Annotated in this window: 48 protein-coding genes and 3 pseudogenes (2 of these 51 running past the window's edge); 17 read left to right on the plus strand and 34 right to left on the minus strand. The window is 59.5% G+C overall.

Annotation, left to right across the window (positions count from 1 at the left end; translation table 11 throughout):
- Window positions 1–47: the 3' portion of an RNase adapter RapZ gene (rapZ, locus tag CTT34_RS11590; RefSeq protein WP_159342575.1), read on the plus strand. The gene continues 874 nt to the left of window position 1, outside the view; the window shows 47 of its 921 coding nt (coding positions 875–921); the start codon falls outside the window, past its left edge; it ends in the stop codon at window positions 45–47.
- A gap of 41 nt (window positions 48–88) precedes the next feature.
- Window positions 89–358, plus strand: a complete 270-nt coding sequence (locus CTT34_RS11595) for an HPr family phosphocarrier protein (RefSeq protein WP_159342576.1) — start codon at window positions 89–91, stop codon at window positions 356–358.
- Between the two features lie 18 nt (window positions 359–376).
- On the opposite strand, the gene pmbA is transcribed toward CTT34_RS11595, so the two are convergent.
- Window positions 377–1,717, minus strand: a complete 1,341-nt coding sequence (pmbA, locus tag CTT34_RS11600; protein WP_159342577.1) for a metalloprotease PmbA — start codon at window positions 1,715–1,717, stop codon at window positions 377–379.
- 95 nt (window positions 1,718–1,812) lie between these two features.
- Between pmbA and yjgA the strand changes: the two genes are divergently transcribed.
- Window positions 1,813–2,334: a ribosome biogenesis factor YjgA gene (gene yjgA / locus CTT34_RS11605; protein WP_159342578.1), complete on the plus strand. Its 522-nt coding sequence runs from the start codon at window positions 1,813–1,815 to the stop codon at window positions 2,332–2,334.
- An 8-nt stretch (window positions 2,335–2,342) separates the two neighbouring features.
- On the opposite strand, the gene tldD is transcribed toward yjgA, so the two are convergent.
- The 7 genes from tldD to CTT34_RS11640 are packed head-to-tail and all read right to left on the minus strand — an operon-like array spanning window position 2,343 to window position 12,250.
- The gene (tldD, locus tag CTT34_RS11610; protein ID WP_159342579.1) at window positions 2,343–3,797 is read right to left on the minus strand and encodes a metalloprotease TldD; all 1,455 of its coding nucleotides are present in this window, start codon (window positions 3,795–3,797) and stop codon (window positions 2,343–2,345) included.
- On the minus strand, window positions 3,794–7,642 hold the full coding sequence (locus CTT34_RS11615) for a YhdP family phospholipid transporter (RefSeq protein WP_368026775.1): 3,849 nt from the start codon (window positions 7,640–7,642) through the stop codon (window positions 3,794–3,796). Before CTT34_RS11615 ends, tldD begins: the two co-directional genes overlap by 4 nt.
- Window positions 7,642–9,105, minus strand: coding sequence for a ribonuclease G (gene rng, locus CTT34_RS11620; RefSeq protein WP_159342580.1), 1,464 nt, complete (start codon window positions 9,103–9,105; stop codon window positions 7,642–7,644). Before rng ends, CTT34_RS11615 begins: the two co-directional genes overlap by 1 nt.
- Window positions 9,106–9,164: 59 nt before the next feature.
- Window positions 9,165–9,767 (minus strand): Maf family protein, encoded by a 603-nt coding sequence (locus tag CTT34_RS11625; RefSeq protein ID WP_159342581.1) that lies wholly within the window; start codon window positions 9,765–9,767, stop codon window positions 9,165–9,167.
- Window positions 9,760–10,248, minus strand: coding sequence for a rod shape-determining protein MreD (mreD, locus tag CTT34_RS11630; protein ID WP_159342582.1), 489 nt, complete (start codon window positions 10,246–10,248; stop codon window positions 9,760–9,762). The genes CTT34_RS11625 and mreD overlap by 8 nt, the downstream gene beginning before the upstream one ends.
- Window positions 10,248–11,189, minus strand: coding sequence for a rod shape-determining protein MreC (mreC, locus tag CTT34_RS11635; RefSeq protein WP_159342583.1), 942 nt, complete (start codon window positions 11,187–11,189; stop codon window positions 10,248–10,250). Before mreC ends, mreD begins: the two co-directional genes overlap by 1 nt.
- A 23-nt stretch (window positions 11,190–11,212) precedes the next feature.
- Window positions 11,213–12,250: a rod shape-determining protein gene (locus CTT34_RS11640; RefSeq protein WP_018915723.1), complete on the minus strand. Its 1,038-nt coding sequence runs from the start codon at window positions 12,248–12,250 to the stop codon at window positions 11,213–11,215.
- A 229-nt stretch (window positions 12,251–12,479) separates the two neighbouring features.
- On the opposite strand from CTT34_RS11640, the gene gatC reads away from it, so the two are divergent.
- The 3 genes from gatC to gatB are packed head-to-tail and all read left to right on the plus strand — an operon-like array spanning window position 12,480 to window position 15,741.
- Window positions 12,480–12,767, plus strand: a complete 288-nt coding sequence (gatC, locus tag CTT34_RS11645; RefSeq protein WP_054641298.1) for an Asp-tRNA(Asn)/Glu-tRNA(Gln) amidotransferase subunit GatC — start codon at window positions 12,480–12,482, stop codon at window positions 12,765–12,767.
- A gap of 59 nt (window positions 12,768–12,826) precedes the next feature.
- A complete protein-coding gene (gatA, locus tag CTT34_RS11650; RefSeq protein WP_159342584.1) occupies window positions 12,827–14,287 on the plus strand; it encodes an Asp-tRNA(Asn)/Glu-tRNA(Gln) amidotransferase subunit GatA in 1,461 nt (486 codons plus the stop codon).
- Window positions 14,287–15,741, plus strand: a complete 1,455-nt coding sequence (gatB, locus tag CTT34_RS11655) for an Asp-tRNA(Asn)/Glu-tRNA(Gln) amidotransferase subunit GatB (protein WP_159342585.1) — start codon at window positions 14,287–14,289, stop codon at window positions 15,739–15,741. The genes gatA and gatB overlap by 1 nt, the downstream gene beginning before the upstream one ends.
- A 58-nt stretch (window positions 15,742–15,799) precedes the next feature.
- Here the strand turns inward: gatB and sixA are convergent, their stop codons facing one another.
- From sixA to CTT34_RS11675, 4 genes are all read right to left on the minus strand, one after another.
- Window positions 15,800–16,306 carry a phosphohistidine phosphatase SixA gene (gene sixA, locus CTT34_RS11660; protein ID WP_254436371.1) on the minus strand — a complete coding sequence of 169 codons (507 nt, stop codon included), beginning with the start codon at window positions 16,304–16,306 and terminating at the stop codon, window positions 15,800–15,802.
- Window positions 16,299–17,390, minus strand: coding sequence for an NAD(P)H-dependent glycerol-3-phosphate dehydrogenase (locus CTT34_RS11665; protein WP_159342586.1), 1,092 nt, complete (start codon window positions 17,388–17,390; stop codon window positions 16,299–16,301). The genes sixA and CTT34_RS11665 overlap by 8 nt, the downstream gene beginning before the upstream one ends.
- Window positions 17,391–17,518: 128 nt before the next feature.
- Complete coding sequence (htpG, locus tag CTT34_RS11670; RefSeq protein WP_159342587.1) at window positions 17,519–19,423, minus strand: molecular chaperone HtpG; 1,905 nt, start codon at window positions 19,421–19,423, stop codon at window positions 17,519–17,521.
- 98 nt (window positions 19,424–19,521) lie between these two features.
- Window positions 19,522–19,869 carry a YkvA family protein gene (locus tag CTT34_RS11675; protein ID WP_159342588.1) on the minus strand — a complete coding sequence of 116 codons (348 nt, stop codon included), beginning with the start codon at window positions 19,867–19,869 and terminating at the stop codon, window positions 19,522–19,524.
- A 116-nt stretch (window positions 19,870–19,985) separates the two neighbouring features.
- Between CTT34_RS11675 and CTT34_RS11680 the strand changes: the two genes are divergently transcribed.
- The gene (locus tag CTT34_RS11680) at window positions 19,986–21,935 is read left to right on the plus strand and encodes a transglycosylase SLT domain-containing protein (RefSeq protein ID WP_159342589.1); all 1,950 of its coding nucleotides are present in this window, start codon (window positions 19,986–19,988) and stop codon (window positions 21,933–21,935) included.
- 41 nt (window positions 21,936–21,976) lie between these two features.
- On the opposite strand, the gene CTT34_RS11685 is transcribed toward CTT34_RS11680, so the two are convergent.
- On the minus strand, window positions 21,977–22,633 hold the full coding sequence (locus CTT34_RS11685; protein WP_159342590.1) for a LysE family translocator: 657 nt from the start codon (window positions 22,631–22,633) through the stop codon (window positions 21,977–21,979).
- A gap of 133 nt (window positions 22,634–22,766) precedes the next feature.
- Between CTT34_RS11685 and CTT34_RS11690 the strand changes: the two genes are divergently transcribed.
- On the plus strand, window positions 22,767–22,970 hold the full coding sequence (locus tag CTT34_RS11690; RefSeq protein ID WP_044630763.1) for a cold-shock protein: 204 nt from the start codon (window positions 22,767–22,769) through the stop codon (window positions 22,968–22,970).
- A 62-nt stretch (window positions 22,971–23,032) separates the two neighbouring features.
- Here the strand turns inward: CTT34_RS11690 and CTT34_RS11695 are convergent, their stop codons facing one another.
- The 4 genes and pseudogenes from CTT34_RS11695 to CTT34_RS11710 form a co-directional block, all read right to left on the minus strand.
- Entirely contained in the window at window positions 23,033–23,839 is an 807-nt protein-coding gene (locus CTT34_RS11695) for a prolipoprotein diacylglyceryl transferase (protein ID WP_174788527.1), read from the minus strand.
- 30 nt (window positions 23,840–23,869) lie between these two features.
- Window positions 23,870–24,827 (minus strand): annotated as a pseudogene (gene yegS, locus CTT34_RS11700) (lipid kinase YegS).
- Between the two features lie 40 nt (window positions 24,828–24,867).
- Window positions 24,868–27,497, minus strand: a pseudogene (gene pepN, locus CTT34_RS11705) (aminopeptidase N).
- Window positions 27,498–27,575: 78 nt separating this feature from the next.
- A complete protein-coding gene (locus tag CTT34_RS11710; RefSeq protein ID WP_159342591.1) occupies window positions 27,576–28,061 on the minus strand; it encodes a YajQ family cyclic di-GMP-binding protein in 486 nt (161 codons plus the stop codon).
- Between the two features lie 210 nt (window positions 28,062–28,271).
- Here CTT34_RS11710 and cobO point away from each other — a divergent pair, with 210 nt between their 5' ends.
- Window positions 28,272–28,871, plus strand: a complete 600-nt coding sequence (gene cobO / locus CTT34_RS11715) for a cob(I)yrinic acid a,c-diamide adenosyltransferase (RefSeq protein WP_159342592.1) — start codon at window positions 28,272–28,274, stop codon at window positions 28,869–28,871.
- A gap of 52 nt (window positions 28,872–28,923) precedes the next feature.
- On the opposite strand, the gene CTT34_RS11720 is transcribed toward cobO, so the two are convergent.
- From CTT34_RS11720 to CTT34_RS11770, 11 genes and pseudogenes are all read right to left on the minus strand, one after another.
- The gene (locus CTT34_RS11720) at window positions 28,924–30,219 is read right to left on the minus strand and encodes an adenylosuccinate synthase (RefSeq protein WP_159342593.1); all 1,296 of its coding nucleotides are present in this window, start codon (window positions 30,217–30,219) and stop codon (window positions 28,924–28,926) included.
- A complete protein-coding gene (locus tag CTT34_RS11725; RefSeq protein ID WP_159342594.1) occupies window positions 30,219–31,412 on the minus strand; it encodes an ATP phosphoribosyltransferase regulatory subunit in 1,194 nt (397 codons plus the stop codon). The genes CTT34_RS11720 and CTT34_RS11725 overlap by 1 nt, the downstream gene beginning before the upstream one ends.
- Window positions 31,413–31,599: 187 nt before the next feature.
- Complete coding sequence (hflC, locus tag CTT34_RS11730; RefSeq protein WP_159342595.1) at window positions 31,600–32,484, minus strand: protease modulator HflC; 885 nt, start codon at window positions 32,482–32,484, stop codon at window positions 31,600–31,602.
- Complete coding sequence (hflK, locus tag CTT34_RS11735) at window positions 32,485–33,759, minus strand: FtsH protease activity modulator HflK (RefSeq protein WP_159342596.1); 1,275 nt, start codon at window positions 33,757–33,759, stop codon at window positions 32,485–32,487.
- A gap of 136 nt (window positions 33,760–33,895) precedes the next feature.
- Window positions 33,896–35,206 (minus strand): ribosome rescue GTPase HflX, encoded by a 1,311-nt coding sequence (hflX, locus tag CTT34_RS11740; protein ID WP_159342597.1) that lies wholly within the window; start codon window positions 35,204–35,206, stop codon window positions 33,896–33,898.
- A gap of 36 nt (window positions 35,207–35,242) precedes the next feature.
- Window positions 35,243–35,491, minus strand: a complete 249-nt coding sequence (hfq, locus tag CTT34_RS11745) for an RNA chaperone Hfq (RefSeq protein ID WP_159342598.1) — start codon at window positions 35,489–35,491, stop codon at window positions 35,243–35,245.
- 151 nt (window positions 35,492–35,642) lie between these two features.
- The gene (gene miaA, locus CTT34_RS11750) at window positions 35,643–36,581 is read right to left on the minus strand and encodes a tRNA (adenosine(37)-N6)-dimethylallyltransferase MiaA (RefSeq protein ID WP_159342599.1); all 939 of its coding nucleotides are present in this window, start codon (window positions 36,579–36,581) and stop codon (window positions 35,643–35,645) included.
- 33 nt (window positions 36,582–36,614) lie between these two features.
- Window positions 36,615–38,530, minus strand: a pseudogene (gene mutL / locus CTT34_RS11755) (DNA mismatch repair endonuclease MutL).
- Window positions 38,531–38,586: 56 nt separating this feature from the next.
- Window positions 38,587–40,008, minus strand: a complete 1,422-nt coding sequence (locus CTT34_RS11760) for an N-acetylmuramoyl-L-alanine amidase (RefSeq protein WP_254436492.1) — start codon at window positions 40,006–40,008, stop codon at window positions 38,587–38,589.
- 47 nt (window positions 40,009–40,055) lie between these two features.
- Window positions 40,056–40,553, minus strand: a complete 498-nt coding sequence (gene tsaE / locus CTT34_RS11765) for a tRNA (adenosine(37)-N6)-threonylcarbamoyltransferase complex ATPase subunit type 1 TsaE (protein ID WP_159342600.1) — start codon at window positions 40,551–40,553, stop codon at window positions 40,056–40,058.
- Window positions 40,554–40,564: 11 nt separating this feature from the next.
- The gene (locus tag CTT34_RS11770) at window positions 40,565–42,058 is read right to left on the minus strand and encodes an NAD(P)H-hydrate dehydratase (RefSeq protein ID WP_159342601.1); all 1,494 of its coding nucleotides are present in this window, start codon (window positions 42,056–42,058) and stop codon (window positions 40,565–40,567) included.
- 129 nt (window positions 42,059–42,187) lie between these two features.
- On the opposite strand from CTT34_RS11770, the gene queG reads away from it, so the two are divergent.
- Entirely contained in the window at window positions 42,188–43,312 is a 1,125-nt protein-coding gene (gene queG / locus CTT34_RS11775; RefSeq protein WP_159342602.1) for a tRNA epoxyqueuosine(34) reductase QueG, read from the plus strand.
- A gap of 3 nt (window positions 43,313–43,315) precedes the next feature.
- On the opposite strand, the gene orn is transcribed toward queG, so the two are convergent.
- Window positions 43,316–43,900, minus strand: a complete 585-nt coding sequence (gene orn, locus CTT34_RS11780) for an oligoribonuclease (RefSeq protein WP_159342603.1) — start codon at window positions 43,898–43,900, stop codon at window positions 43,316–43,318.
- 146 nt (window positions 43,901–44,046) lie between these two features.
- On the opposite strand from orn, the gene rsgA reads away from it, so the two are divergent.
- The 3 genes from rsgA to asd all read left to right on the plus strand — a co-directional run bounded on the left by rsgA (window position 44,047) and on the right by asd (window position 46,841).
- On the plus strand, window positions 44,047–45,069 hold the full coding sequence (gene rsgA / locus CTT34_RS11785) for a small ribosomal subunit biogenesis GTPase RsgA (RefSeq protein WP_159342604.1): 1,023 nt from the start codon (window positions 44,047–44,049) through the stop codon (window positions 45,067–45,069).
- Between the two features lie 76 nt (window positions 45,070–45,145).
- A complete protein-coding gene (locus tag CTT34_RS11790; RefSeq protein WP_159342605.1) occupies window positions 45,146–45,988 on the plus strand; it encodes a sulfurtransferase in 843 nt (280 codons plus the stop codon).
- Window positions 45,989–45,998: 10 nt separating this feature from the next.
- Window positions 45,999–46,841, plus strand: coding sequence for an archaetidylserine decarboxylase (asd, locus tag CTT34_RS11795; protein WP_159342606.1), 843 nt, complete (start codon window positions 45,999–46,001; stop codon window positions 46,839–46,841).
- Window positions 46,842–46,860: 19 nt separating this feature from the next.
- Here the strand turns inward: asd and epmA are convergent, their stop codons facing one another.
- Together epmA and efp are read right to left on the minus strand one after the other, a co-directional pair.
- Window positions 46,861–47,841, minus strand: coding sequence for an EF-P lysine aminoacylase EpmA (gene epmA, locus CTT34_RS11800; protein ID WP_159342607.1), 981 nt, complete (start codon window positions 47,839–47,841; stop codon window positions 46,861–46,863).
- A gap of 99 nt (window positions 47,842–47,940) precedes the next feature.
- A complete protein-coding gene (gene efp / locus CTT34_RS11805; RefSeq protein ID WP_139527117.1) occupies window positions 47,941–48,507 on the minus strand; it encodes an elongation factor P in 567 nt (188 codons plus the stop codon).
- Between the two features lie 128 nt (window positions 48,508–48,635).
- Between efp and epmB the strand changes: the two genes are divergently transcribed.
- Window positions 48,636–49,658 carry an EF-P beta-lysylation protein EpmB gene (gene epmB, locus CTT34_RS11810; protein ID WP_159342608.1) on the plus strand — a complete coding sequence of 341 codons (1,023 nt, stop codon included), beginning with the start codon at window positions 48,636–48,638 and terminating at the stop codon, window positions 49,656–49,658.
- Between the two features lie 108 nt (window positions 49,659–49,766).
- Here epmB and CTT34_RS11815 read toward each other — a convergent pair whose 3' ends face one another.
- The 3 genes from CTT34_RS11815 to CTT34_RS11825 are packed head-to-tail and all read right to left on the minus strand — an operon-like array spanning window position 49,767 to window position 53,484.
- The gene (locus CTT34_RS11815) at window positions 49,767–50,888 is read right to left on the minus strand and encodes a hypothetical protein (RefSeq protein ID WP_159342609.1); all 1,122 of its coding nucleotides are present in this window, start codon (window positions 50,886–50,888) and stop codon (window positions 49,767–49,769) included.
- On the minus strand, window positions 50,889–52,595 hold the full coding sequence (gene leuA, locus CTT34_RS11820) for a 2-isopropylmalate synthase (RefSeq protein WP_159342610.1): 1,707 nt from the start codon (window positions 52,593–52,595) through the stop codon (window positions 50,889–50,891). It lies immediately after the preceding gene.
- A 16-nt stretch (window positions 52,596–52,611) separates the two neighbouring features.
- Window positions 52,612–53,484 carry an ion transporter gene (locus CTT34_RS11825; protein WP_159342611.1) on the minus strand — a complete coding sequence of 291 codons (873 nt, stop codon included), beginning with the start codon at window positions 53,482–53,484 and terminating at the stop codon, window positions 52,612–52,614.
- A gap of 160 nt (window positions 53,485–53,644) precedes the next feature.
- Here CTT34_RS11825 and CTT34_RS11830 point away from each other — a divergent pair, with 160 nt between their 5' ends.
- The 3 genes in view from CTT34_RS11830 to CTT34_RS11840 are tightly spaced (each overlapping or abutting the next) and all read left to right on the plus strand, a layout consistent with a single transcriptional unit that may run on beyond the window.
- A complete protein-coding gene (locus tag CTT34_RS11830) occupies window positions 53,645–56,476 on the plus strand; it encodes a monovalent cation/H+ antiporter subunit A (RefSeq protein ID WP_159342612.1) in 2,832 nt (943 codons plus the stop codon).
- A complete protein-coding gene (locus CTT34_RS11835; protein WP_044629077.1) occupies window positions 56,476–56,808 on the plus strand; it encodes a Na+/H+ antiporter subunit C in 333 nt (110 codons plus the stop codon). The genes CTT34_RS11830 and CTT34_RS11835 overlap by 1 nt, the downstream gene beginning before the upstream one ends.
- Window positions 56,805–57,671, plus strand: partial view of a monovalent cation/H+ antiporter subunit D gene (locus CTT34_RS11840; RefSeq protein ID WP_159342613.1) — the 5' portion only. 645 nt of this gene lie beyond the right edge of the window; the window shows 867 of its 1,512 coding nt (coding positions 1–867); the start codon lies at window positions 56,805–56,807; its stop codon lies beyond the right edge, outside the window. The genes CTT34_RS11835 and CTT34_RS11840 overlap by 4 nt, the downstream gene beginning before the upstream one ends.

The following is a 57,671-nucleotide window of genomic DNA, read 5'->3' on the forward strand; positions in this document are numbered from 1 at the left end:
AGCCCGTGGCGCCAAGCCCCACCACCGCGACCACCCGTACGCCCTAAGCCTTTTTATTCAAAGACCCACTCGGCAAAAAGGAACCAGAGTGCCCGAAAGAACGTTAACCCTTACCAACCAGCGCGGCCTCCATGCCCGCGCGGCCACCAAATTGGTTCAGTGTGGCCAGCAGTTTTCTGCCAGCATCCACGTATACAAGCAGCAGCAAAAAGCCGATGCCGCTAATATCATGTCGCTGCTGATGCTCGCGGCGCCCTGCGGCACCGAGCTCACTGTAGCTGCGGAAGGGGAAGACGCCGAACAAGCGCTCGATGCCATCGAAGCGCTGTTCGACGCGCGGTTTGACGAAGACCAGTAACCGACTCCGCGTCAACGATTAGCTGCCAGCGACGGTCATCGCATCCACAAGCCAACTGCCCGTGTGAATGCTGCCACGGGTATCCGTGTCATCGCCCACAGCGCTTAGTCCTGCAAACATCTTGTTCAGGTTACCGGCGATCGTGAACTCCTCGATTGGGTACTGAACCTCACCGTTTTCGATCCAAAAACCCGCCGCGCCTCGCGAGTAATCACCGGTCACCCCATTCACCCCCTGGCCCATGAGTTCGGTGACCCAGATACCGCGCCCCATCTGTTTCAAGAGCTCGGCACGCGGTGTCAAAGGAGCCAGCAAGCGTAGGTTACGTGCGCCGCCTGCATTGCCTGTCGAGTGCATGCCTAAACGCCGTGCGCTGTAGGCAGAGAGCATGTAGCTGGCGACCTGCCCCTGATCGATGAAACGATTATTGCGGGTTTGCACCCCCTCGGCATCGAATGGCGAACTCGCCGTCGCCCCCACTTCCATGGGTCGCTCTTCCAATCCAAACCACTCGGGAAAAAGCGGTGTCCCCAGGCGGTCGCATAGAAAGGAGGCTTCGCGGTAAAGCGCTCCGCCTGCCAAAGCACCCATAAGATGACCGATCAGGCCGCTGGCCAGCGTCGGGTCGAACAGCACCGGAAAGGTACCGGTCGGCGGTCGACGCGCGCCCAGTCGCCGTAGCGTACGCGCTGCGGCCTCTTGCCCCACGTCTTCGGGCTGGCGTAAATGGAGCGGATTCCGTGCCGCCGTATAGTCATAATCACGCTGCATGCCTTGGTCATCCTGAGCGATCAGCATGCAGGAGAGCGAGTGATTGCTGCCTTTCTGAGTCCCCAGAAAGCCGTGGCTATTGGCATAAACGCGCACGCCCTCGCCACTTGAAAGCGATGCCCCTTCCGACTGATGGATCCCCTCGACGCGGCGACCTGCCTGCTCACAGCGCAGCGCCAAATCGATGGCCTCCTCCGTCGAGAGCGCCCAAGGGTGATGCACTTTTAGATCGGGGAGATCGGTGGCCATTAACGCTGCCTCTGCCAGACCGGCGGCGGGGTCTTCGCCCGTATAGCGGGCAATCGCCAGCGCCTTTTCTACCGTGGCACGAATCGAGGCGCTGCTGGCATCGGTAGAAGACGCACTTCCCTTCCGTTTGCCCACGTAAAGCGTCACCGCAATGCCTTGATCCCGAGATAGTTCAACGGTTTCCACCTCGCCCAAACGAACGCTGACACCCATGCCCTGGTCAACGCTGGCGCCCACTTCAGCGGCATCTGCTCCTAGCTGCTTTGCGAGGGCAAGCGCTTCCTCAGCGCGCTGTGTCAGCAGTGCCTGCTGCGCCGATGCATCAAATGCCTGTGCCATTTGGCCTCCTTTTCGCCTGAATCGCGTTGGCGAATCAATGTTGTGGTCGCAGCCTGATATAATGCTGCAAACGAATCTAATCAGTGAGTTCTTATATGCCCAAGCAACGCCCCGAGCCAATCGACATCGACGAACAGGAAGAGCGTCCCAGTAAATCGCAGCTAAAGCGTGAGATGCATGCTTTGCAGGCGCTAGGCGAAACGCTGATTGCCATGAACCCTGCCGAACGCGCCCGCTTCCCCCTGTCGGACGACATGCTGCGTGCCATCGATGAAACCGCCCGCATCCGCTCGCATGAGGGCCGCCGCCGTCATATGCAGTACGTTGGCAAGCTCATCCGCAAAGAGGATCTAACGGCCATCCAGGGCGTGTTCGATGCCATCGAGCAGGAAAAAGAGCAGCGCGACCATGCGTTTCATCGCCTCGAGAAGTGGCGGGATCGAATGGTCGACGAGGGCGATGACGCCGTCGATCTGTTCATGGCCGATTACCCCAATGCGGACCGACAAGCGCTGCGCCAACTCGTGCGCAACGCCCGCAAAGAGCGCGAGCAGGGCAAGCCACCCACCAGCTCGCGCAAGCTGTTCAAGCACCTGCGCGAGACACTAGCGCTTTAACAGGCCGCTCAAGAAGACTGCGTGCCGCCGACAGTCAGTTCATCCAGTTTCAGGGTGGGCTGACCCACACCGACCGGCACGCCCTGCCCCTCTTTACCGCACACGCCAATCCCGGTGTCCATCGCCATGTCATGGCCGATCATCGACACCCGCCCCATGGCCTCAGGCCCGTTGCCGATCAGCGTCGCGCCCTTCACCGGTGCGGTGATCTTGCCATCTTCGATCATGTAAGCTTCGCTGGCCGAAAAGACGAACTTGCCCGACGTGATATCCACCTGGCCGCCACCGAAGCTCACCGCGTAGATGCCCCGCTTGACGCTTTTGATGATATCGGCGGGGTCATCCTGTCCGGCCAGCATCACCGTGTTGGTCATACGCGGCATCGGCAGGTGTGCAAACGACTCGCGACGAGCGTTGCCGGTCGGCGCCATCTTCATCAGGCGTGCGTTCAGCTTATCCTGCATGTAACCCGTCAAAATACCGTCTTCGATCAACGGCGTGTACTGACCGGGCGTGCCCTCGTCGTCCACACTGAGCGCACCTCGGCTATCCGGTACCGTCGCATCGTCGACCACCGTGACGCCCTTGGCGGCGACCTGTTGCCCCATCCGGCCAGCAAAGGCCGAGCTGCCTTTGCGGTTGAAATCGCCTTCCAAGCCATGGCCAACGGCTTCGTGTAGCAGAATGCCCGGCCAGCCTGCGCCTAATACGACCGGCATCTGCCCGGCCGGTGCATCGATGGCTTCGAGGTTGACCAGCGCTTGACGCACGGCCTCTTTGGCGTAGCGCTCGGCCACGCCTTCGTCGCGCAGGCGCGCCATGGAGTAGCGACCACCGCCCCCCGCGCCACCGCGCTCGCGGCGGCCGTTCTTGGCCGCGATCACACTGACGTTAAAGCGCACCAGGGGACGAATGTCCGCGGCGAGAGTGCCGTCGCTGGCACGCACCAGCACGACTTCGTAAGTCCCCGACAGGGATGCGCTCACCTGACTGATACTCGGGTCGGCGGCTCGGGCTACTCGGTCGGCCTCTTTCAACATCGCGACCTTCTCTTCGGCCGACAGCCCGGCAAGTGGGTCGATGCCCGCATAGCGCGCGGCGGCACTGACCGGCGTTACTTTCTGGCCGGGCAACTGCTTACCACTGCGAACGATGCCCGCCGCCGTGCGTCCGGTATCCATCAATGCATCGGCAGTGATTTGGTTGGAGTAGGCAAACCCCGTTTTTTCGCCCGCCAGTGAACGTACGCCCACACCGCCGTCGATGTTATAGCTGGCCTCTTTGACTTCACCATCTTCCAGAACCCAACCCTCTTGCCAGGTTCGCTGAAAATAGAGATCGGCATAATCGATACCTGCTCCCATGGCATAGCCCAGGCCCGTATCCAGAGCGTTCAGATCGAGGCCACCTGGGGTAAGCAAAATGGAAACAGCAGACTCTATATCGCTTTTGTGTGCGGTCATTGGGGGCCTTCTAAAGTCACTTGCGGCGAGGTCCAGGGACCTTGCACGCGGTAATAGATAGTGGTTGCTTGATCCAGCGCATCACCGAACAGCTGATCGGCAATAAAGAGCGCGCCGCCGACGATGGGCGCACCGACCGCAATGGCGGCAATGGGTAAACTTTGGCTGACGGGCAGTGTGACGCCGAGACGCTGGTCAAGTTCACGCTGTAAGAGGTTAACACTTCCCGTCAGTGACAGCGTGGTGGCGGGTGCATCAATTTGTAGGGGGCCACGCAACAGTAACTGCCCTTGGGCAACGTCGGCGGTGCCGTGAACACGATCAAAGGCCGTGCCTTGGCCGGTCAAATCAGAGAAGTCGAACCGCAGGCGGCGCAAAATATTATCAAAATTGAGCAGGCCCACTAAGCGCGCTGGCGTCGATTCGAGCGTCACGAAGCGGCCGTCGCGAATATCTGCGCTCATCTCGCCACCAGCGCGGCTCAAATCTACTTGCCAGGGTGCACCGGGCCAAGTGAGGTTGGCAGACAAATCCGTCGTTCGGCTGCGCATAGCCACCGGCTGTTCCAGGCGCTCCAGCGCCGTGCCCACGTCCCCGCCTTGAATAGAGATATCGGCGCGTGTTCGGCTATTCACCGCATTGCCTTCCCATACCAACTCCCCCCGGGCAGAGAGCTGCCCAAGGGTCACCCCCACCGGCGATAGCGAAAAACGGCGATCATCGGTTTGCCAGAAGGCCGTGAGCGGCCCAAAGCGACGATTGCCCACGCTGAGCTCCGCTAGCCGCAACCTGCCGTTGGGTAGGTCCGCCAGCCCGTCGGGAATGGCCACCGGATCGACGTGCTGGGTGTCGACCGCCTCGACCCAAGAGTCAGGCGCGGCTGCACTGGCATCGTGCGGCTTGGAGGGTAACTCGAAAAGCGGATCCAGCACTAGGGAGGAAATGGCGATATCCAGCGGGCGCGCACTGGCTGGCTGATAATCAATTCGGCCTGTCAACATATCACCGCTGATCGTCAGCGCCGTTCGCTCTGCACTGAGCGTGCCGGAGGCATCGATCGTACCCAGGCAGGTGTCTCGAAACATCAGACAGTCGGTGTGCAACCGCACGTCGAACGGTAAGTGATCGCCCTGGGCGGATGCGCTGTCGGCCGACATCAGCGGTGCAAGTGCCGCCTGCCATGCCATGGGATCCAGCACGTCAAAACCCGCATCAAAACGCCAGCCGGGGTCTTGGGGCCAGCCGGGGCGCTGAACCGCGCTACCCAGGGTCACATCAGCCGCCAGCTCTCCACTTGCCAGTGTTTGCGCCCTGACCGCGGCCTTATCAGCTAGCTGCATGGCGACTTGCCCAGACGCCAGCTCCGCGCGCAGTCGCAGCGGCCAAGGCTCCTCACTGCGTTTGGCAAAAGGCGCCGGCAGCGCGCTGGTCATACCGATCAAACGGCTCTGCAACGTCACTACGGGGCTGGGCGACAGCGCAATCTCTGCTTGCCACTGGGCGCTACCATCGACGACTTGACGAGCCTGTTCGGCGGGCACCCCGGCCAGCGCCCACAGCGCCGAGGAAGCCACGCGCCCGTCTAGCGTTACACGCTCATCGGCCGTGAACGTCGCTTGCAGATCCCCCCCCTGCCACCGACTGCTCAGCGCGCCGGTCAACGCGTGCTCGGGCCCCACTTGCTGCCAGTGAAGCTCACCATCGATATCCCGCAGTGTGATGGGTAGGGAGACGACATCTATCACCGCGAGTGCCGGCCGCACATTGAGCTCTAACTGAAGTGTCTCAGGAGCTTCTAGTGGAAGTACCAGCGCGATGTCGCCATCGAGCTGCCCCTCTGCCACCAAATCGCCCAGCGGTAGCGGGCCCGTATCGGGCATGGCTTGGAGGAATCTCAACAAGGCATCGCCGTCACTGTTCAGATCTGCCGACAGCGCAAGCGGCTGCTTCTCTTCCATACGTACCAAGCCGTTCGTGACGTCGACTCCCTGACTCTGGGCACGCGCCACGTCAGCTTGTAGCACCCCGCCTTGCCAGAGCAGGCGCCCTTCGATCTCTTCTAGCGCGGGCCAACCGGGGGCCATTGGCAAACGCCCCTGTTCGACCGCTAGCGCCAGCGTCGCCGAAAGCTGCTCGGATGACGCATTGGGCCCCAGAGGCTGGCTCAGCTTCAGCGAGCCTTGCGGCACGCGACCACCGATATCGTTTGCTAACCAATCACGCAGGGCAGGGTCGAACGCTTTCATCGGCAGCCATTGCGAGAGCGGACGAGTGCGCGCATCCACGTCGGCAAAGGCGATATCGAGGCCAAACTGACCGTTCTGCTGCCCGGTAATCAGGCCAAATCCACCGCTGACCTTGGCACCATCCCAGTCAACGTTCAGGTCACGGCCGCTGATCATGGTATTAGGACCGTCGTACACCCACTCGACGATGCCCTCCGCATGGCGAAGCTGCATCGGCACGTCAAACAGTTTGGGGAAGTAGAGCGTACTGTCGCCTGCGCTGTTGAATGTCACGCGACCACGAAGGTCGCGGGCTTGCACCCAGGCATCCAACGGCCCTCCGCCCGGCGCCTGTTGCCAGGGCAGCACGGCAACGTTGGTGAGCGCCGCATCGACGCCCCAGCGCCCGTCTCGCTGTCCCAGACGCAACCCCTGCACCTGCCCCCGGGGTGAGAGCGTTTGCAGCACCCGCGTCAGGGATTCTGGCAGCAGTGCATACTCACGCCACGCCGCCAGAGAGGAGAGTTCGAACGCACTGGTTCGCAACTCCCACTGCCCTGGCTGGTGGGATACATACCAGTGGCGCGGCAGCGCTGGGCCATCGCTGATGCCCTCGGGTTGTGCCCACTCGACGGTCTCGGCATTGCCGCTAAGCCATGCCTCGCCACCGTCACCATCCCGCAGCCACTGCCCCGTCGCCTGGATGTTACGCAGCACGGCGTATTCGACGTCTTTGCGCAACGTCAGCTCGGGAATATCCAGCGCCAGCCGCGCATCCGCCAGCGAGCCTTCTTGCCAGTGCCCCCACAGCTGCACTTGGCCGCCTACCTGTTCGAGAAAAGGCATGCGATCTGGTCGGAACAGCGCCGCTAGCACCACCAGATGGTCGAGCTGCATATCGAGCTGCAGCGTCGCCGAAAAATCACGCAACCCCCGCTGCCCCGGCTGCATCTCTGCGCGCATGGTCATGGCCGGAAGTTCGGCGTCCCTGGCATCGGGGGCATCGACGATCGTCAGCGCCCCTTCTAGCCGAGTGCGGTGTCGGTCGCCGTTGAGCAAAAGCGAAGGGGCGTGAAGCATCACGGTCTGCTCCTGACCGTGCAGAGTGACGCGACTATTGTCGACCCAAACGCGTTGCCGTAAAAGAAGCTCCGCCCAGGCATCCAAGGAGGCAAGATCGACGTCGGGCTCGGGGGTAACGCCGAGAGGCAACTTGGCTGGGGAGGGCCAGCTCCACTCACGATCCGGCTGCTGGTAAAGATGAAAGCCAAGCCCAAACATACGCGCATCGCTGAAAATGGGCGCGAACCGACGCAGACTTTCCCACACATCAAGGCGCAGCGAGAGGCGGTCAACTTCCACCAAGGCTTCGTCTGCGGGCGTTTGCGACCGAAGCCCCTCGAGTTCTACATGCAGGTCGTTGCGCTCTAACGAGAGCGCAAGCCGATCGATATGCACCGGCACCCCAATACGCGCTTCGAGCAGGGCTTCGAGGCGTGGGGTCAAGGCATCCGCCTGGCTAGCCAAAATACGCAGCGCCAGCAGCAGTACGGCCAGCGTCGCCAATACAGCCGCAACGCTGACCAGACCGACGCGAACGAGCGAGCGAGATGACATCATTACATCAGTACGATGTCGTACTGCTCTTGAGAGTAGTGCTGCTCTACCTGGAAGCGAATCGTTTTATTGATGAAGGTCTCCAGGTCCGCAACGGCCGCAGACTCTTCATCCAGCAGACGATCCACCACCGGCTGAGACGCCAGCACCATATAGGTCTCTGCGCTGTAAGCTCGCTCCTCGCGAAGAATCTCCCGAAAGATTTCATAACAGATGGTTTCTGGGGTTTTGAGCGTACCGCGACCGCTACAGGTAGGACACGCTTCGCAGAGCGTCTGCTCTAGACTTTCCCGGGTACGCTTGCGCGTCAACTGCACCAAGCCAAGCTCGGTGACGCCGGTACATTTGGTCTTCGCATGATCACGCTCCAGCGCCTTTTCCAATACCCGCAGCACCTGGCGCTGGTGCTCTACGTCCACCATATCGATGAAGTCGATAATGATGATACCGCCCAAATTACGCAGCCGAAGCTGGCGCGCAATGGCAGTGGCCGCTTCCAAATTCGTCTTGAAGATGGTCTCTTCGAGGTTGCGATGCCCCACATAGCCACCGGTGTTCACATCGATGGTGGTCATGGCCTCGGTGGGGTCGATGACCAAGTACCCTCCCGATTTCAGCTGCACCTTGCGACCTAGCGCTTTCTGGATCTCGTCTTCGACACTATACAGATCGAAAATCGGCCGCTCGCCCGGGTAATACTCGATACGATCCACCGCATCGGGCATGAACTCTTCGGCAAACTCGACCAGCTTGACGAAGTTTTCCCGGGAGTCGATGCGGACTTTCTCAATGTCATCGCGCATCACGTCTCGCAGGGTGCGCATGAACAGCGGCAAGTCATCGTAGATGACACTGGGCGGCGCGGCGGTGATCTTGCGCTCGCTGACCTTGCGCCAGATGCGCAGCAAGAAGTACATGTCGCTGGCCAACTCTTCATCGCCCACGCCCTCTGCGGCCGTGCGCACGATGAAACCGCCCGTCACCTCGAGGGTTTGTTCGTCGATGCTCTTATCCAACAGCGTCTTTAAACGCTCGCGCTCGCGTTCATCCTCGATGCGCTGCGACACCCCGTGATGAGGCGAGTCGGGCATGTAGACGAGGTAGCGTGAAGGGATCGATAGGTGCGTGGTCAACCGCGCCCCTTTGGTGCCGATGGGGTCTTTGGTGACCTGTACGACCAGCGCCTGGCCTTCATGGAGCAGTTGCCCGATGGTTTGCTGTTCGTCGTTGGGCGTGCCCGGCGGCATGACCTCGTGGGCATGGATAAAGGCTGCGCGCTCCAAGCCAATATCAACAAAGGCAGCCTGCATGCCAGGCAGTACGCGCACCACTTTGCCTTTGTAGATATTGCCTACGATACCGCGCCTGCGAGAGCGCTCGATCAGCGCCTCTTGCAATACGCCGTTTTCTACCAGCGCAACGCGGGTCTCCATGGGCGTTAAATTGATGAGGACTTCACCGCTCATGCAAAATTCCTTATTGGATGTCCTATTCCTTGCCAGCGCAGCGGGCGATGAGTCGGTGGTTACGAGGGATAACGGCCCGCCCAAACAGGAACCCCTTGCTGGCGAAGCAAGCGCGTGGTTTCAAAGAGTGGCAGCCCCACGACGGCGGAATGACTGCCCTGTATGCGTTCGATAAAGATAGCCGCCAGCCCCTGAATGGCATACCCGCCGGCTTTGTCGGCCGGCTCCCCGGTCTGCCAGTAGCACGCGATCTCCTCTGCCGTTAACGCGCGCATGGTGACCTCGGTGGTCACATAGCAGGAGAGTATACCCCGAGGCCCGCTGACCGCTACTGCCGTCAGCACGTGATGGGTGCGACCTGACAGTTGGGACAGCATGTTGGCTGCGTGCTGCTGATCGACCGGCTTGCCTAAAATTGCCCCGTCGACGACGACGGCTGTATCCGACCCTAGCACGGGTAGTGTGGTTTTCCCCATTGCAGACTGGGCTTTGGCCACCGCCAACCGCTCTACGTAAGCTGCCGGCGTCTCCCCTTCCCAGGGCGTTTCGTCGATATTACTGGGCATGACGCTGACAGATACGCCAATCGATGCCAACAGCGATTGGCGCCGCGGAGAGGCAGAGGCCAAACAGAGGACGGGAGGCGAGGCTACGTCACGCATTGGCGATTCGCCGTTCGATGGCTTTGAACATCGTAGAGAGCCACGGCCAGAGCAGCGCACTCACCAATGACGGGATCAAGAACGAGAGATGAATCGAAAAGTCGCCGGTCAATGTACGCAGCCACTGCTCGATGAGCTGCACCAACCCTAACAGCACCAGCACCAACACCGACTGCTGAACGAGCGAGTACGCACGAAATCGGGGATAGACCAGTGCTGCCAAAAAGGCCAGCAACGACAAAATGAGCGCGTGTTGGCCAAGCGCGGTGCCTTCGATGAGATCCATCAACAGCCCCAACACGAAGCCATGAAAGACCCCGACTCTATCCGGGGCACGCATGCACCAGTAGATGAGCATCAGCCCAATCCACTCGGGACGGAACACCTGCCATCCATCGGCTAGCGGCATGACCTGCAAACACAAGGCCAACACCAAACTCATCCATACCACCACCAGCGGTACTATCGGCGCACGCGCCATCAGCGCTCCTCCTCTACCAGTAGGGTCGCTGGCTGGCCAAGTCGCTGAGCGGCATGGAGGGCGTCGGCTGAAATATCCATGGACTCATTCCAAATAGACGCATCCAGTTCTTCACGGGGGGGCGGAAAAAGCAGCAAAAAGTGGCGTGACCGCTGGAGCTGGGCCGAAGGTTCGGCCACCACGCGGGCAAACGGCTGACCGGGGTCGTGGTACACCTCGGTCACACGCGCCACCGGATAGCCCGGCGGAAAACGCCCCGCCAGGCCAGATGTCGTCAGCAGGTCGCCGACGCGGATATCGGCCGTATCCGGCACGTGAAGGACGTTCACACTGCCGTAGCGCCCGGTCCCTTGTACGATGAAACGCAGCCCATTGCGATTGACCTGAACCGGTAAGGCATGGCTGGCATCGGCAAGCAGCAGGATACGGCTGGAGTATGCCGACACGGCCGTCACTTGCCCCACGAGGCCCGACGCATCGATCACGGGCTGCCCCACATAGACACCGTTGCGGTGTCCACGATCGACCACCATTTGGTGGCTAAAGGGATCATTGTCCAGCGACAAGAGCTCCGCCGTGATATAGGGGATGTCGCGACGCTCGGCAGCGCCAAGTAACTGGCGCAGCTCCGTATTTTCGGCGGTCAAGTTCGCCAAGCGCTGACCACGATGAGAGAGCGTCAATAGTTGCTCGCGCAAGCGACGGTTTTCATCCACCAGCGCCTGCTGATCAGAGAGGGCTAGCGCCCCCCAGTTCAGCAGGTCGCTGGGCACGCTAACCACCCACTGAATGGGCGCAACGATCGTGGTCATTTGGGCGCGCACATCTTCCATACGTGTAAAGCGGTGGTCGACAAACATCAACGCGCTTGCCGCCAGCACACAGAAGAATAGCCGGTAACCGGGTAGCGGCCCGTGTGAAAACAGCGGTTTAATAGGCAATCCCCCGCGATAAACCGCTGCGATCAGTCGCTCGACAGCAACTCAAAGGTGTGCTGATCGATCATTTCCAGCGCCTTACCGCCCCCACGCGCAACACAGGTCAGCGGATCTTCTGCCACGATCACAGGCAGGCCGGTCTCTTCAGCGATCAGCTTGTCCAGGTCACGCAGCAGCGCGCCGCCGCCGGTCAGTACCAAGCCACGCTCGGCGATATCCGATGCCAATTCAGGCGGTGACTGTTCGAGAGCACTCTTCACGGCGGCCACGATGGAGCCAAGCGTCTCTTGCAGTGCTTCGAGAATTTCATGGGAGTTCAGCGTGAAGCTGCGCGGAATGCCTTCGGCGAGGTTACGGCCACGCACGTCAATCTCGCGCAGCTCGCCACCTGGGTAGGCGCAGCCAATCTCTTCTTTGATACGCTCGGCGGTGGCTTCACCAATCAGGCTGCCGTAGTGACGGCGCACGTACGCGGTGATCGCCTCATCAAAACGGTCACCGCCTACGCGGATCGATTCTGAGTACACGACGCCATTGAGCGAAATGATCGCGATTTCCGTGGTACCACCACCGATGTCTACGACCATCGAGCCCTGTGCCTCTTCCACCGGCAGCCCGGCACCGATCGCGGCCGCCATCGGCTCCTCGATCAGGAAGACTTCGCGGGCACCTGCCCCCTCTGCCGATTCACGGATAGCACGACGCTCGACCTGGGTCGACATGCACGGCACACACACCAAAACGCGAGGGCTGGGCGTGAGGAACGTGCTCTGGTGCACCTTACGGATGAAGTGCTGCAGCATCTGCTCGGTAACGGTGAAGTCGGCAATGACGCCGTCTTTCATCGGGCGAATAGCCGTAATGTTGCCAGGCGTGCGGCCAAGCATACGTTTCGCATCGGCACCGACCGACGCGACGCTACGCATGTTGCCAGACTGGCGGATGGCGACTACGGACGGTTCATCAAGCACGATGCCACGACCGCGTACATAAATCAGTGTGTTGGCCGTACCCAAGTCGATCGATAGATCGCTGGAAAACAGCCCCCTCAAACGTTTGAACATGGATGTTGTTACCTAGTGCAGACCGGGAACCCTGTGCGGATGCAAACGGTATCACCGCAACCCCTTGGCAGCAAGCACGAGTCGTGCCGAACACTGCCCGTCAGGGCCATTATGTGGTACCTTTTGCGGCTATTTTCCACGTCTGCTCCGTCAGACGAATTTAAGATGACCGTATGTATACCGCTTAAAGCGAAATATGTTCCATCACGATTGCGAGGAAACCTCGATCATGGCGCTTGAAGAATCTCATGTGCGCCGGGCCGCACACTTGGCCCGACTCGCCGTTAGCGATGACCAAGCCAGTGGCTTTGTCGACGATCTCAGCCGCATTCTGGACATGGTCGACCAGCTCCAGAGCCTGGACACCGAGGGCGTCGCGCCGCTGTCTCACCCCTTGGATGCGACGCAGCGCCTGCGCGCCGACGAAGTCACGGAAACCAACCAGCGCGACACGTTCCAGCGCTGCGCCCCGGCAGTGGAAAACGGCCTCTATTTGGTCCCGCGTGTGGTCGAGTAACCCACCCACGTCGCTCGTTTCCGCTTATTCTATTCGCCCCTGAACGGAGCTTCCGGGTCATGCATGACAAAACCGTAACGCAGCTTGCCGCCGCCCTCGCCAGCGGCGAACTCTCCAGCCGCGAGCTGACTTCGCACTTTTTACAGCGTATTGAGCGAGCCGACGGCCAGCTCAATAGCTTCATCACCGTCACTGCCGAGCAGGCACTCCGCCACGCCGACGCCGCCGACAAAGCGCGCGCTAGTGGCACAGCGGGCAAACTGACCGGCATCCCACTGGCACTCAAGGACATTTTCTGCACCCAAGGCGTGAAAACCAGCTGTGGCTCCAAGATGCTCGATAATTTCATCGCGCCTTACGATGCCACCGTGGTAGAGAAACTGAGCGCTGCGGGCATCATCAGCCTGGGCAAAACCAATATGGATGAGTTCGCCATGGGCTCTTCCAATGAAAACAGCCACTACGGTGCGGTCAAAAACCCCTGGGACCTGTCTGCAGTGCCTGGCGGCAGCTCCGGCGGCAGCGCAGCAGCCGTGGCCGCGGGCCTTGCACCGGCAGCCATGGGCACCGACACCGGTGGCTCCATCCGCCAACCGGCGGCGTTCTGCGGCATTACCGGCCTGAAGCCCACCTACGGGCGCGTGTCCCGTTACGGCATGATCGCCTATGCCTCCAGTCTCGACCAAGCAGGCCCCATGGCGCGCACCGCTGAAGACTGCGCGCACCTGATGAACGTGATTGCCGGTCACGATGTCCGTGACTCCACCAGCGTCGCCCGTGGCGTGCCGGACTACACCGAGTCTCTGAACGCGCCGCTGTCTGGCCTTAAAATCGGCCTGCCGACAGAGTACTTTGGCGACGGTTTGGACCCCGAGGTCGAGAAAGCCGTTCGTGACGCGGTGAAAGTGTATGAGTCGCTGGGTGCCACGGTGCGCGAAGTCAGCCTGCCGCATACGCACTACGCGATTCCGGCTTACTACGTCATCGCCCCTGCCGAAGCGTCCTCGAACCTGTCGCGCTTCGACGGCGTACGTTTTGGTCATCGTTGCGATGCGCCTGCGGACCTGGTCGATCTCTACACCCGTTCGCGGGCAGAAGGGTTTGGTGAAGAGGTGAAACGCCGCATTCTGATCGGCACCCACACGCTATCGGAAGGCTTCTTCGACGCCTACTACACCAAAGCGCAGAAGGTTCGCCGCTTGATTCGTCAAGATTTTCTCGATGCTTTCGAGGATGTCGATGTGCTGATGGGCCCGGCTTCCCCGACGCCTGCCTTCGACCTGGGTGCCAAGAAAGACCCGGTCTCCATGTATTTGCAAGACATCTACACCATCGCCGTCAACCTGGCAGGCATCCCTGGCATCAGCGTTCCCGCTGGCTTTGCCGGTGGCCGCCCGGTAGGCCTGCAGATTCTGGGCACCCACTTTGCCGAAGCGCAGCTGCTCAACGTGGCCCACCAGTTCCAACAAGCGACCGACTGGCACCTTCAACTGCCCGCCTTTGCCGAGGAGAACGCCTAATGCAATGGGAAACCGTGATCGGGCTGGAAGTCCACGTTCAGCTCGCAACGCGCTCTAAGATTTTTTCCGGCGCCTCCACCGCATTTGGCGCCGAGCCGAACACCCAGGCCTGCGCCGTCGACTTGGGCCTGCCGGGGGTTTTGCCGGTGCTCAATGAGCAGGCCGTGGCCATGGCCGTACAGTTTGGTCTCGCCGTGCACGCCGAGATCCCCGAGGTCTCGGTATTCGATCGCAAAAACTACTTCTACCCGGATTTACCCAAGGGCTATCAAACTAGCCAGATGTACCACCCCATCGTCGGCGCGGGTGAAGTAGAGATCACTCTGGATGACGACACCACCAAGCGGATTCGCATCCACCACGCCCACCTGGAAGAGGACGCCGGCAAGTCGCTGCACGAAGACTTCCACGGCATGACGGGCATCGACCTGAACCGGGCCGGCACGCCGCTGCTGGAGATCGTCTCCGAGCCGGACATGCGCAGCGCCAAAGAAGCCGCTGCCTACCTCAAAGCGATCCACTCCATCGTGACCTACCTGGGCATTTCCGACGGGAACATGGCCGAAGGCTCGATGCGCTGTGACGTCAACGTGTCGGTGCGCCCCAAAGGGCAAGAGGCGTTCGGGACTCGTGCAGAAATTAAAAACGTTAACTCGTTCCGTTTTGTGGAGCGCGCCATTGCGTTCGAAGTCGAACGTCAGATCGAGCTGATCGAAGATGGCGGCCACGTAGTGCAAGAGACTCGTCTGTTCGACCCCGAGCGCGACGAAACCCGCAGCATGCGCACCAAGGAAGAAGCCAACGACTACCGCTACTTCCCCTGCCCCGACCTGCTGCCGGTGGTGTTGGATCAAGCCTACCTGGATCACCTGCGTAGCCAACTGCCGGAACTGCCCGCCGATAAACGCGCCCGCTTCCAGAACGAACTGGGCCTATCGGCGTACGACGCCAACGTACTCTCGGCCAGCCGCGAAATGGCGGAATTTTTCGAAGAAGTACATCGCGTCTGCGGCGATGCCAAGCAGGCGGCCAACTGGGTTCAGGGCGAACTTTCCGGCGCGCTGAACCGGGAAAATCTGAGCATTCAAAACAGTCCGGTATCCGCCCAGCAGCTGGGTGAGCTGATTGGCCGTGTGCTGGACGACACCATCAACGGCAAAGCCGCCAAGCAGGTCTTCCAAGCGCTGTGGAACGGCCAGGGCGAGAGCGCAGATGCCGTCATCGAGGCCAAAGGCCTAAAACAGGTGACCGACACCGGCGCGATTGAAGCGATGATCGATCAGGTCATTGCCGAAAGCCCGGCACAGGTCGCGCAGTACCGTGACTCCGAGCCGGAGAAACGCGGCAAGATGATTGGCTACTTCGTGGGCCAAGTGATGAAAGCCTCACGCGGCACCGCCAACCCCCAGCAGGTCAACGGCTTGCTGAAAGAGAAATTGGATGCGCTGCTCTAAATGACACGGCCATCGTCCAACAGCGGCTGCTTCGGCAGCCGCTTTTTTTTGGCTCACACTAGGTGAGCTGACTGGGCTGCGTAAAACGCTTGAGCTGAGCGCAACCTGCCGCCCAAACGTCCGCCTCCAACTCGGCGATGGCTGCGGTGGGAAAACCGACGCCTTGGCTCGGCGCTCCTTCGACCAATAGGCCAGCCAAGTCGCCTACCAACGGCATGTGGCTGACCAGCATGATCGGCGTGTCGAAAGGATGGTTGAGCAGCCACTCGCTCACATCGCCGGGCGGGTCTTCCGGAGTAATGAAGGGCAGCGTATTGAGCGGCGCCCCCAGAGCATCGCTGATGCGCTGGGCGGTTTGTTGTGCTCGCACATAGGGGCTGGCGTAGAGTGTCGGCCGCGCCAGCTCGCCCTGCTCGATACGCGATGCCAGCCAGCGTGCCATCGTCTCCGCCTCGCGTTCGCCGCGCGGCGTGAGTGGACGGGCGTGATCAGGGAAGCCGGGGGCGGCTTCACCATGCCGCATGATCAGTACGCTATTGAAAGAATCCTGCATGCCGCTATTCATGGCGACCTCCGCTGTCTTGCTGATCCTGATGAGCCTGCTCACGATGCGCCTGCTGAACCGCTTCTCGGGGCAGGATAAACTCCACGTCGCTGCTCTGCTCTCCCAGCATGAGCGTACCCGCCATCTCCTGCGCAGGCACGCCATCGAAAAGCACGCGATTTAAACCTTCCGCCAACGGCATATAAACACCCAGTTCCCGGGCTTTGGCGCAGACCAGCTTGACGGTATTGACCCCCTCGGCCACCTGCCCTAACGCGGCTACCGCCTGCTCTAGCGCAAGCCCCGTGCCCAGCGCATGGCCGACGCGGTAGTTGCGCGATAGGTTAGACGAACAGGTCACGATCAGATCGCCAACGCCCGCCAACCCCAAAAAGGTCATGGGATTGGCCCCCTGGGCAACGGCGAAGCGGCTCATCTCGGCCAGGGCACGGGTCATCAGCATACTACGGGTGTTTTCTCCCATCCCCAACGCCGCCGCCATGCCTGCCGCAATGGCATAAATATTCTTTAGCGCACCGCCCAGCTCGACCCCATGGCGATCATTGCTGGCGTAGACCCGGAAGTAGCGGCAACCCAACGCTTGCTGCACCCGCGTGCGCGTCAGCGCATCGGCACTGGCAATCACCGTGGCGGTCAGCTGCTTGTCGGCGATCTCTGAGGCCAGATTAGGGCCAGCGATGACGCCGATGTGAGGAAAGCCGGTCTCTTGCTCCAACACCTGGCTCATCAGTAAAAAGCTATTCTGCTCGATCCCTTTGGTGGTACTGACCAGAATTTGCTCGGGCGTCAGCCAGGGTTTGGCCGCTTGCACCACGGCGCGAAACGCTTTCGACGGGATGGCAATCAGCACTAGTTCAGCGCCCGTCAGCACCGTTTTCAAATCGGTCGATGCCGTTACGGCTGGATTGATCGCATAGTCGGGCAGGTAGCGCCCGTTGCGATGCTCCTGATTGATCTGCGCGACCAGCGCGTCATCGCGCATCCATTGACGCACGTTAGCGCCGTTGTCGGCAGCGATACTGGCCAGCGCGGTGCCAAAACTCCCGCCCCCCAACACCGCGACATTACTTTGCTGCTCTGCCATAGCCATGTCCTGAAGTTCTTCTACGTAATGGTGGGCCTGCTCCCCACCCATTTTGATAAGCACGACCTTAACAAAACAAGCGGCCCGCTTGGTAAACCAAGCGGGCCGCCATTGACGAGCTTAAGGCATTAGGCCGTCAACACGCTATTGAGGCGCTTCACGTAGGCCGCCGGGTCGTCCAGATGGCCGCCCTCGGCGATGATCGCCTGATCCAGCAAAATATGGGCTAGCTGGCCGAACAGGTCGCCTTGCGCATTTTCCAAACGCGCCACCAGGGCATGGTTAGGGTTGAGCTCAAGAATGGGCTTCACGTCCGGCAATTTCTGACCGGCCGCTTCCATGATACGACGCATCTGATAGCCCATTTCGTGCTCGGGCAGCACCACGCAAGCAGGGGAATCGGTGAGACGATGAGTGATTTTCACCTCTTGAACACCGTCGCTTAGCGCTTCTTTGACGCGCTTCACGAGATCTTCCTTCGCCTTGGCCGTCTCTTCCTGCGCTTTTTTCTCGGCTTCGTCTTCGACATCTCCGAGATCCAGCTCACCTTTCGCCACATCGGCAAACGACTTACCGTCAAATTCCGTCAAATGGCTCATCAGCCACTCGTCGATGCGGTCAGAAAGCAGCAGCACCTCAATGCCTTTTTTGCGGAAGATCTCCAGATGCGGGCTGTTCTTCGCAGCGTTGAAGCTATCCGCCACCACGTAGTAGATCTTCTTCTGTCCCTCTTTCATACGCTCGACGTAATCGGCCAGCGAGTGCTCTTGCGTGGCGGTATCGGTATGGGTAGAGGCAAAACGCAGAAGGCCAGCGACTTTCTCGCGGTTAGCAAAGTCTTCACCCGGCCCCTCTTTCAGCACGCTGCCAAAGGTGTTCCAGAACGTTTGATACTGCTCGCTATCCTTGGACAGCTTCTTGAGCATGTCCAGCGCGCGCTTGGTGAGCGCCCCTTTGATCTTGTCGACCTTGGGATCTTGCTGCAGCAGCTCCCGGGAGACGTTCAACGACAAATCACGCGTATCCAGCACCCCTTTGATGAAGCGCAGGTAGAGCGGCAGGAACTGCTCGGCATCGTCCATGATGAAGACGCGCTGCACGTAGAGCTTGACGCCACGAGAGCCGTCACGGTCGAACATATCGAACGGCGCACGGCCCGGCACGTAAAGCAGGCTGGTGTACTCGAGCTTGCCCTCGACCTTATTGTGACTCCAGGTGAGCGGGTCGCTGAAGTCGTGGGCAACGTGCTTGTAGAACGCCTTGTATTCGTCGTCGGTGACCTCGCTCTTGGGGCGAGCCCACAGCGCGGTGGCCTCGTTGACGGTTTCCCACGTCGTCACTTCGCTACCTTCGATCTCGTTACCGTCGTCATCCTTGGCGGTTTCGACCTTGGGCATGCGCACCGGCACTTCGATGTGGTCAGAGTACTTGCGAACCAAGCTTTGCAGGCGGTAGTCGTCGGCGAACTCTTTTGCATCGTCTTTCAAATGCAGGGTGATTTCCGTGCCATGAACGTCACGCTCGATATCGGCAACGGTAAACTCGCCTTCGCCTTTGGAGCGCCACTCGACGCCTTCCGATGCGGCCGTGCCCGCTTTACGGGTACGTACGGCCACTTCGTCGGCCACGATGAAACCGGAATAGAAACCAACCCCGAACTGACCGATTAGCTTGGCGTCTTTTTGCTGCTCGCCAGAGAGCTGCTTCAGGAATTCTGCCGTGCCTGAACGCGCAATGGTGCCCAAGTTGGCAATGACGTCTTCGCGGTTCATGCCAATGCCATTATCACGCAGCGTAATGGTGTTGGCGTCGCGGTCGTGCTCGATCTCGATACGCAGCTCGCTGTCGCCCTCGTAGAGCGCGTCGTTGTCGAGCGCGGCGTAGCGTAGCTTGTCGCAGGCGTCTGCGGCGTTGGAAATCAACTCACGCAGGAAAATCTCCCGGTTGGAGTACAGGGAGTGGATCATCAGGTTTAGGAGCTGCTTAACTTCCGTTTGAAAGCCAAGAGTTTCTTCGTGGGTCGCCGTGGTCATGCGCTTAGCCCTCATTGATCACATGTTGCTTAACGCCCCTGCCTATCGGCAGGAGCAGAGAAGATGGTGAGATCAATATGGGGATAAGCGAAGGGATTTCAAGAAGGTGTATGCGAAGAAGCGCCGGCGGCTGCGGTTTCAGACTTCCAGGCGCGGTAGTCGGCCAAGTGCATATCGACGCGGTTCAGTAACCAGCCCACGATCAAGACATCGTCGACCACGCCCAGCAGCACCAAGAAGTCGGGAATCAAATCGAACGGCATGACCAAATACGCCAGCGCCAATGCCATGGTGCCAAACGCAGACCAAGGAATCGGCCTGAAGTCGCCCTTCAGCACATCGCGAGTCATCGGCAAAAAGAGTGTTAGCGCGCGGGCAATACGCTTCACCGCCCAAACACGCGTTTTTAGTCGACGAAACAGTCCCCAAGCGGATAATCGTGCCATCGTATCGAATCCTCCAAGTGTCACGATTGTCAGAACACCATCTGTCCGTATAGTTCACTTGTCCGTATAGTTCACAATTGCGCCTTTTACCCCAACAGCGAGCAAGAGGGAGTGCCATGCCGGCTACGCCATTTCGTTCTACCCTTCGCACTCTGTGCGCAGCGGTCATCATCGGCTTGCCCACCGGTGCCTGGGCGGCGTCCGATGAGGCCATGCGCGATGCGCTGAACGCCGCTCGCCAGCAGCAGTGGCAACACATCGATGAGCGCGCCATCGAAGGGCACGTTCTCAGCGGCTACGTGGCGTATCACCGGTTACGTAACCAGTTGCCCAACGTGGCCGCCAGCCAAGTACTGCAATTCATCGATCAGTATGCGGACTCCCCCCTATCGGAGTGGATGCGCGGCCAGGCAATTGCCAATTATGGTCATGCGGGACGCTACGGCGATCTACTCACCGTCGCCAATGGCGAGCCCGCCGGAACGGCGCGCCAGTGTTACTACTACACCGCGCTACTCGACCGCGAGCCAGAGCGCTCACGCCAGGCGGGCTTGGCCCTGTGGCGGGTGGGCAGTTCGCAACCGGACGCCTGTGATCCACTGTTCGACCGTTTACGGGCCGATGGCACGATCGATGCGACGGCCATCTGGGAGCGTAAGATGCTGGCCTGGCAAGCGGGCGAAACACGGCTGAGCAACTATTTGGGTGGACTGCTTAGCAACCAGTGGCAAACGGCCCTCGACACGGTGGAGACGGTGAGCAACACTCCCAGCGCCATCACGAGCGCCCCCACCTGCCTAGGCCCAGAGTGCAGAGCCACGGCGGCGTTTTACCAGGCCGCCATGCAGCGCCTGACCCGGGACGACACGCCTGCTGCTTTCGCCGCCTGGCAACAGCTCTCGCCTCGCTTGAACCTGACGCCGTCAGAACGCCAAGTCATCGATGAAGAGCTCGCGTTTTACGCCCTCGTGCGCGAGGTACCTGGCACGCTGGCGTGGGTGGATAGCGTCTTGCCCTCGCTCGACAGCGAGCGTGTGTTGGAGCTACGGGTGCGGCGCGCCCTGGCGGACCGTCAGTGGACCGACGTCATGCACTGGATTGCTGAAATGCCCGAGAGCCAGCAAACGAGCAGCCGCTGGCAGTATTGGCTGGGCCGTGCCAACGAGCAGCTCGGCAATCGCGACGCAGCCGCGGCGCGTTATCAGCAAGCGGCCACTGATCGCAGTTTCTATGGCTTCGCCGCCGCCGATAAAGTCGGTCAACCGTATCGGCTCAACCACGAGCGCCATCACTTCGATGACACTACCCGGGAGCAGACGGCACGGCTACCGGTCGTGCAGCGGACCGAGGCATTGCTGCGAATCGGTGAAGAGGGACTGGCCAATAGCGAGTGGCTCTATGCCGTTCAACAGGGCACGCCCCAGCAAGCCCGCGCCCTGGCCGACTACGCCGCCCATCAGCAGTGGTACGCCCGCTTGGTGCAAACCACCATTGCAGGCGAGATGTGGGACACACTGGAGTGGCGCTTCCCCCCCGCCTATCGGGAGAGCTTCATGCAGTGGGGCCAGCAGACCGGCGTGGACCCCTACCTACTCATGGCCATTACGCGTCGTGAAAGCGCTTATAACCCGGTGGCGCTATCGCCTGCCGGAGCACGTGGCTTGATGCAATTGATGCCTGGCACGGCCACACAGGTGAGCCGCCAATTAGGGCTGAACGACCCTGGCCCATACGGCGTGCTGGAACCAGAACTCAACATTCGCCTAGGAAGCACCTATTTGCGCGACAAGCTCAACCGATACCGAGGCAACCGTCTCGCCGCCACGGCCGCTTATAACGCAGGCCCTGGCCGAGTCGACCAGTGGCTGGGCACCCACAGCATGGAGTCGTTCGACCTTTTCGTGGAGAGCATTCCGTTTCGCGAAACACGCGATTACGTCCAGGCGGTGCTGAGCTATCGCGTCATTTTTGAGAGCTTAGCCAATGGCGGCAGCAGCGAAGGAGTGTCGCTACTCAACGAAAGCGAGCAGGCCGTGCGCTACGACCGGGCCCTCGTACAGCGCTAACCCTTACCTACCCGTTTTGCCACCGCCCCCACAACGCCCGGTTATACCGGGCGTTGTTCTAGGGCGAGTCGCACGCCAAAAACCACCAACACCGCGCCGGTGGCCGCATTCAAGGTTTGCGCAAAGCGTGCGCTGGCCAGCCATTTACTCGCCCCACCGACCATGAGCACGACGCTGATTTGCCAAATATTGGCAATCACGAAGTGCACGCCTGCCAACCAAAGCGACTTGATCAGCGCAGGGTCACTAGGCGCGATGAACTGTGGCAAAAAAGCCATGTAGAACACCACGGTTTTGGGGTTCAGCACATTCGACAGTAGCCCCTCTTTGATCGGTTGCCAGAGCGGTACCGACACCGCCTCATTCATTACGCCCTTCACCGGTAGCGGCGTTCCTCGGCGGGCTGCCAATAGGCTCGTGACCCCCAGCCAAATCAAATACGCCGCCCCTGCCAACTTCAGCATGTTGAACGCCCAGGCCGACTGCAACAAAATGAAGGAAATACCCAATGCCGAGACGGTGGCATGAACGAACAAACCACAGCAAATGGCCACGCTCGTCGCAATACCGTCGCGAATGCCGCCCCGTGCGGTATTACGAATCACTAAAAGCGTATCGACGCCGGGACTTATCGAGAGCAGCGTGATCGCCACCACGAAGGAAATGAACTGCGCGTCGATCAGGTTGAGTTCCATCATGAACTTGGCTCGCTGAGTGATAAAGAATCTTAACCACGTCACTGGACGTGCTGATTATTTGCTTCTAAAGTGGATTTGGCAGGTCGGCACTGAGCCGCCTGCTCAATCATTAAGCACGTTAAGGATATGAACGATGGCAACTGGCACTGTCAAGTGGTTCAACGACACCAAAGGTTACGGCTTCATCTCTCCCGATGACGGCGGTGACGATCTCTTTGCCCACTTCTCCGAAATTCAAGCTGAAGGTTTTAAGACCCTGCAAGATGGTCAGAAAGTCAGCTTCGAGGTGACTCAGGGTAAAAAAGGCCTTCAGGCTTCCAACATTCGCGTTGCGTAACTCGCACCGAATGGATAAAGGCCCGCCGATGCGGGCCTTTTTTATTGTTGAGATGTTAGTTCTTAGGACGATGTATCTCTCGTGCCGTCCGTAGGACTTTCGGCCTCTTGTTCGTCGCTATCGCCCTCGTCAGAACGCTCTTCCAGGCGCTGATCGTCGCCGAGATCGCGATGTTGTCGCTCGTCCGTTTCCAGCGTCGCGCCATTCAGGGGTTCCTCGTTCTCCAGTGCCTGGAACTGCTCCTCTAAACGCTGCTGGGCTTCTTCGAACTGACGCTCGGTATCTTCGATGAGCGCATCCACATCCCGAGCTTCCAATTCACCTTCTAGTGGGGAGCTCTCGGGCAGGTTACTATCGCGCTCCCAGCTTGGCTCGATTGGATCGCTCTCCATGGGGGTCAGCTCAGGAGACTGCTGTTCGATTTCTTGGAACTGCTGCTCCAACTGGCGCTGCGCCTCTTCGAAACGACGCTCGGTTTCAGCGATCACGTCGTCTACGTCTGAACGGGTCGTTTCACCGGGCATCGCGCTGGCTTCGTCCAGAGCTTCATCAGGATCGGCGGCGAGGGTCTCTTCGTCTGCCTGTAAAGCCTCCGATGTCGATGCATTGGCGTCGGACGGCGCGTCGTCTCCGTCATCGGCTTGTTCTGGTGCGTCAGACGCTGGTTGCGCTTCGCTTTCGTCGTCCGCCTGCGTGGGGGAAGGCGTTACGCTATCGCCACTCTCATCAGGCTCGCTGGCCGATGGCTCGCTGGTCTGCTCGGCAGCGTTCTCCTCAGGCAGGACGTTAGCCTCCTCTTGGCTATCGCCACAGGCGCTCAATAAAAGCGCCAAACTGGCCAATAGCGGCATCCATACACGGTACGTCATCGAGTGATGCTCCTTAACGAGTCAAATTCATTAGTGGCGGTCGTGGGCGGAGAGCAGCGTGCAGTCTTCTGGCAGCAGCACTTTCAACGCCAGGGGAACGACTTCCGCGCTAAATCGCTCGTAGCGCTTGGCTTCACCATCCAGCGTCAGCGGCCAGGGTTCATCATCGGGCTGAGTCGTGACGGTCAGTTGGCTAGCGGTAAAGTAGCGCACATAGCGCCCTTCTGCCGGAAACTGCTGAAGCTCGCCGAGCAGCGCTGGTAGCTCCGTCACCGAGTGAAAATCCTTCACCAGCAGCACGTCCAACCGGCCATCATCGAGCTTGGCACGGGGGCCAGGACCTGCCCCCCCCAGACTGCCGCCCGTTGCCCAGCGCCAGCAGCAGCAGCGACGCTGCCTGCTCATGGTCGCTCCAGTGCAGCGTGCCGCGATAACTGCGATGTCGCCACGCCTTGAGCGCGCCCATCAACGAGTAGGCTCCGCCTCCCAACATGCGTTTCAACGTCTTGGGCGTGGACGACGTGATTTCCGCGCCGAAACCGCCGGTGGTCATGTTGACGTAATAGCACACCGACTGTTCACCACCAGCCTCTGCCGTCATGCGGATGACATCGATTGGCGCCGGTGATAACTCCAGGGCAGCCGTTAGCGCTTGATCCGGCTCCAAAGGCAGGCCCACCGATGTGGCAAAGTCATTAGCGCTGCCCAGCGGCACGACACCCAGGGCAGGACGATGGTCGTGGGGCAGGCGCATGAGGCCGTTGACCACTTCGTTGACTGTACCATCGCCACCGCAGGCGATGACGCGCGTTGCCCCCAAATCCGGGGCTTGCGCCGCAAACTCGGCGGCATCACCGCCCTCCCACGTCGCCCGCACGATAATGGGCGTCCCTGCCTTGCGCTGCGCCTCGACGGCGTCGCGTAGCGCCGGATTTCCGGCAGACTTACCGTTGATAATCAGTAAATAACACTGCTGTGAATCTGTCACCGGCGACGTCCCTCTCCATGGTTAATTCACTGGCTACACCTTATGCCAGCGCTTTTTCGACGACCTCGAACACATTGGACGATAGCGGCTCTCGTTTGATCCGTTCGAGTTCGGCCCGCATGAGCTGCTGGCGTGTTTCATCGAACCGTTGCCAACGGGTCAAGGGGTAATCAACCGCGCCGCAATTTCAGGGTTGAGTCGGTTGAGTTCGATCACCGCATTCGCCAGTAGCGCATACCCTTTGCCATCCAGACGGTGGAAGTTGACCCGGTTTTGCGCAAAGGCGCCAATCAAAGCACGCACCTTGTTGGGGTTCTTCATAGAGAACGCGGGGTGTTGCATCAAGTACTCCACGCGCTCCAATACGTCGGGCTGCGGGCGCGATACCTGAATCGTGAACCACTGATCCATCACCAGCGGATCGTGGGCCCAGGTTTCCCCGAAGGCTTTCAAAGCAGGCGTCGACACGTCGTCACGATCACTGTGAACGAGCAGCGTCAGCGCGTGGCGCACATCGGTCATGTTGTGGTCAGCGGCAAACTGCGCTTCACACAGCGCTACGCTCTCTTCGTCTTCGATGGACATCAGATACGAGAGCGCCACGTTTTTGAGACTGCGCTGCGCAATTTGTTCAGGCGTCGGGGCGTAGGGGGCTTGACTACCGTTCGCTTTATAGACGGCAAGAAACTCATCGCGCAGCGCCAGCGCCAGGGATTGGCGCACGAACTCGCGGGCAGCGTGAATGGCATCTACGTCTACGATTGGCTGCTGTTCGGCGATATAGGCTTCCGAAGGCAGTGTCAGCATTTCGGCCAGTACCGCTTTATCGTCCATGGAAGAGGTCAAAAGCGTACGGAACGCGTCGACTACCCGGCCATCCATCACTTTTTCGACGCCGTTACGATGGGCCGCAATCAGATCATCCAATGCCAGCATCGCTAATCGCTGACCCGCATCCCAACGGTTAAAACCATCGCTATCGTGGGTCAACAGAAATGCCAAGTCTTCACGGGAGTACGGGTAGTGCAGCTTCACCGGTGCGGAAAAATCGCGCAGTAGCGACGGCACGGGCGCCTCGGCCACTTCCGTGAAGATGAAGGTCTGCTCATCGTCGGTCAGGTGAATGACCGCGTCTTTCCCGATCTTATTGCCGTCGAGCGTGAGCGTTAAGTCCTGACCGGATTTGGTGCCCACCAAGCCCATGCGTACCGGAATGTGCAGCGGCTGTTTGTCCGGCTGTCCGGGCGTGGCTGGCGTGCGCTGACGTAGCGTCAAATGGTACTCGGCATTGGCATAGTCGTACTCACCGTGGGCATCGATTTCCGGCGTGCCTGCCTGGGAGTACCAGCGCATGAACTGGCTTAAATCGATGTCCGATACCTCGGCCATGCAGCCCACGAAGTCTTCGATCGTCACGGCCTGCCCGTCAAAGCGCTCGAAATAGAGATCCGAGCCACGGCGGAAGGCCTCCCACCCCAGCAGGTTGCGGAGCATGCGCACCACTTCTGCCCCTTTTTCATAGATGGTCAGGGTGTAGAAGTTGGTGATTTCGATGTAGTGATCCGGACGAATCGGATGTGCCGTAGGCCCTGCGTCTTCGGCAAACTGGGCGGTGCGGAAAAACGACACGTCTTGGATACGTTTGACGGGCGCTGAATTGGTATCTGCAGAGAAACACTGATCGCGGAACACCGTGAAGCCCTCTTTTAGCGAGAGCTGGAACCAGTCGCGGCAGGTAACGCGATTCCCCGACCAGTTGTGGAAATACTCGTGGGCAACGATCCCCTCGACGTTTTGAAACGCCGCATCGGTGGCAGTCTTGGGATGCGTTAGCACAGCGGCAGAGTTGAAGATATTTAACCCTTTGTTCTCCATCGCGCCCATGTTGAAATCATTTACCGCCACGATCATGAACAGGTCCAGATCGTACTCACGGCCATACGTCTCTTCATCCCAGCGCATGGCTCGCTTGAGTGAGGCCATGGCATGGTCGGTTTTGTCGAGATTCTCTTCTTCTACCCAGAGCTGCAGCGTGACGTCGCGGCCACTCATGGTCGTGAAGTGGTCTTCGACTTTCTTCAAATCGCCTGCCACCAGCGCAAACAGGTAGCAGGGTTTGGGATGCGGATCTTCCCAGGTCACGAAGTGCCGACCGCCCTCTAGCTGGCCCTGCGCGATGGGGTTGCCGTTGGCAAGCAGTACCGGCTCTTTGTGTGCATCACCGATGACCGTGACCTTGAACGTGGCCATGACATCGGGGCGATCCGGGTAATAGGTGATGCGGCGAAAACCCTCCGCTTCACACTGGGTGCAGTACATGCCGTTCGACTGGTAAAGCCCTTCCAGGGCCGTATTGCTGCTGGGCGATATCGCAACGTCGCTTTCTAGCGTAAAGGTCGCCGGTACGTGGGCAATCGTTAGCGTTTCATCGGTGAGCTGGTAATCGGTGTCGCTCAATGCCTGCCCATCGATGGCAAGCGCGCACAGCGATAGGTGCTCGCCATTGAGCACCAGCGGTGCAGAGGCGTCGGCGCTTGGGTGGCGCTGCATGGTCAGGCGTGCTTTCACACGGGTCTCGGTGGGGTCAAGATCAAACGTCAGCTCGGTATGGGTCACGTGGTAGGCGGGCGGCTGATAGTCGCTTAAATAAACCGGCTGCGGATCAGACATAGTGCGAAACTCCTGTAAGCTTTTCAGTAATCGAGTAGCGCAAACGCTGCGCTACTCAGTGAACATTTCTTATGATCGTCAATCGCGGAAGTTGTCGAACTGCAGCGGCAAGTCGGGCCCCTCTTCACCGCGCAGCAGCGCCATGACGCTCTGCAGGTCATCGCGCTTTTTGCCCGTTACGCGCACTTTCTCACCCTGAATCTGAGCCTGCACCTTCAACTTGCTGGCTTTGATGCGCTTGACCACGTCTTTGGCTTCAGCTTGGTCGAGCCCCTGCTTTAACACCACCTCTTGACGCGCCTTGACGCCCGACAGCACAGCCTCTTTGACATCCATGCAACGCGCATCGATACCGCGAGCAATCAGGCGGTTACGCAATACGTCCAGCATTTGCTTGAGCTGAAAATCCACCTCGGCCTCGAGCTGTACTTTATCTCCTTCCAACGTGAAGCTGGCATCGACGCCTTTGAAGTCGAAGCGTGACTGCACTTCACGATTGGCTTGGTCCACCGCATTGGCGGCTTCGTGCTGGTCGAACTCTGACACAATATCAAATGAGGGCATGACAATGTTCCTGACAAGACATGACCCACCATTCTAGAGCAGCAAGCACCCAACCGGCCAATTCTCTTGGCAAAAGCTGCACATAAACTCTGCAAGGCCGCTGCAGAGCGCCTAAAAAGTTATACAAATACGTTTTAGGGCGATGTTAAATTGTGCATCTCTGGCGTAACCTGCTGACTTACCCCTGACGCCTTTCAACGAGGAGAGACAATGAGTGATCGCGATGCCCGCCATAAAGCGTCCATGGAAAAGCTCAAAGCAAGAGTGGACGAAAAAGTCGCCAACGCCACCGAACAGCGCGGTCTGCTGCTGATCAACACGGGGAACGGCAAAGGCAAAACCACCGCCGCGTGGGGCACTGTCACCCGCGCGCTGGGCTATGGATACAAAGTGGGCGTGGTGCAGTTCATCAAAGGGCTGTGGGAGTGTGGTGAGCGCAATCGGCTAGAAGACGATCCCCATTTGAGCGTCGCCATCATGGCAACCGGCTTTACCTGGGATACCCAAAACCGCGAAGCCGATACCGCAGCCTGCCAGGAGGTTTGGCAAGAGGCGCAACGAATGTTGGCAGATCCAGAAACCTATTTGGTGGTGCTAGACGAGATTACCTACATGCTGAAATTTGGCTATCTCGACATCGCCACCGTCAAACAGGCGTTGCTGGATCGACCTCGGGAACAAACAGTCATCATCACTGGACGCAATGCCCACCGCGAACTGGTCGCCATGGCAGACACGGTGACCGACATGCAGGAGGTCCGCCACGCCTTCAACAACGGGCTTCAAGCTCGACGCGGCATCGATTTCTAGCCACGAAAAAGGGCGGCCAAGCCGCCCTTTGGGTATCGCATGAAGGGATGACTTACCCTTCGAACGGGTTGCGCAGTACGATCGTTTCGACGCGGTCTGGGCCGGTCGAAATGATGTCGATGCTGGTACCCACCTGCTCTTCGAGGAAGCTGATGTACGCACGGGCATTGGCGGGCAGGTCTTCCACCTTCTTCGCCCCCAGCGTGGACTCTTTCCAGCCCGGCAGGTCGTGATAGAGAGGTTCTACGGCTTCGTAGCCTTCTGAGTCCACCGGATTGTCCAGCACGTCGCCATCTTTGCTGCGGTAGCCAACGCAGACACGGATGTTTTCCAAACCGTCCAGCACGTCCAGTTTGGTCAGGCAGATACCGGAGACAGAGTTGATTTGTACCGCATGACGTAGTGCGACTGCATCGAACCAGCCACAGCGACGCGGACGCCCGGTGGTCGCGCCAAACTCGTGCCCACGCTCGGCCAAATGACGTCCGTGGTCGTCAAACAGCTCGGTGGGGAACGGGCCAGAGCCAACACGGGTGGTATAGGCTTTGGTAATACCCAGCACGTAGTCCAGGTAGAGCGGACCGACACCAGAACCAGTCGCCGTACCACCCGCGGTGGTGTTCGAACTGGTCACATAGGGGTAGGTACCGTGATCGATATCCAGCAGCGAGCCTTGGGCACCTTCGAACAGAATGTTCTCGCCCGCTTTACGCAGATCGTGCACCATGCTCACCGTATCGCTGACCATGGGGCGCAGCTCTTCGGCCATCTGCATGGCGCTGTCCAGCACTTCCTGGAAATCGACCGCCTGCTCGCCGTGGTAATTCACCAGCACGAAGTTGTGGTAATCGAGCACTTCGCCCAGTTTGGACGCGAAACGCTCACGGTGGAGCATATCCCCCAACCGCAGACCACGACGTGCGACCTTGTCCTCGTACGCCGGGCCAATGCCGCGACCAGTGGTGCCGATCTTGGCCACGCCACGCGCCTTCTCACGGGCTTGGTCGAGACGCACGTGATAAGGCAAGATCAGCGGACACGCTGGCGAGAGACGCAGACGCTCACGTACGGGAACGCCCTTCGCTTCCAGCTCGCGAATCTCTTTGATCAGCGCTTCCGGTGACAGCACGACGCCGTTACCAATCACGCAGGTTTTTCCCGGGCGCAATACACCCGAGGGGATCAGGTGAAGAACGGTTTTCTCACCGTCGATGACCAGCGTGTGACCCGCATTGTGACCGCCTTGGAAGCGCACGACGGCAGACGCGGATTCGGTGAGCAGGTCAACGATCTTGCCTTTGCCTTCATCGCCCCATTGGGTACCCAGGACTACGACATTCTTACCCATTATGCACTCGTCTCTTGTGTCAGGGCCGTTGTCTGCCAACGACCATCGATAAACTCAAGACGGCGGTCACAGCTGTGCTCCGCCGGCCCAGTACGCTGCCCAGGCAGCGCTTGAATTACGCGTTCACCCTGCTCACGCAGCGCCACAATGGCAGCGTTAAGCGACTCTTCTTCTTGGGCAGGCGCCCAAATTGCACCCCGGCTGGGTGACGCCAGCGCCAGCGATGCCAGTTGTTTCAGATCCATCGAGAAGCCGGTGGCTGGCCGCGCACGGCCAAACGCACGACCGGTATCATCATAGCGCCCGCCCTTGGCCAGCGCATGGCCGTAACCCGGCACGTAGGCCGCGAACATCATGCCCGTGTGATACTGATAACCACGCAGCTCCGCTAGATCAAAATAGAGCGAGACGTCGAAGCGTGCCAGGACGCCCTTATAAAGCGATTCGAGCTGATCTAGCGCAGCCGTGACAGGTGCAGGCGCCCCGGCAAAACGTTCGCGCGCTTCACTCAGCACGCTAGCATCACCGTGCAACTCGCCCAGTGCCATCAGCATATCCGCCAGCACGGGATCGCTGACACTGGCGTTTACCTGCTCGGCCAGCTGCCCCGGTGATTTAAGCGCCAGCGCTTCGAACAGCGCGCGCTCTTGCTCGGCGTTGAGAGCCGCCGCTTCCACGAGACTGCGGTAAATACCGATATGGCCCAGCGCCAAGTGGATCTCGTTGGCACCTGCTGCGTGGAGACTGGCCAGCGCCAAATGGATGATTTCACTGTCAGCTTCGAGCCCAGCATGACCAAACAACTCTACCCCAACCTGCACGGGGCTTCGGCCACCCTGATGCTGGTCGGCTTTTGCGCGCAGCACGTTGGTGCAGTAACACAGACGCACGGGGCCTTGGCGTTTGAGGGAATGAGCGTCCATACGTGCGACTTGGGGCGTCACATCGGCAGATGCGCCCATCATGCGGCCCGTCAGTTGGTCGGTCAGCTTGAACGTTTGAAGGTCGAGGTCCGTGCCGGTACCTGTCAGCAAGGAGTCCAGAAACTCCACCGGCGGCGGCATTACCTGGTCGTAGCCCCAGCAATGGTAAAGATCGAGCAGCGCACGGCGCAGCTCTTCCATGCGGCTTGCCTGAGGCGGCAGCACCTCATCCATGCCGTCGGGCAATAGCCAGCGGTCAGCGATGGTCATGTGAACAATCCTGCGAGACGATGAAGGCCCTTTCTAACGACACCACCCACCGCCTTACCGGGCGCTGTGTGGAACGTTCACGAAACGAGGGCCACAAAAAAACCGGGCGACGCCCGGTAGATAAAGTCTATCACGTTTATGCGCGAGGTGAACCCCGCCAAGCGCAGTGCTTGACGGGGTTGGCGCATTACTCGGCGCTGTCGGGAACGGCGCTGCGTAGATAGCGGAAGAAGTCGCTATCCGGCTCGAGCACCAGCAGGTTACCGTCGCCAGCGAAGCTTTCGCGGTAGGCGTTCAGGCTGCGCCAGAAGGCGAAGAACTCCTGATCCTGGCTATAAGCTTCCGAGAAGATCGCAGCCGCTTCGGCATCGCCTTCACCGCGCAGGGTTTCGGCACGCTCGTTCGCTTGGGCCAGCAGTACCTGACGGCGGCGATCGGCATTCGCCCGAATCCGCTCGGCCTCTTCCTGACCCTGAGCACGCCACTCACGGGCTTCACGCTCACGCTCTGAGCGCATACGCTCGAAGACTGCTGCCGATACGTCTTCGGGCAGGTCGATACGCTTGATACGAATATCGCGAATCGCCACGCCCAGCTCTTCACGCATCAGCTGGTCCAGCTCTTCGGTGGGTCCGGTCATCAGGTCATCACGGCGCTCGGCGATGATTTCCTGAAGGTTCAGACGACCGAATTCGTTACGCAGACTCTCATCCACTCGCGGCTGAATCAGGCGAATCGCCATCATTTCATCGCCAGCGGTGGCCTCGTAGTAGCGAGTCGGGTTGACGACCTGCCACTTGACGTAAGAGTCGACGATGACCGCCTTTTGCTCAAGGGTCAAATAACGGCTGGTATCCGTATCCAGCGTCAGAAGGCGAACGTCGAATTTGCGAATGGTCTGCGCAATCGGAATTTTCGCATGCAGGCCGGGCTGAATATTCTCTTCGATGACCTCACCAAAGCGCAGTTTCACCGCGCGCTCGGTTTCATCCACGACATACAGACTGTTACTCGCCAGCCACGCCACGGCGGCCAAACCACCTACGATAAGCAGGGATCGATTATTAATCATTTAGCGGCCCTCCCTGCGAATGGGGTTATTGCTCGATGACGACGATGAGGAAGCGTTGCTTTGGCTACCGCGCAGCGACTCCAGCACGCGCGGGTCGATCGCATCGCTGTTGCTGTCGCTACCGTCATCGCTCGTTGAGCGGCTGTCATTACCACTGTTACCGCGCATCTGATCGAGCGGCAAATACATCAACGGCGCATTTTCACTCACGTCCAAAAGGACTTTTGGCGTTCCACCGAAGACTTCTTCGATGGCATCCAGGTACATACGCTCACGCATGATCTCAGGCGCGTTGCGATACTCGGTCAGCAGCGCGTTGAAGCGGTTGGCTTGACCCTGCGCTTCTGCCACGACCGACTCACGATACCCCTGCCCCTGCTCGACGATACGCTGCGCCTGACCCTGTGCGGCCGGGATGATCGCGTTGGCATACGCCATACCTTCGTTGATCGTCCGCTGACGATCTTCGCGGGCACGAATAACGTCATCGAAAGCATCGATGACGGGCGCAGGCGCCGACGTGGATTCGATGTTGATGGTTTGTAGACGAATACCGGCGCCGTAGGCATCCAGATACGTTTGCAGACGGCTCGCGACGGAGCTACCGAGTATCTCACGACCAGAGGTCAAGATATCGATCATGTCCGTACCACCAACCACGTGACGCAGCGCCGAGTCCAGGGCGTTCTCGATGGAGAGCGCTGGATCACGAACGTTCAGCACGAAATCACGCGGATTGGCGACCTGGTACTGGGCAGAAATTTCCACTTCGACGATGTTTTCGTCACGCGTCAGCATGGACTGAGTCTGAGAAACAGAGCGTACGCGCGTCACGTTGACCATGCGCACGTCATCGATGAGCGGCGGATTCCACTGAAGGCCCGGCTCGACGATGCCCTGGTACTCGCCAAAACGCAGCACGACGCCACGCTCCGACTGGTCCACGAGGTAGAAGCCCGAGGCTCCCCAGATGGCCAGCGCCACGATGAGCAGAAGACCGGGCAGTGCAAAAGAGTTACGCGGCTTGCCGCCGCCACTCTTGCCGCTGCCACCGCCGCCGCTCTTCTTGCCGCTGCCACCCAGCATGCCGTTGAGCTTGTCTTGGAACTTTTTCAGCGCCTCATCCAAGTCAGGTGGCCCCTGGTTGTTGCCACCATTATTGCCGCCGTTGTTTCCACCACCATTGTTCCCACCGCGATCACCGCCGTTACCACGTCGGCCGCCACCGCTCCAGGGGTCGTGCTGGTTGCCACCACCGGGCTCATTCCAGGCCATACTTCGTCTCCACTAAGGTGTTCACCTGCACTTTGCCTTGATACTGAATGCAAGGCCGGGTGCTTTTGATATTGTTGCTATATCAATCTTGTACCATACCTTTACAGCCAATGACTACGGGCAGGTACTCGATGGGCTACCATTCGTCAGATTCGCGTAATGCTTCTGGTAAATAGGTATTGGCACGCATGCCCAGCTGAGCCATCAGCTGATTGAAGTCGCGCCTTGGCAAGCGCACATCCAATACAGAGCGCCCCTGCTCGTCGAAGCTCTCTTCGCGCACGGCATTGAGCTCGTGCAGACCGGCACGCAGCTTTCCCTGCTCTGGGGAAAGAGTAAGCGAAAAACCAATCACGTCGTTGGCGAGTCGCTCGGTGAGGGCTTCATGGAGCAGTTCTAGCCCCTGGCCCTGCTGAGCAGACAGCCAAACCACGTCGGGAACACCGTGGCCGTCGCGCTCGATACGCGGTGCGCTGTCCAGCTTGTCGATCTTGTTCATTACTTTGAGCACCGGCACGTTATCCGCCCCGATCTCTTTCAGCACGTTATCGACCTGCTCGACGTTGAGTTCGCGATCAGGGTCGGCAGCGTCGATCACATGCACGAGCAGCGTGGCTTCTGCCGCCTCTTGCAGCGTTGCCTGGAAAGCCTCGACCAGCTTGTGCGGCAAGTGACGAATGAAGCCGACGGTATCGGCCATGACGACCGGCCCTACGTCTTCGATTTCCAAACGTCGCAGCGTCGGGTCCAGGGTAGCAAAGAGCTGGTCCGCTGCATAAACTTCGGCACTGGTCAGCGCATTGAACAGGGTCGACTTGCCCGCGTTGGTATAGCCCACCAGCGATACGCTGTGGATTTCTGCACGGGCGCGGGCGCGCCGGTTCTGCTCCCGCTGGCTGCGCACTTTATCCAAGCGCTTATGAATCGACTTGATACGACCGCGTAATAAACGACGGTCGGTTTCTAGCTGTGTTTCACCGGGACCGCGTAAGCCGATCCCGCCTTTTTGTCGCTCAAGGTGTGTCCAACCGCGAATGAGGCGCGTAGACATGTACTCGAGCTGGGCAAGCTCTACCTGCAGCTTACCTTCGTGCGTTCGTGCCCGCTGCGCAAAAATATCGAGTATCAGACCCGTACGGTCCAATACGCGGCACTTGAGTTCTTGCTCAAGGTTGCGCTGCTGGGAGGGACTCAAACTGTGGTTGAAGATGACCAGTTCAGCGTGATGAGCTGCGAGCATTGCCCGCAGCTCCTCCAGCTTTCCTGACCCGATGAAGGTGCGGGAATCAGGGCGCTGTCGGCTGGCTGTGAGCAATGTCGCGGGCTCTGCGCCAGCAGAGCGCACGAGCTCCAAGAACTCACCCGGGTCTTCACGTGCCTGCTCATCATAGAAATCTACGTGAACAAGTACTGCCGTTTCACCGGCGTCTGGGCGTTCAAAAAACAATCAATACCTCATGGACTCTCTTGCTATCCAGCGGTGTTAGATTTCAGCATCGGGTGCTGAAGGGTCTTGTGCCGGCAAACGCACGTTGCGCGAAGGCACCACCGTGGAAATAGCGTGTTTATAAACCATCTGACTGACGGTATTGCGCAACAAGATGACAAACTGGTCAAACGATTCAATCTGGCCCTGCAGCTTAATGCCGTTTACCAGGAAAATAGAGACCGGAATGCGCTCCTTGCGCAAAATGTTCAGGTACGGGTCTTGAAGGGACTGCCCTTTGGACATGTTGCTCTCCCTAAAACTGTCGTTGGGGTTGGTTATCAAATGGCGTGCCCTACTGGTGCTACGCCGCAATCTTGTTGCCCGAAAGGCCTAGTGTGTCAAACGCGCTAGCCGGCCACTCGAAAACACTTGCTTACGAAATCACTATCTTACGCTAAGCACCGCTTTCACGCACGAATTTCAGAAGCTTATCCAGTGCGTCAGGCTGCTGCGAGTCGATCCATGTCAACGACGGCCAACTTCTCAGCCAGGTCAGCTGACGCTTGGCAAGCTGACGGGTGGCAATGACACCTCGCGACACGAGTTCATCTCGATCATAAGCGCCGTTCAGATACTCCCATACTTGACGGTAGCCAACGCTCTTCATGGATGGCAAGTCAATATGTAGATCATCACGCTTTTTGAGGGCGGCGACCTCATCTATCAAGCCCTCTGCCAGCATGGATTCAAAACGCAGGGCAATGCGCTGGTGCAGCACCTTGCGATCCTGCGGTGCTAGCGCTACTGACAGCACCCGCCATGGAAAGGTTTCCGGCCGCTGCTCCGCCCACAGCTCACTCATGGGGCGACCGCTGGCGTAGAACACTTCCAGCGCACGCATCAGCCGCTGAGGGTCATTCGGATGGATACGCGCCGCAGAGGGCGGATCGACCTCTGCAAGGGTGCGATGCAGCCCAATCAAGCCCTCCTGCTGCCGCTGGTTCTCCAGATGCTCACGGATGGCGGCGTCCGCTGCAGGCAAATTGGCCACTCCTTCCACCAAGCGCTTGTAGTAAAGCATCGTGCCGCCCACCAGCAGCGGCACTTGCCCCGCCGCGCTGATTTGACGCATCTCCCGCAGGGCATCTTCGCGAAAGTCGGCCGCTGAGTAGGGGTCGGCGGGATCGCGAATATCGATCAAACGGTGGGGTGCCCGCGCCAGCTCGGCCGCACTGGGCTTGGCGCTGCCCACGTCCATGCCTTGATACACCATCGCGGAATCCACGCTGATCAGCTCATGGCCTAGCCGTTCGTGAAGCGCTATCGCGGCATCGGTTTTCCCAGCGGCCGTAGGCCCCATCAAAAATATCGCCCAGGGGCGTGTATCAGCCATCTGCTAGCCGCACTCCGTTGGTTGTCTTCATCGTCACTGGCCGCGCAGAAATAGACGGTCGAGCGCTTTCATGCTCATTTGCGTCCAGGTGGGACGGCCATGATTACACTGGTCGCTACGCTCGGTGCGCTCCATGTCTCGCAGCAGTGCATTCATCTCATCCAGCGTTAAGCGTCGATTGGCCCGCACGCTACCATGGCATGCCATGGTAGACAGCAGCTCATGAATGCGCGCCTCGACTTGATGCGTGCGGCCGTAGCGGGACAACTCTTCGAGCATTTCACGCACCAGCGCTTCGGGGTCAGCTTGGGCCAGCAGCGCAGGCAGCTGGCGAACCAGCAGCGTCTCGGGGCCCGCCACATCCAATTCGACCCCCAGCTGGGCAATGGCGTCACGCTCGCTCTCTGCCGTGGCGACTTCGCTACGACTGGCTGCCAGCGAGACGGGCACTAGCAAGGGTTGCGTATCGATCCCTTTTGCTGCCGCCAGCTGGTTTTTCATACGCTCATAAACGATCCGCTCATGAGCGGCGTGCATATCCACCAGCACGAGCCCCTGGGCATTCTGCGCCAAAATGTACACGCCATGGAGCTGGCCTAGCGCAAACCCCAGCGGCGGTGCTGACGTGGCGTCATGATCCGGCATGGCCAGGGGGCTTCGCGTACTTCCGAGGCGACTGGACGTGAGCTTGGCGGGCTTGGTTGTGGCGTTAGCAGCGTCTCTTCGTGATCGGGATGCAGCGCCTGATACCCCTGCATGAAGCGGCGCACCCGCTCAGCGCCGGGATGTCGCTCGGGCGCTTCCGACAAGGCCATACCCTGCTGCTGCCAGCGGGAAGCCTCTGGCGCAGTTGCCACGCTGGAAACGGATTCGCCCTCGCCCGTCGGAGCAGCCTCCTCGTTGGGCTCGTCCTCCTCGGCAGGCCTGGAGGCCGCCAAGCAGTGGTGCAAACTGGAGTACAGGAAGTCATGCACCATGCGCCCATCGCGGAAGCGCACTTCATGTTTAGTGGGGTGAACGTTGACATCCACCACGTCTGGATCGAGCTCCAGATAAAGCACGAACACCGGATGGCGCCCGTTGTAGAGCACGTCGCGATACGCCTGACGTACCGCATGCGCAACGAGGCGATCACGCACCACGCGGCCATTGACGAAGAAATACTGCTGGTCTGCTTGAGAGCGGGAGTGGGTCGGCAGCCCTACCCAGCCGCTCAGACGCAAGCCGCCTGCCTCACGTTCGATATAGCGGGCGTGTTCGATAAAATTCTTGCCCAACAGCGACGCAATTCGTCGCTCACGGGAGGCGGGCGAATTGCCCTGAGGCAGCTGATGCACCACCTTCTGGTTGTGCTTCAATACCCAGGCAATGTCATAACGCGACAGCGCCTGACGACGAAAAGCCTCTTCTACATGAGCAAATTCGGTCTTTTCGGTGCGTAAAAACTTACGCCGCGCGGGCGTATTGAAGAACAGGTCGCGCACCGAGACACTAGTGCCCCGTGGGTGAGGCGCGGGCGTTACCCGCGCTTCCATACCTCGCCCCTCGGCCACGACGCGCCATCCCTGACGGGGGTCTTCCTCCGCGTTGGACACCAGCTCCAAACGCGATACGGAGCTGATCGAGGCCAACGCTTCGCCGCGAAAGCCCAGCGAACTGACCCCCTCCAGGTCCTCGAGACTGCTGATCTTACTGGTGGCATGACGTGCCAGCGCCAACGGGAGATCCTCCTCGCCGATGCCAATACCGTCATCACGCACTTTGATCAGCCGAGCACCGCCCTGCTCGATCTCCACTTCGATACGCTGACTGCCCGCATCGATGGCGTTCTCGATCAGCTCTTTCGTGACTGACGAGGGGCGCTCGACCACCTCACCTGCCGCAATCTGGTTAGCTAGGCGGGGGTCGAGCACATGGATACGGCCAGACAGCGAGTTCAATTCAGTCAACCAACACCTCAGAAGCTCATCATCTTAGCGGTCTATTAAAAAACGCGCGTCAAAAACTAGGAACTAGGAATACGCAGCACTTGGCCCACCCGGATCACGTCACCATTCAAATCGTTGGCCTGCTTCAACTGATTCACTGGAACACCGTGGCGAACGGCAATCGACGAGAGCGTATCCCCCGATTGGATGCGATATTCGTCGCCAGTGGGGCTACGCTGGTGATCACGCTGCCACGCCAATAGGCTCGCGGGCGGGGGGTTACGCTGAAAATGATCGCGCAACCCGCTGAAAATGGCCGTTGATAGGCCCTGCTGATGCACCGGGTCACGCAGGCGGCGCTCTTCGTCCGGGTTGGAGATAAACCCCACCTCAATCAGCAGCGACGGAATATCAGGCGATTTCAGTACCATGAAGCCCGCCTGCTCGACCCGCGACTTATGCAGCCGATTCACTCGACCAAGCTGCTCGAGCACCTGCCCACCGATCGACAGCGAGTCGTTGAGCGTGGCGGTCATGGTGAGGTCCAACAGCACGCCGCGCAGCACTTGGTCTTTATCCCGCAGCGATAGACTGCCATCGACCCCACCGATCAAATCCGAGCGATTCTCGCTATCTGCGAGCCACTGCGCCGTTTCTGACGTCGCCCCACGCTGGGAAAGGGCATACACGGAGCTGCCCTGCGGGCGTGGGCTGGTGAAGGCATCGGCGTGAATCGAGACAAAGAAGTCGGCCTTCTGCTCTCGGGCCAGCTGTGTGCGCTGACGCAGACCCAAGTAGTAGTCGCCATCGCGGATCAGCACGGCTTTAAACCCCCGGGTACGATTGACATCGGAGGCAAGCCGTCTGGCGATCTCCAACACGACGTCCTTTTCGCGGGTGCCTGCAGGCCCAATGGCGCCTGGGTCTTCGCCACCGTGACCGGCATCGATGGCGATGATGATATCCCGCTGCGGATGCGGCTGGGCAGGCTGCACTTCGGTGGGCGGCTGGTCTGGCGCGGCGGGGGGCACCGCAGCGTCGGCTCCAGGCAGCTGAGCCTGAGCCGAGCGCTGCGCCACCATCTCCTGATCACGAATCATCGCTTCGATGGGGTCGATGGGATTTTCCACCGCGCTTTCGCCGGGGTACTCCAGATCGACCACCAGACGATGGCCATACTGATCGTTGGGCGGCAACGTAAAGTGGCGCGGCTCGATCTCGCGGTTCAGCTCCAGCACCACGCGCAGTCCGTTGCCGTCGCGCACGCCCGTGCGCACGGCAGCAATCGCACTTCCCTCCAGCGGTAGGGTCGAGACGTCGGTATTGAGCTGGCTGTCGTCCAGATCGATCACCAGGCGCGACGGATTCTCCAACGAGAACACATTGGCCTGAGTAGCCGCTGTCAGGTCGAAGACCAAACGCGCGTGATCCGGAGCAGCCCAGAGCCGCATACTGTCGACGTTGGCGGCCTGCACGCCAGAGACACCGGTCAACAGCATGGCGCAACCAAACGCGCACTGGCCAAGGAGACGACGGAGGGGTTGTTTCATTTCCATTGAATGACACCACCCTCCTGCGGGTGACCGTTGGTTTGCGCGTTCAGTTGCCCCAAAACATGCTGACCGAGCGCACTCTCGGCCGTCAACAGCGCCATTCGCCCTGGATCCGCAACGCGGAGCTGGATACGCACATCCGGCGCAGGCAGCCAGCCGTCGCCTCTACTGGGCCACTCGATGAGGCAAAGAGCATCGTCGGCTAGTACATCGCGCCCGCCCATGAATTCCAGCTCTTCCGGGTCTGCCAAACGGTATAAATCCAGATGATAGAGGCGCTGATCACCCAGTTCATAAGGCTCCACCAGGGTATAGGTCGGACTTTTCACGGCGCCTTGATAACCGTACGCCCTCAAAATGCCGCGCGTCAGGGTGGTCTTGCCCGCCCCCAAATCGCCCTCTAAATATACGCGCCCGCGACCGGTTAGCGCTTTGCCCAGCGCCTCGCCGAAGGCAACGTGGGCCTCTTCATCATTCAATTGCACCTGCATGTTGGCCGCCTTCACGGGTTAATGAGCACTCGTGCATAGGATGCCAGATCACTTGCTAACAGGCCACGCTCTCCACCGGCTTTAGCCGCCTCATCACCTGCCAGCGCATGTAGCATGACGCCCAACCAAGCGCTCTGCTCGAGACTGCCAGTTTGAGCCACCAAAGCGCCCAGCATACCGCTTAGTACGTCGCCCATGCCGCCACTGGCCATGCCCGGATTACCATAGGGGCACACGACCAGCCCACTGGGTCCCGCCACCAAGCTGCCTGCACCTTTTAATATCACGACGCCTCCCCGGGCACGCTGTAGTGCGCGGGCGGCCGACGGACGATCCGACTGAACATCGGCCACGGAACAGCCTAGCAATCTGGCCGCCTCGCCAGGATGGGGTGTCAATATCCAGTCGTCGCGACGCAGCGTCGGCCAGCGGCTGGCCAGCAGATTGAGCGCATCGGCGTCCACCACTAGCGGCGTGTCTGCCTGTAGTGCACTTTGTAGCACCGCCTGCCCCCACGCTTCTTGCCCAAGTCCAGGCCCCACCACGAGCACGTCTGCGGTAGAAGGCAGTTCGGCCGCGTCGGCTCCGCTACGCACCGCGCGCGCCATGACTTCTGGGCAACGCACGAGGCTTGCGGTAACGTGTTCTTGAGCAGTGGCGAGGGTGACCTTGCCCGCTCCTAGTCGCGCAGCCGCTTGCGAGGCCAACAGCGCCGCCCCACCAAAGCCAGGCGCGCCTCCCATCACCAAGACGTGCCCCAAGCTTCCCTTGTGGCTGGTACGCGAACGGGGCGGAAAGGCCTCTCCCAGCAGCGTCTCATCCAGGCGCCATGCAGTGGGTGGAATATCGAAGAACGCCTGCGCCTTGACGCCCAACGGGCGAAAATCGATCTCACCGGTGTAGGCCGGTGCTTCCCCAGTGTGCAGGCCAATTTTGTCACCAATGAACGTGACCGTGCAGGCGGCTTCGACCGCCGTGCCTAGCCTCGCCCCGGTATCTGCCGAAATCCCCGACGGAATATCCAGCGCCAGCACGGGATGAGACGCCGCATTCATGGCGTGGATGGCCTGCTTAGCGCGGCCCTCGACGTCGCCTGACAGCCCGGTGCCTAGCAGGGCATCGACGATGACCTCACCGGCGAGCGTCGTACTGGGCTGCCACTCCTCAAACCCGACCCCCGCTGCCGTTGCCAGTTCGGCAGCCCGGGCAACGTCGCCGGTCAGCGCGTCTAGTGGTGTCAGGGAAAGTCGCTGCACTTTGAGCCCCGACTGCATGGCCAGCGCCGCCAGCACATGACCGTCGCCGCCATTGTTGCCGCTGCCGCACACGACGGTCACGCTGCGCGCTTGAGGCCAGCGCGAGCGAAAGCTGTGCCAGGCGCTGGAGGCCGCCCGCTGCATCAAGGCAAAGCTTTCGATACCACCGGCAATGGTGCGCCGATCCAGCTCGCGCACTTGCGATGCCTTATAGAGAGGACGTAGCGAAGAGGTACTCAACGTAGACACGGTGTCTCCTTGATAGGGTGCTAAATCAACGCTCAGGTGCCGCCCGATCACGCAACGGCGTGCTCGGCATGTCGTGCCAGCGGCTAATGCGTTAGCATAGCGCGCTTAACGCCTCACCGTTGACTGACCATGCCAAGTTCCACCACTTTTTCACCGTCTCACGAACCCATCTCTCGCGAGTCTCTGCATCAGCTTGCCGAGCAGATCAAGCAGTGGGGTCGCGAGCTGGGCTTTCAGCAGGTCGGCATCACCGACACGGACTTAGCGGCTCATGAGGCCAATCTGAACCGCTGGCTGGATAAAGGCTACCACGGCGAGATGGGCTTTATGGCGAAGCACGGCACCAAACGCACGCGACCTGACGAACTGGAACCCGGCACCCGCCGGGTCATCAGCGTGCGCATGGACTATCTGCCCGCTGAAGTAGAGAGTGCCAAGGTGCTGGGCCAACCCAGCCGTGCCTACGTCTCCCGCTACGCGCTGGGCCGGGACTATCATAAGCTGATGCGCAAACGCTTGGCACAGTTGGCAAAGCATATCGAGCAAGCAGTAGGAAAATTTGGTTTCCGCGCCTTTGTCGACTCTGCGCCGGTGATGGAGCGGGCACTTGCCCAAAAGGCAGGCTTAGGATGGTTCGGTAAAAACGCCATGCTGTTGAACCCCAAAGCGGGCTCGCTGTTCTTTCTGGGAGAGCTGTATACCGACCTCCCGCTGCCCGTCGATGCACCTTTCGAACAGGAGCATTGCGGTAGCTGTAGCGCCTGTCGCACCGCTTGCCCCACCGGGGCCATCGTCGACGATAAGGTCGTCGATTCACGCAAGTGCATCTCCTATCTCACCATCGAGCTGCACGGCGCGATTCCCGTAGAGTTCCGTCGCGCCATGGGCAATCGCGTGTATGGCTGCGACGATTGTCAGCTCGTTTGCCCGTTTACCCGCTTCACAAAAATCACCCAAGAAGAGGACTTCTCCCCGCGCCACGACCTTGACCGCGCATCGCTCATTGCGCTGTTTAGCTGGGGCGAAGAGGAGTTTTTGAACAAAACCGCAGGCAGCCCCATTCGCCGCATTGGCTATGAGCGCTGGCTGCGTAACCTTGCCGTTGGGCTGGGCAATGCCCCGTGGAGCGATGACGTCGAGGCCGCATTATGGGCACGCCGAGCTTACCCTAGCGCCCTGGTGCGAGAGCACGTCGCCTGGGCGCTCGACGAGCAGCGCCACAAGCGCGATGCGCGCATCGCAACGCGGGCGTGAGGGTTACTCCTCTTCGTCGCTCCCTTCTTCGATACGCAAAAACGTGCGGCGGTAGTGGGCAAGCTCCGCGATCGACTCTTTGATGTCATCCATCGCCAGGTGGGCGTTTTGTTTCTTAAAGCCCACCAGTGCACCGGGATTCCAGCGCTTTGCCAGCTCTTTCACCGTGGACACATCCAAATTGCGGTAGTGGAAAAACGCCCACAAGTCGGGCATTTCCCGTTCCAAGAAGCGGCGGTCTTGATGAATACTGTTGCCGCACATGGGCGAAGAGCCCGCCACCACGTACTGGCGTAAAAAGTCGAGGGTTTGGCGCTCGGCTTCTTGCGTCTCGATGGTGCTTGCCTTCACCCGCGCCACTAGACCAGATTCACCGTGGGTTTTCTGGTTCCAATCGTCCATTCCGGCCAAGAGGCTATCGGGCTGTTTGACGGCAATCACGGGGCCCTCTGCCACGATATTCAACTGCGCGTCGGTGATGAGTGTCGCCACCTCGATAATGCGCTCTTTGTCCGGTTCAAGACCGGTCATTTCCAAATCAATCCACACCAATAGGTCGCTACGCGGTGCGCCGTTTTGCTCGCTCATTGCATTCATTCCTTGGTCAGGGTCGCCCTTGTATCGGCGCATCAAACAAAAGTGTCGCTTATATTGCGCTAACCCGCACCCCACACAGGACAGTGGACCGTCCAGGTGGGTACAATGCCCTCTATTGTAACGATCATCAGGTGGTCATGAGCAAACGTAAATTAAGCCGTCAGCAGCAGTGGCGAGTCGAGAAGATACAAGCCGAACGCGCCCAGCGTGCCGAAAAACGTGATGCCAAAGATGCCGAAAAGCTCTCTGCAGGCGAATACGGCCCCGAACAGCCAGGGCGAGTGATGGCCCACTTCGGTCGCACCCTGGAGGTGCGCGACGCCGACGGCACGCCCGTGCGCTGCCATCTACGCGCCAATCTGGAGGGCTTGGTGACCGGCGACCGCGTGATTTGGCGGGCGGGCCAGGATGGCTCGGGCGTGGTCGTGGCCCGTGAAGAGCGCGACAGCATTTTAAAGCGCCCCGACCCGCGCGGCCAGCTCAAGCCGGTAGCCGCCAATATCGACCAGCTGCTGATCGTGTTTGCCGTCGAGCCTGCGCCTCATCCCAACCTAATCGACCGCTACCTCGTCGCCGCTGAAGCCACCGGCATCGCGCCGGTACTGGTGCTCAACAAGACGGATCTGCTACCTGACGATGGAGGCGAGCTGGGGCAGTTACTAGAGCGCTATCGCGCGCTGGGCTATCCGGTGGTACGCACCACCACGGCCAACCCCGAAGGGCTGGATACGTTGCGCCAGCAGCTCGCGGGCCGCACCTCGGTATTCGTCGGCCAGAGTGGCGTGGGAAAATCATCGCTCATAGATCTGCTGCTGCCCGACGAAACCCTGCGTATTGGCGCGCTATCGGAAGATTCGCGTAAAGGCACGCACACGACGACCACCGCACGGCTCTACGCTATGCGCAGCGACGAAGTCAGCAATGGCGAACTGATCGACTCGCCCGGCATTCGTGAGTTTGGCCTGATCCATCTGGACGAGCAGGAAGTGACCGACGGCTTCATTGAGTTCCACCCCTATTTGGGCCTTTGCCGCTTCCGGGACTGCCGCCATCGCAATGAGCCGGGCTGCGCTTTACTGGACGCCGTCGAGGCAGGCAAGATTCATCCAGAGCGTTTTGCCAGCTATCGACGTATTCTCGATAGCTTGAATCCCCAGTGACAAACCCGCAATGATCGGAGTGACATCGCCGTTACCTCGTTGCGGTTGTCTTATTATCAAGGATAGGGAGCCGGATATGAGCACCGCCAGCCACTCATCAGAACACAATCTATTGCCACTCATCGTCGAGCCGGAACAGCTGCAAGAGCACTTGCAGGCACCTGAACTGCTGATTATCGATGTGCCCGCCAATGGTGACAGCTACCGTCAGGGCCACGTTCCTGGCGCCATTTATCTGGATTTTCGCTACTTGATGCGCGGCGAAGGCCCGGTGCCTAATGACGTACCGTCGGTAGAGTTTCTGTCTCGATTATTCAGCGCGCTGGGCTTGACCCGCGACACACACGTGGTGGCCTACGACGACGAAGGCGGCGGCTGGGCAGCTCGCCTGCTCTGGACGCTGGAGCTGATCGGCCACACCCGCTACTCCTATCTGAATGGCGGCATTCACGCTTGGCGCGACGCCGGTCTGGAAGATAGCACCGAACTCACCGCGCCAACCCCCAGCGAATACCACGCCGAGATTCTCAACCCCAGTGCCGCCATCACGTGTGATGAGATCAAAGATAAGCTCGGCAACAAACAGTTTGCCATCTGGGACGCTCGCTCCAAAGCGGAGTACGACGGCGAACGCGGCAACAATAAACACCTGGGACACATCCCCGGTGCGGTGAACATGGATTGGCTAGACGCCATGGATCGCAGCCGGGCGCTGAGAATCCGCGACTACGCCGAGCTCATGACCGAACTCAATGCCCTAGGGCTCACCCCCGACATGGAAATTGCCACCCACTGCCAAAGCCACCACCGCAGCAGCTTTACCTGGTTGGTCGGCAAAGCACTAGGCTTTAATATGCGCGGCTACGCGGGTTCCTGGGGTGAATGGGGCAACCGTGACGATACACCCATCGAGAAATGAAGATATTACCGTGACCCTTTCCCAAAAAGCCTTTTCGCTGCTCCAATACCCACTGCCTCAGCACGCGCTGTCGCGCCTAACGGGTAAGTTCGCCCAGTGCGATAATCCCTGGGTGAAAAACACCCTCATCAAGGCATTCATCAAGCGCTTCAACGTGGACATGAGCCAGGCGCTAGAGCCAGACCCGACGGCCTATCCCACGTTCAACGACTTCTTTACTCGGGCGCTAAAAGCCGATGCGCGCCCACTGGGCGAAGGAGTGTTGAGCCCTGCCGATGGCACGCTCTCACAGTTTGGCCGCCTCACTACGGCGGGCACACTGGTACAGGCCAAGGGACATACGTTTTCCGCTCAAACGCTGTTAGGCGGCGACAAAGCGTTAGCCGACGAGTTTTTGAACGGCAGCTTCGCGACGGTTTATCTCTCGCCAAGGGATTACCACCGTGTGCATATGCCGGTGACCGGTACGCTGAGAGAGATGATCTACGTGCCAGGGCGGCTCTTTTCGGTCAACCAAGCCACCGCCAACTATGTGCCCGGTTTGTTCGCGCGCAACGAGCGCTTGGTCTGTATCTTCGACACCGAACACGGCCCCATGGCGATGGTACTGGTCGGCGCCATGATCGTGGCCGCCATCGAAACCGTCTGGTCTGGGCAGGTAACACCGCTATCGGGCCACCCTCAGCGTATGCGCTTCGGGCAGCCGATCGTGCTGGAGAAAGGTGCAGAGATGGGCCGTTTCAAACTCGGCTCCACCGTCGTGATGTGCTTCGCTAACCCCGTGGCGTTTGGCCATCATGCGCTCGGGGCGACAGTGCAAATGGGGCAGAGCCTCGCTACCCCAACGCCCTAAGGCAGGCTGGCCGCGTTCGTTAGCAGTTAGCCGTCGAAAACGCCAAGACCTCTTCCAGGCGCGCTTTACCCAGCGCTAATTGGATCAAACGATCCAGCCCCAGCGCCACGCCGGAAGAGGCTGGCAGCCCCTGCTCGAGCGCTGCCAGTAGATGAACATCGACATCCACCTCAGGGAGCCCCAACCGGCGACGCTCGGCATTATCGGCGTCGAAACGCTGGCGCTGCTCCTCGGCATCGGTCAGCTCGTCGTAGCCGTTGGCGAGCTCGATGCCGTTCAGATATAGCTCAAAGCGTGACGCCACCCATTCGCCGTCGGCATCCTGATGGCGTCGCGCCAGCGCCGCTTGGCTCGCTGGGTAGTCGACGACCACGCTAAGCTCCTGCTGCCCCAGCGTGGGCTCGATGACCATGCCCATCAGCAGATCCAAACAGGTATCTCGCCCCTCCTCGGCCAGCGCGTGGGCCGACATATTGCCTCGCTGCGCTGCTAGCGTTCGCAACGTGTCCAGCGACGTGGTGAACGGGTCTACCTCCAAGTGGCGATGAAAGAGTTCGCGATAGCGGTAGTGCACTACCGGGCCCGATGGCTGCGGCAACACGTGCGCCACCAGCGCCGTTGTCTCCTCTATCAACTGCGCCAGCGTGAAACCAGGGCGGTACCACTCCAGCATGGTGAACTCGATATTGTGCCGCGCGCCCACTTCGCCATCACGAAAGCTTTTTGCCAGCTGAAAAATGGGACCACTGTCCGCCGCCAGCAGTCGCTTCATATGAAACTCAGGCGAGGTTTGCAGCCATAGTTTGCGCTGACCTTTATCGGTGCGGGCAAGCGTCGCTAACGACACCAAATGCACGTCGGTACTGCCTCCTTGGCCGAGCACTGGCGTCTCCACTTCCCATATGTCCCGCGCGGCAAAAAAAGCGCGCACCGTGGCGATCAAGCCGGCGCGCTCGCGCAGGGTGCCCACCGTTGCCGTTGGCTGCCAGTTCAGTGTCATTCCCTTCTCCCTAACGACATAAAGCCACGCAACAGTATCGCGTGGCTTTATGAATGAAATGCTTAAGCGACTGGATCGGTCGCTTTTATCATCGCGCGATTAAGCGCGTGATACGTACTCACCAGAACGGGTGTCGATTTTCAGCACTTCACCCTGGTTGATGAACAGCGGTACGCGAACCACGGCACCCGAAGAGAGCGTGGCAGGCTTGGAGCCGCCCTGCGCCGTGTCGCCCTTCAAACCGGGGTCGGTTTCGACTACTTCCAACTCGATGAAGTTGGGCGGCGTGACCGAGATCGCCTTGTCGTTCCAAAGCGTCAGCGTATACGGCACCTGCTCTTTGAGCCATTTTTCGGTGTCACCGAGAGCCTTTTTCTCTACCGCATACTGCTCGAAAGAGCCGTCGGTCTTCATGAAGTGCCACATATCACCGTCGGTGTAGAGGTACTCCATCTCGAGGTCCATGACGTCAGCGCCTTCCAAGGAGTCACCCGACTTGAACGTGCGCTCACCCACACGACCAGTCATCAGGTTACGCAGCTTGACGCGGTTGAACGCCTGGCCCTTGCCCGGCTTCACCAGCTCGTTCTCGACGATCGAACAAGGATCGCCGTCGAGCATTACTTTTAAACCTGCTTTGAATTCGTTGGTAGAATAGTTCGCCATAATGCCTCTCAATGGTCTGTTTCAATCGTCTATTTCAGTATGGGCCGTGAGACACCCTACTCGCCCATCACGCTGCCAATCGCAGCGTCGTCGCTAAGTGCGCGCATGATAACCCGAAGGAGGGCTTTTTGCAGGAGAACATCATTATCGCTGCTCAGCAGGCCGCTGCCCAGACTCAGAGCGCCTGGCAGCGCCAGCTTTCCCAAGCCGTTCGCGACCCCGCCGTACTCTGCCAACGCCTGGGGTTGAGCCAAGCGTGGCTGGCGGGCGCGCAGGCCGGGCATGGGCTCTTCGAGATTTGCGTCCCTGACGCTTATCTGGCGCGCATTGTACCAAACGACCCCAATGATCCACTGCTACGCCAAATCTTACCAACGGGTGACGAAGCCGCCGCGCCGCCTGGCTACGTGACCGACCCGCTAGAAGAGGCCGACCATCGTCCTGTCAAAGGACTGATCCATAAGTATGCGAATCGTGTACTCCTGATTGCCAGCCCAGCCTGCGCGATCAACTGCCGCTACTGTTTTCGCCGCCACTTTCCTTATCACGAGAACTCCCCTTCACGCGCTCAGTGGCAGGAAGCGCTGGACTACCTGCGTGCCGACACCACGATTCACGAGGCGATCCTATCCGGAGGCGACCCCCTTGCCGCCAGCGACCGGCAGTTGGCGTGGCTGGTCAAACAGTTAGAAAGCATTCCTCACCTGAAACGGCTGCGTATTCATACTCGCTTGCCCGTGGTCATTCCCGACCGCGTGGATGAAAGTTTGCTTGGCTGGCTGGGTAGCACCCGCTTACAAAAAGTCGTCGTGCTGCATATCAACCACGCCAACGAGATCGACCAAGCCGTGTTGGATGCCTGCACGCGCTTGAAACAGGCAGGCGTCACGCTGCTAAACCAGAGCGTTCTATTACGGGGCATCAACGACAGCGTCCCCACCCTCGCGGTCCTCTCGGAACGGCTGTTTGAAGCAGGCGTACTGCCCTACTACCTGCACGTGCTCGACCCGGTCCAGGGCGCCGCGCACTTTGACGTGCCGGACAGTGAGGCGCAAGCGCTCATACAAGCGCTGCTGGAACACCTGCCCGGCTTTCTCATGCCACGGCTGGTACGCGAAGTGCCAGGCAAGATGAGCAAAACGCCTTTGTAGCCCGCTCAATGGTCTTGCAAGGCGTCGCGGCTAGACATGCAACATCGCCAAGTACTGTTATTGGCAGCGCTGGGCGATTTGCGTAAATTTTTATAAGCCAATCCAAGCTTAGAAGGCTCGGGTAGACGCTTTAACGCTCAGCCGCATAGCAGGCAAAAGCACCCAAAGCAGCGGCCTCAGTAACCAGCGGTAAACGAATCGGGCAATAAACAAGACTGGCAGCAGTACAATCAACCAGACCAGAAACTGCCCGAGCCACGTTGGCCAGCCTAGCCAGTGAGATAGATGGGTGCCCAGTGCGCTGACCAAGCTGGGATGGCGAATGACCACATAAGCCGTGCCGGCGACCGCTGCAACTTTGGCCATGCGTGGCAGCGTTGCGAAGCGCCCGCTTGTGGCAACGATCCCTTGACGCACACCCGTGCGAGCAGCCTGCGCCTCGACGCCACCCACACGAGCCGTACGAGCGGCTCTTCCAGCGCGGAGTACCTTCACAGTACTGGCCATTACCAGCAGATCAACACCCGCCCAGCCCAGATCGCTTGCGCCTATTGCCTCGCCACGCCGCCACTGGCTTTCTAAGTCACGTAGGCCGCTAGTAAAAAAGTCGCCTACGCCGGCAACCAGACGCTCCCCTTGCAGCCACGCTACGTTGCCTTCGTCATCCACGACAAACTGGTTGAGCAGCCCATGGCCGTTGCTGTCGAGTAACGCAATTCCCATCTGGCCACGCCGCAAAGGGGTTAGCTCGGCCATGGCCGCCTCTACGTCTGCGTCACCCCGCTCATCGGAATCCGATGGCTCATCGCCCCACCAGCGGCTGACTTGCTGATAGCGCTCCCCTATCCAGTGCTGAGCGCGCAGCGTCGTCACGTCGTGGTCGCGGAAGTAGCTGATAGGCAGCACGGTATCCGCTCCGAAGCGCACCAGCACCTGTTGGAATTGGGGAGATAACCCATAGTCGAGAAGCGTGCTTCGAGCGATATCACCGTGGCGTAATATCGCCAACGTGGCGCTCATCCATAGCGCTTGATCAGACGCATAGTGCAGAAACAATGCGTTGATCTCAGCAGACTCTTCTTGCAGCGTGGGCTCAAGAGCGGGCAGTGCCCGCTCTACTTCCAAGCGTACCAACGTCTCTTCAAACGGCTCATTGGAGGCCGTCAGCGAGAGCAGCCCAGCCAGGGCCATGGCGACTAATACGATGAACAGCCAAGGCCGTTTGAGCATTTACCCTAACGACTCCGCCGTCACATTGGCCGCCGCAGGCTGCGTCGAATAGTGGCGATTGATTGCACTAAGCACGCCTTTCATGGAAGCGCTAGTGATGCTTTCATCGGTACCGACGCCAAATACGGCTTTGCCATCAATGCGTACTTCCACGTAAGCGATCGCTTCGGCATCCGCCCCTTGGCCGCGGGAGTGTTCATGATAGTCAATGATTTCGACCTCTTGGCCGCTCGCCACCAGCGCCTTGATGAACGCGGCCAGCGGGCCGTTGCCTTCACCGGTCAGAGTCTGGCGTTGGCCGCCGTTTTCGACAATGGCCTCTAGCGCGACTTTGGGGCTATCTGGCTCGGAGGAAAGACGGTGATTCACCAGTGCCAGCGGTGACCGCTGCTCTAAATACTCATCGGCAAAGGCTTGGTAGATCATTTGTGAGGTGATCTCTTTACCGGTGCGGTCCGCCACTTCCTGCACCACTTGGCTGAACTCGATGGAGAGTCGGCGGGGCAGCTCGATACCGTGCTCCTGCTCTAACAGGTAAGAGATGCCGCCTTTGCCTGACTGGCTGTTCACGCGGATAACCGCTTCGTAGCTGCGACCTACGTCCAGCGGGTCGATGGGTAAGTAGGGAACGTCCCACGGCGCTTCTGGATGGGCGCGACGGTCAGCCATGCCTTTTTTGATGGCATCCTGATGAGAGCCTGAGAACGCAGTAAAGACCAAATCGCCCACATACGGATGGCGCGGGTGAACGGGCAGCTGATTGCAGTACTCGGCTTCGCGCATGATCGGGGTGATATTGGAGAAATCAAGCTGAGGATTCACCCCTTGGGTATACATGTTCATCGCCAGCGTGACGATATCCACGTTGCCAGTACGCTCGCCGTTGCCAAATAGCGTGCCCTCGACGCGGTCGGCTCCTGCCATTAGCGTGAGTTCGGCCGCTGCGACGCCAGTGCCGCGATCGTTGTGCGGATGAACGCTGACGATCAAGGTATCGCGCTTTTTGACATGGCGACAGAACCACTCGATCTGGTCGGCGTAGTTGTTGGGCGTGGCGACTTCGACCGTGGCGGGCAGATTGACGATCATTTTGTTGTCGACGCTGGGGCCAAAAGTGTCCATCACCGCTTCGACGATCTCGACCGCGAAATCCATCTCCGTGGTGGTGAATAGCTCAGGAGAGTACTGGAAGGTCCAGTTCGTTTCCGGGTTGGCCGCCATCAAATCGCGAATCTGCGCGGTGGCATCCACGGCAATTTGGATACACTCGGTTTTATCCACGTTGAACACCACCCGGCGGAACATCGGGTCGGTGGCGTTATAAACGTGCACGATGGCGTTCTTGACGCCTTTCAGCGCTTCGAAGGTGCGCTCAATCAGGTGCGGACGCGCTTGGGTCAGCACTTGAATGGTCACGTCTTCGGGAATCTTGTTTTGCTCGATCAGCGAGCGAACGAAATCAAAATCGGTCTGCGATGCAGAGGGAAAGCCCACCTCGATCTCTTTGAATCCGATCTTCAACAGCATGTCGAACAGCCGCTGTTTGCGCTCTTGATCCATCGGGTCAATCAGCGACTGGTTGCCGTCGCGCAGATCCACGCTGCACCAGATGGGCGGCGTGTCGATACGTTGGCTTGGCCACTGTCGATCAGGCAGATCCACGGCCACGAAGGGGCGATACTTCTTGGAGGGGTCGGACAGCATCATAGCGGCGCTCCTATCGTTAATCGGTTGTAGAAGAATCGGAAGGGCGATGAGAGGAAATAGAAGACCCTTGTCGCTCCGCCAGGGCGGCTTCCATGCGATCGAGCTGTGCTTTCAACGCGTGGACATCGCCACGCAGCGCCTGCAGCTGCGCCGGTTCGCCCTCCTCGTCATCGGTATCGAGCTGTGCGCTCTCTTTTTGCATTACGTCTAACACGATGCCAATCATCATGTTAAGAAAAATGAATGCCGTGAGAAAAATGAACGTCAGGTAGTACACCCAGCTCCAGGCATACTCCTCTTGCGTGGCGTACATCACGTCCGTCCAGTCCTCGAACGTCGCGATACGAAACAGCGTCAACATGGCAATGGAGATGTTGCCCCACAAAAACTCATCCACGTTGTGGAAGAGAAAGCTGCCCAACGCCGCGTAGATATAAAAGATGATAAACATGAGCAGCACCACGTAGCCCATGCGGGGAATCGATTTGACCAACGCGCCCAGCAGCATCTTTAGTTCGGGAATCATCGACACCAAGCGCAGCACACGGAAAATTCGCAGCAGCCGCGCTAACAGCACCATCTCCGAGTCATCCATGGGAATCAGGCTGGCGGTGACGATCAAGAAGTCAAAAACGTTCCAGCCCTTCTTAAAAAAGCTGACTAAGTTGCGCTCTGCTGCCATTCTGATCAAAATCTCGACCAGGAAGAACACCGTGACGGCCACATCGAGGTAGAGCAACCACTGCTCGATACGAGTGGTTTCTTCGTAGGTTTTCGCGCCAATAACCAGCGCCGAGATCACGATGATGGAAATGACCAGCCCTTCGAACAGCTTGTTGCTACGCAGCTTTTCAAAGCGGGATTGCCAAGTATTGAAGGGTTCACTCATGGAACAAGGAGTCTCTCAACGGTTAACGTCAACACTTTATACTAAAATCACACACCTTCCATACAAGTGATATCCTGTTGTTTCACTTGATGTATCTTCGCCTCCAGGGCAACCCTCATTGCTCTGGCGATTTTTTTGATTTTTTGCGCTGGATGACCTCATGACACTGCTGTGGATCGCCTTACTGCCATTACTGGGCGTACTGGTGCCGGCACTGATTGCCCAACGCGGCCGCACTTGGTGCTCGCTCGCCACGGGCATATTGCCAGCAACGGCACTACTACTCACGCTACTGCAAATTCCTGCTTTGCTGGAGGGCGAGGCGCTGCGTTTTGCGGCCGACTGGATGCCCACCCTCGGTCTGGAGCTTGCGTTTCGTCTCGATGGCCTGTCACTGCTCTTCAACCTGCTCATTCTGGGCATTGGGCTATTGATCCTATTGTATGCCCATTTTTACTTGGCAAGCGATGAGCCTTTCGGACGTTTTTACGCTTTCCTGATGCTGTTCATGGCATCGATGGTGGGCATTTCCATGTCCGACAACCTCATCCTGCTCTGGCTGTTTTGGGAGCTGACCAGTCTCTCCTCCTTCCTACTGATTGGCTTTTGGTCCTATCGCAGCGATGCCCGCAAAGGCGCGCGCATGGCGCTGACCGTAACCGGCGCAGGGGGGCTAGCGCTTCTTGCAGGCTTGCTGCTGCTGGGCGACATGGCCGGTAGCTACCGCATGGATGACGTGCTGGCCAGCGGCGCGACCATCGTGACGGATCCACGCTACCCACTGATGCTGGGGCTTGTGCTACTGGGTGCGTTCACCAAATCCGCGCAGTTTCCGTTCCAGTTCTGGCTTCCCCATGCCATGGCGGCTCCCACGCCCGTTTCTGCCTACCTGCACTCAGCCACGATGGTAAAAGCGGGTATTTTCTTAATGGCGCGGTTGCACCCCGCCATTGCGGATAGCGCATTGTGGAGCGTGGTCGTGCCGATGGTAGGTACCATCACGCTGCTTTACGGCGCGTGGTTTGCGCTGTTCAAAACCGACTTGAAAGGCATTCTGGCGTTTTCGACCGTCAGCCATTTGGGGTTGATCACCGTCCTGCTGGGCATTGGCAGCCCCATGGCCGTGTTGGCGGCGCTGTTCCACATTCTGAACCACGCTACCTTTAAAGCGGCGCTGTTCATGAGCGCGGGCATCATCGACCATGAAACCGGCACCCGAGAGCTGAAGCAGCTTGGCGGGCTCAGAAAAGCGATGCCGGTCACCGCGCTGCTCACCACCTTGGCCGCCGCCGCCATGGCGGGGGTACCGCTGTTTAACGGTTTCCTCTCGAAAGAGATGTTCTTTACCGAAACGCTCGCCACTCCGGTACTCGGCGGTCTGAGCTGGGTGCTACCCGCACTGGCAACGCTGGGCGGCATTCTCTCCGTCGCGTACTCGCTGCGGCTGGTTCATGCGGTGTTCTATAAGCCGGCCCGCGAGCAAACGCCTAAATCCCCCCACGAGCCGCCCCACCTGATGCGCTTGCCCGTGGAACTGCTGGTGACGCTCTGTGTGCTGGTGGGGCTATTCCCCGCCTTTTTCGCGACAGGCATTCTAGAGCTAGCCACCCAAGCCGTTTTGGGCGAACCGTTGTCGTTCCACCTCGCCATCTGGCACGGCGTGAATTTGCCGCTGATGATGAGCTTGCTGGCCTTTGCCGCAGGCATTGCCATGTACTGGCGTCATGCCGATCTGCGCCGTTTCGTGCAGCCCTTCGCCAGCGTGGATGCGCGCCGCGTGTTCGAACGGCTAATCATCACCGTGGGTTACCGCGCCGAGCAGATCATTACCAAGCTGGAAGGTAACTCCTTACAGCGCTATATGGGATGGTTACTGGGCGCCGCCCTGCTGATGGGACTGATCGGCCTTGCCGGTATTCAAGAATTGACCGGTAGCAAAGGCAATCAGCCCATCGACGGCGTGGTGCTGCTAGGCGCAGGCATGCTCATTTTTGGAGGGGTTGCCACCGCAGCGACTCACCGCTACCGCTTGATTTCACTGTTGATGCTGTCAGTGGTCGGTCTGTTCGTAGCGCTCACTTTTGCGCGTTTTTCGGCCCCGGATCTCGCCTTGACCCAGCTTTCGGTGGAAGTCGTCACGATGATTCTGCTGATGCTGGCATTGTTCTTCTTGCCGCAAAAAACCCCTACCGAATCGAGCCCGATGCGTAACGTGCGCGATATTCTGCTGGCCGGTGCGCTGGGGCTGGTGGTCGCTAGCTTGAACTACGCGGTGATGACCCGCGAAACGCTCTCGATCTCCAACTTCTTCGTCGAGAACAGCAAACCCGGTGGCGGCGGCTACAACGTGGTCAACGTGATTTTGGTCGACTTCCGTGGCTTCGATACCCTGGGCGAAATTACCGTCCTGGCCATTGCGGGTCTCGCGATCTTCAAGCTGCTCAACCGCTTGCGTCTGTTCATGCCCCACAGCGACGGCGAAGGCCGTGTTTGGTCACCGGATCGCTACCCGGCCATTCTGACCTCCATCTCGATGACGCTGCTGCCACTGGCGCTGCTGGTGTCCGCCTTCATCTTCCTACGCGGTCATAACCAGCCCGGCGGTGGCTTCATTGCCGGTTTGATTACCGCTGTTGCTTTGATTCTGCTGTACATGGCGCGGGGCGTTGAGTGGGCGCAAGAGCGCCTGAATTTCCCCTTCCAGCCGGTCGCCGTGGTGGGTGTGGCCATTGCCACGCTCACCGGCCTAGGCAGCTGGCTGTTGGGTTACCCCTTCCTGACCTCGTCGTTTGGGTATTTCAGCCTGCCGCTGATTGGCACCTTCGAGCTTGCCACGGCCCTGCTGTTTGACTTGGGTGTGTACCTCGCGGTGGTGGGAGCCACGCTGATGATTCTGGCCAACCTGGGTAAGGTGACGACACCGCACCGCCCGGTGACCGACCCGAAGACGTCAGACACCCACGACACGCCGAATGAAAAGGAATCCCACTAATGGAAATGCTCTATGCCATTACCACGGGTATCTTAACCTCCTGCGGCCTTTACCTGACGCTAAGGGGACGAACATTCCCGGTCGTCGTGGGCCTGACACTGCTCTCGTATGCGGTCAACCTGTTCCTGTTCTCCATGGGCGGGCTGACGACGGATGGTGCCGCGTTGGTGAACGAAGGTTCACAGTTCGCCGATCCGCTGCCCCAGGCGCTGGTCCTCACCGCTATCGTCATCGGCTTTGCCATGACAGCGTTCGTGGTCATTCTTGCCATGCGGGCGCGCAGCGAGGTGGGTAACGACCACGTGGATGGTAAAAAGGAAGACCGCGAATGATTCAGCATCTAATTGTGTTGCCCGTGGTACTACCACTGGTCGCAGGTATTTTATTGCTTTACCAGCGCCAGGGGCTGGTGCACTACAAGCGCGCTGTAAGCGTTATTGCCACCCTGCTTCTACTGCTGGTGTCGATTGCTCTGGTGCGCCAAGCCGCCAGCGGTGAGATCACCTATTACGCCCTAGGCGACTGGCAGCCACCGTTTGGCGTCGTGCTGGTGCTCGACCGCCTCTCCGCGCTGATGGTGCTGCTCACGTCCCTTCTAGCCGTGGGCGCCGTGGTGTTTGCCTGCGGTGGAGACGACGAGAAAGGCAGCAACTTCCACGGCCTGTTTCAGTGGCAGTTGCTCGGTATCAACGGTGCGTTTTTGACCGGCGACTTGTTCAACCTGTTCGTCTTTTTCGAAGTGCTGTTGCTGGCCTCCTACGCGCTGCTGTTGCACGGTGGCGGCAAGGCGCGCATTCAGGCCAGCGTGCACTATGTGGTGCTTAACCTGGCAGGTTCGTCGCTATTTTTGATTGCCGTGGGCATTCTGTATGGGGCCACCGGCACGCTCAATATGGCGGATATGGGCGATAAGCTCGCTAGCCTGCCCGCCGAGCGTGAGGGTTTAGTCACCGCAGGTGCGCTGATGCTGCTGGTCGTCTTTGGCCTCAAAGCTGCCATTTTACCGCTCTATTTCTGGCTCCCCCGCGCTTATGCCGCGGCCCCTGCCCCGGTGGCAGCGCTGTTTGCGATCATGACCAAGGTGGGCATCTACGCCATTCTGCGGGTCTATTCGCTGATTTTTGGCGAGCAGGCAGGGGGCCTTGTGGCGCTTGAGCAGCCTTGGGTGTGGTGGCTAGCGCTAGCCACCTTGGCC

Source organism: Halomonas meridiana (assembly GCF_009846525.1).
Lineage (GTDB): Bacteria > Pseudomonadota > Gammaproteobacteria > Pseudomonadales > Halomonadaceae > Vreelandella.

What these genes read in the sequence shown, in the direction of transcription:
- pmbA (WP_159342577.1), bottom strand. Translation starts at nt 1,717, where the DNA reads ATGGCACAGGCATTTGATGCATCGGCGCAGCAGGCACTGCTGACACAG.
- yjgA (WP_159342578.1), top strand. Translation starts at nt 1,813, where the DNA reads ATGCCCAAGCAACGCCCCGAGCCAATCGACATCGACGAACAGGAAGAG.
- tldD (WP_159342579.1), bottom strand. Translation starts at nt 3,797, where the DNA reads ATGACCGCACACAAAAGCGATATAGAGTCTGCTGTTTCCATTTTGCTT.
- CTT34_RS11615 (WP_368026775.1), bottom strand. Translation starts at nt 7,642, where the DNA reads ATGATGTCATCTCGCTCGCTCGTTCGCGTCGGTCTGGTCAGCGTTGCG.
- rng (WP_159342580.1), bottom strand. Translation starts at nt 9,105, where the DNA reads ATGAGCGGTGAAGTCCTCATCAATTTAACGCCCATGGAGACCCGCGTT.
- CTT34_RS11625 (WP_159342581.1), bottom strand. Translation starts at nt 9,767, where the DNA reads ATGCGTGACGTAGCCTCGCCTCCCGTCCTCTGTTTGGCCTCTGCCTCT.
- mreD (WP_159342582.1), bottom strand. Translation starts at nt 10,248, where the DNA reads ATGGCGCGTGCGCCGATAGTACCGCTGGTGGTGGTATGGATGAGTTTG.
- CTT34_RS11640 (WP_018915723.1), bottom strand. Translation starts at nt 12,250, where the DNA reads ATGTTCAAACGTTTGAGGGGGCTGTTTTCCAGCGATCTATCGATCGAC.
- gatC (WP_054641298.1), top strand. Translation starts at nt 12,480, where the DNA reads ATGGCGCTTGAAGAATCTCATGTGCGCCGGGCCGCACACTTGGCCCGA.
- gatA (WP_159342584.1), top strand. Translation starts at nt 12,827, where the DNA reads ATGCATGACAAAACCGTAACGCAGCTTGCCGCCGCCCTCGCCAGCGGC.
- gatB (WP_159342585.1), top strand. Translation starts at nt 14,287, where the DNA reads ATGCAATGGGAAACCGTGATCGGGCTGGAAGTCCACGTTCAGCTCGCA.
- sixA (WP_254436371.1), bottom strand. Translation starts at nt 16,306, where the DNA reads ATGAATAGCGGCATGCAGGATTCTTTCAATAGCGTACTGATCATGCGG.
- CTT34_RS11665 (WP_159342586.1), bottom strand. Translation starts at nt 17,390, where the DNA reads ATGGCAGAGCAGCAAAGTAATGTCGCGGTGTTGGGGGGCGGGAGTTTT.
- htpG (WP_159342587.1), bottom strand. Translation starts at nt 19,423, where the DNA reads ATGACCACGGCGACCCACGAAGAAACTCTTGGCTTTCAAACGGAAGTT.
- CTT34_RS11675 (WP_159342588.1), bottom strand. Translation starts at nt 19,869, where the DNA reads ATGGCACGATTATCCGCTTGGGGACTGTTTCGTCGACTAAAAACGCGT.
- CTT34_RS11680 (WP_159342589.1), top strand. Translation starts at nt 19,986, where the DNA reads ATGCCGGCTACGCCATTTCGTTCTACCCTTCGCACTCTGTGCGCAGCG.
- CTT34_RS11685 (WP_159342590.1), bottom strand. Translation starts at nt 22,633, where the DNA reads ATGATGGAACTCAACCTGATCGACGCGCAGTTCATTTCCTTCGTGGTG.
- CTT34_RS11690 (WP_044630763.1), top strand. Translation starts at nt 22,767, where the DNA reads ATGGCAACTGGCACTGTCAAGTGGTTCAACGACACCAAAGGTTACGGC.
- CTT34_RS11695 (WP_174788527.1), bottom strand. Translation starts at nt 23,839, where the DNA reads ATGACGTACCGTGTATGGATGCCGCTATTGGCCAGTTTGGCGCTTTTA.
- CTT34_RS11710 (WP_159342591.1), bottom strand. Translation starts at nt 28,061, where the DNA reads ATGCCCTCATTTGATATTGTGTCAGAGTTCGACCAGCACGAAGCCGCC.
- cobO (WP_159342592.1), top strand. Translation starts at nt 28,272, where the DNA reads ATGAGTGATCGCGATGCCCGCCATAAAGCGTCCATGGAAAAGCTCAAA.
- CTT34_RS11720 (WP_159342593.1), bottom strand. Translation starts at nt 30,219, where the DNA reads ATGGGTAAGAATGTCGTAGTCCTGGGTACCCAATGGGGCGATGAAGGC.
- CTT34_RS11725 (WP_159342594.1), bottom strand. Translation starts at nt 31,412, where the DNA reads ATGACCATCGCTGACCGCTGGCTATTGCCCGACGGCATGGATGAGGTG.
- hflC (WP_159342595.1), bottom strand. Translation starts at nt 32,484, where the DNA reads ATGATTAATAATCGATCCCTGCTTATCGTAGGTGGTTTGGCCGCCGTG.
- hflK (WP_159342596.1), bottom strand. Translation starts at nt 33,759, where the DNA reads ATGGCCTGGAATGAGCCCGGTGGTGGCAACCAGCACGACCCCTGGAGC.
- hfq (WP_159342598.1), bottom strand. Translation starts at nt 35,491, where the DNA reads ATGTCCAAAGGGCAGTCCCTTCAAGACCCGTACCTGAACATTTTGCGC.
- miaA (WP_159342599.1), bottom strand. Translation starts at nt 36,581, where the DNA reads ATGGCTGATACACGCCCCTGGGCGATATTTTTGATGGGGCCTACGGCC.
- CTT34_RS11760 (WP_254436492.1), bottom strand. Translation starts at nt 40,008, where the DNA reads ATGCTGTTGACCGGTGTCTCTGGCGTGCAGGCCGCCAACGTCGACAGT.
- tsaE (WP_159342600.1), bottom strand. Translation starts at nt 40,553, where the DNA reads ATGCAGGTGCAATTGAATGATGAAGAGGCCCACGTTGCCTTCGGCGAG.
- queG (WP_159342602.1), top strand. Translation starts at nt 42,188, where the DNA reads ATGCCAAGTTCCACCACTTTTTCACCGTCTCACGAACCCATCTCTCGC.
- orn (WP_159342603.1), bottom strand. Translation starts at nt 43,900, where the DNA reads ATGAGCGAGCAAAACGGCGCACCGCGTAGCGACCTATTGGTGTGGATT.
- rsgA (WP_159342604.1), top strand. Translation starts at nt 44,047, where the DNA reads ATGAGCAAACGTAAATTAAGCCGTCAGCAGCAGTGGCGAGTCGAGAAG.
- CTT34_RS11790 (WP_159342605.1), top strand. Translation starts at nt 45,146, where the DNA reads ATGAGCACCGCCAGCCACTCATCAGAACACAATCTATTGCCACTCATC.
- epmA (WP_159342607.1), bottom strand. Translation starts at nt 47,841, where the DNA reads ATGACACTGAACTGGCAGCCAACGGCAACGGTGGGCACCCTGCGCGAG.
- efp (WP_139527117.1), bottom strand. Translation starts at nt 48,507, where the DNA reads ATGGCGAACTATTCTACCAACGAATTCAAAGCAGGTTTAAAAGTAATG.
- CTT34_RS11815 (WP_159342609.1), bottom strand. Translation starts at nt 50,888, where the DNA reads ATGCTCAAACGGCCTTGGCTGTTCATCGTATTAGTCGCCATGGCCCTG.
- leuA (WP_159342610.1), bottom strand. Translation starts at nt 52,595, where the DNA reads ATGATGCTGTCCGACCCCTCCAAGAAGTATCGCCCCTTCGTGGCCGTG.
- CTT34_RS11825 (WP_159342611.1), bottom strand. Translation starts at nt 53,484, where the DNA reads ATGAGTGAACCCTTCAATACTTGGCAATCCCGCTTTGAAAAGCTGCGT.
- CTT34_RS11830 (WP_159342612.1), top strand. Translation starts at nt 53,645, where the DNA reads ATGACACTGCTGTGGATCGCCTTACTGCCATTACTGGGCGTACTGGTG.
- CTT34_RS11835 (WP_044629077.1), top strand. Translation starts at nt 56,476, where the DNA reads ATGGAAATGCTCTATGCCATTACCACGGGTATCTTAACCTCCTGCGGC.